Origin of the sequence: Mycolicibacterium austroafricanum, assembly GCF_000612725.1 — a bacterium.
Taxonomy (GTDB): Bacteria; Actinomycetota; Actinomycetes; order Mycobacteriales; family Mycobacteriaceae; genus Mycobacterium; species Mycobacterium austroafricanum.
Window position 1 is genome coordinate 1 of sequence record NZ_HG964455.1, and the last position, 56,295, is coordinate 56,295.

Annotated in this window: 56 protein-coding genes and 1 pseudogene (1 of these 57 only partly in view); 26 read left to right on the forward strand and 31 right to left on the reverse strand. The window is 67.8% G+C overall.

From position 1 onward, the window contains the following. A pseudogene (locus tag BN976_RS34195) lies at positions 1-228 on the forward strand (hypothetical protein); the annotation flags it as partial. Between the two features lie 67 nt (positions 229-295). Then, positions 296-529 (forward strand): hypothetical protein, encoded by a 234-nt coding sequence (locus BN976_RS20185; protein WP_036373346.1) that lies wholly within the window; start codon positions 296-298, stop codon positions 527-529. Positions 530-608: 79 nt separating this feature from the next. On the opposite strand, the gene BN976_RS20190 is transcribed toward BN976_RS20185, so the two are convergent. Then, the gene (locus tag BN976_RS20190; RefSeq protein WP_036373348.1) at positions 609-1,274 is read right to left on the reverse strand and encodes a hypothetical protein; all 666 of its coding nucleotides are present in this window, start codon (positions 1,272-1,274) and stop codon (positions 609-611) included. 178 nt (positions 1,275-1,452) lie between these two features. On the opposite strand from BN976_RS20190, the gene BN976_RS20195 reads away from it, so the two are divergent. After that, positions 1,453-1,839, forward strand: a complete 387-nt coding sequence (locus BN976_RS20195) for a PaaI family thioesterase (protein WP_036373350.1) — start codon at positions 1,453-1,455, stop codon at positions 1,837-1,839. On the opposite strand, the gene BN976_RS20200 is transcribed toward BN976_RS20195, so the two are convergent. Next, the gene (locus BN976_RS20200; protein ID WP_011779496.1) at positions 1,836-2,438 is read right to left on the reverse strand and encodes a TetR family transcriptional regulator; all 603 of its coding nucleotides are present in this window, start codon (positions 2,436-2,438) and stop codon (positions 1,836-1,838) included. The two genes, BN976_RS20195 and BN976_RS20200, sit on opposite strands and share 4 nt — an antisense overlap. A gap of 18 nt (positions 2,439-2,456) precedes the next feature. On the opposite strand from BN976_RS20200, the gene BN976_RS20205 reads away from it, so the two are divergent. Together BN976_RS20205 and BN976_RS20210 are read left to right on the forward strand one after the other, a co-directional pair. Next, positions 2,457-3,545 (forward strand): DUF1214 domain-containing protein, encoded by a 1,089-nt coding sequence (locus tag BN976_RS20205; protein ID WP_109489633.1) that lies wholly within the window; start codon positions 2,457-2,459, stop codon positions 3,543-3,545. After that, positions 3,542-4,714: a sulfotransferase family protein gene (locus tag BN976_RS20210; RefSeq protein WP_036373352.1), complete on the forward strand. Its 1,173-nt coding sequence runs from the start codon at positions 3,542-3,544 to the stop codon at positions 4,712-4,714. Before BN976_RS20205 ends, BN976_RS20210 begins: the two co-directional genes overlap by 4 nt. Here the strand turns inward: BN976_RS20210 and BN976_RS20215 are convergent. The 7 genes from BN976_RS20215 to dxr form a co-directional block, all read right to left on the reverse strand. Further along, the gene (locus BN976_RS20215) at positions 4,707-5,342 is read right to left on the reverse strand and encodes a DUF1707 SHOCT-like domain-containing protein (protein WP_011779493.1); all 636 of its coding nucleotides are present in this window, start codon (positions 5,340-5,342) and stop codon (positions 4,707-4,709) included. The two genes, BN976_RS20210 and BN976_RS20215, sit on opposite strands and share 8 nt — an antisense overlap. Before the next feature lie 27 nt (positions 5,343-5,369). Then, on the reverse strand, positions 5,370-7,184 hold the full coding sequence (locus BN976_RS20220; protein WP_036373354.1) for a penicillin-binding transpeptidase domain-containing protein: 1,815 nt from the start codon (positions 7,182-7,184) through the stop codon (positions 5,370-5,372). A 138-nt stretch (positions 7,185-7,322) separates the two neighbouring features. Further along, positions 7,323-8,012 carry a GNAT family N-acetyltransferase gene (locus BN976_RS20225; protein ID WP_036373356.1) on the reverse strand — a complete coding sequence of 230 codons (690 nt, stop codon included), beginning with the start codon at positions 8,010-8,012 and terminating at the stop codon, positions 7,323-7,325. A 26-nt stretch (positions 8,013-8,038) separates the two neighbouring features. Continuing rightward, entirely contained in the window at positions 8,039-8,902 is an 864-nt protein-coding gene (locus tag BN976_RS20230; RefSeq protein WP_011779490.1) for a GNAT family N-acetyltransferase, read from the reverse strand. 57 nt (positions 8,903-8,959) lie between these two features. Then, the gene (ispG, locus tag BN976_RS20235; RefSeq protein WP_036373358.1) at positions 8,960-10,138 is read right to left on the reverse strand and encodes a flavodoxin-dependent (E)-4-hydroxy-3-methylbut-2-enyl-diphosphate synthase; all 1,179 of its coding nucleotides are present in this window, start codon (positions 10,136-10,138) and stop codon (positions 8,960-8,962) included. An 11-nt stretch (positions 10,139-10,149) separates the two neighbouring features. Beyond that, positions 10,150-11,388: a M50 family metallopeptidase gene (locus BN976_RS20240; protein ID WP_011779488.1), complete on the reverse strand. Its 1,239-nt coding sequence runs from the start codon at positions 11,386-11,388 to the stop codon at positions 10,150-10,152. Between the two features lie 25 nt (positions 11,389-11,413). Then, complete coding sequence (gene dxr / locus BN976_RS20245) at positions 11,414-12,586, reverse strand: 1-deoxy-D-xylulose-5-phosphate reductoisomerase (RefSeq protein ID WP_051558519.1); 1,173 nt, start codon at positions 12,584-12,586, stop codon at positions 11,414-11,416. Positions 12,587-12,744: 158 nt separating this feature from the next. Between dxr and BN976_RS20250 the strand changes: the two genes are divergently transcribed. The 3 genes from BN976_RS20250 to BN976_RS20260 all read left to right on the forward strand — a co-directional run bounded on the left by BN976_RS20250 (position 12,745) and on the right by BN976_RS20260 (position 15,508). Next, positions 12,745-13,428, forward strand: coding sequence for a fasciclin domain-containing protein (locus BN976_RS20250; RefSeq protein ID WP_011779486.1), 684 nt, complete (start codon positions 12,745-12,747; stop codon positions 13,426-13,428). Positions 13,429-13,454: 26 nt separating this feature from the next. Continuing rightward, positions 13,455-14,039, forward strand: coding sequence for a fasciclin domain-containing protein (locus tag BN976_RS20255; protein ID WP_036373361.1), 585 nt, complete (start codon positions 13,455-13,457; stop codon positions 14,037-14,039). A gap of 131 nt (positions 14,040-14,170) precedes the next feature. Continuing rightward, positions 14,171-15,508 (forward strand): cryptochrome/photolyase family protein, encoded by a 1,338-nt coding sequence (locus BN976_RS20260; RefSeq protein WP_036374112.1) that lies wholly within the window; start codon positions 14,171-14,173, stop codon positions 15,506-15,508. 16 nt (positions 15,509-15,524) lie between these two features. On the opposite strand, the gene BN976_RS20265 is transcribed toward BN976_RS20260, so the two are convergent. Continuing rightward, entirely contained in the window at positions 15,525-16,361 is an 837-nt protein-coding gene (locus tag BN976_RS20265; protein ID WP_011779483.1) for a mycofactocin-coupled SDR family oxidoreductase, read from the reverse strand. 113 nt (positions 16,362-16,474) lie between these two features. Between BN976_RS20265 and BN976_RS20270 the strand changes: the two genes are divergently transcribed. Beyond that, positions 16,475-16,729, forward strand: coding sequence for a DUF2631 domain-containing protein (locus tag BN976_RS20270; RefSeq protein WP_036373363.1), 255 nt, complete (start codon positions 16,475-16,477; stop codon positions 16,727-16,729). Positions 16,730-16,763: 34 nt separating this feature from the next. Here the strand turns inward: BN976_RS20270 and BN976_RS20275 are convergent, their stop codons facing one another. Beyond that, positions 16,764-17,348 carry a hypothetical protein gene (locus BN976_RS20275; protein WP_235622096.1) on the reverse strand — a complete coding sequence of 195 codons (585 nt, stop codon included), beginning with the start codon at positions 17,346-17,348 and terminating at the stop codon, positions 16,764-16,766. Positions 17,349-17,498: 150 nt separating this feature from the next. After that, positions 17,499-18,929, reverse strand: coding sequence for a WS/DGAT/MGAT family O-acyltransferase (locus BN976_RS20280; RefSeq protein ID WP_036373366.1), 1,431 nt, complete (start codon positions 18,927-18,929; stop codon positions 17,499-17,501). Positions 18,930-19,183: 254 nt separating this feature from the next. On the opposite strand from BN976_RS20280, the gene BN976_RS20285 reads away from it, so the two are divergent. The 4 genes from BN976_RS20285 to BN976_RS20300 are packed head-to-tail and all read left to right on the forward strand — an operon-like array spanning position 19,184 to position 22,268. Then, positions 19,184-19,861 carry a DUF427 domain-containing protein gene (locus BN976_RS20285; RefSeq protein WP_036373369.1) on the forward strand — a complete coding sequence of 226 codons (678 nt, stop codon included), beginning with the start codon at positions 19,184-19,186 and terminating at the stop codon, positions 19,859-19,861. 45 nt (positions 19,862-19,906) lie between these two features. Then, positions 19,907-20,395, forward strand: coding sequence for an SRPBCC family protein (locus BN976_RS20290; RefSeq protein WP_036374119.1), 489 nt, complete (start codon positions 19,907-19,909; stop codon positions 20,393-20,395). Positions 20,396-20,407: 12 nt separating this feature from the next. After that, positions 20,408-21,202: an acyl-CoA thioesterase gene (locus tag BN976_RS20295; protein ID WP_036373373.1), complete on the forward strand. Its 795-nt coding sequence runs from the start codon at positions 20,408-20,410 to the stop codon at positions 21,200-21,202. A 46-nt stretch (positions 21,203-21,248) separates the two neighbouring features. Continuing rightward, a complete protein-coding gene (locus BN976_RS20300) occupies positions 21,249-22,268 on the forward strand; it encodes an NADP-dependent oxidoreductase (RefSeq protein ID WP_011779476.1) in 1,020 nt (339 codons plus the stop codon). Between the two features lie 7 nt (positions 22,269-22,275). On the opposite strand, the gene BN976_RS20305 is transcribed toward BN976_RS20300, so the two are convergent. Further along, positions 22,276-23,196, reverse strand: a complete 921-nt coding sequence (locus BN976_RS20305; protein ID WP_036373376.1) for an LLM class F420-dependent oxidoreductase — start codon at positions 23,194-23,196, stop codon at positions 22,276-22,278. 107 nt (positions 23,197-23,303) lie between these two features. Between BN976_RS20305 and BN976_RS20310 the strand changes: the two genes are divergently transcribed. Next, entirely contained in the window at positions 23,304-24,236 is a 933-nt protein-coding gene (locus BN976_RS20310) for an LLM class flavin-dependent oxidoreductase (protein WP_036373379.1), read from the forward strand. A gap of 474 nt (positions 24,237-24,710) precedes the next feature. On the opposite strand, the gene BN976_RS20315 is transcribed toward BN976_RS20310, so the two are convergent. Then, positions 24,711-25,865 carry an acyl-CoA dehydrogenase family protein gene (locus tag BN976_RS20315; RefSeq protein ID WP_036374121.1) on the reverse strand — a complete coding sequence of 385 codons (1,155 nt, stop codon included), beginning with the start codon at positions 25,863-25,865 and terminating at the stop codon, positions 24,711-24,713. A gap of 109 nt (positions 25,866-25,974) precedes the next feature. On the opposite strand from BN976_RS20315, the gene BN976_RS20320 reads away from it, so the two are divergent. Beyond that, positions 25,975-26,457, forward strand: coding sequence for a polyketide cyclase (locus BN976_RS20320; protein WP_011779472.1), 483 nt, complete (start codon positions 25,975-25,977; stop codon positions 26,455-26,457). Here the strand turns inward: BN976_RS20320 and BN976_RS20325 are convergent. Genes BN976_RS20325 through BN976_RS20355 form a run of 7 tightly spaced genes read right to left on the reverse strand, consistent with a single transcriptional unit; the run spans position 26,434 to position 33,328 of the window. Next, positions 26,434-27,369, reverse strand: coding sequence for an alpha/beta hydrolase (locus BN976_RS20325; RefSeq protein WP_036373382.1), 936 nt, complete (start codon positions 27,367-27,369; stop codon positions 26,434-26,436). The genes BN976_RS20320 and BN976_RS20325 overlap by 24 nt on opposite strands. After that, positions 27,366-28,877, reverse strand: coding sequence for a flavin-containing monooxygenase (locus BN976_RS20330; RefSeq protein WP_036374124.1), 1,512 nt, complete (start codon positions 28,875-28,877; stop codon positions 27,366-27,368). The genes BN976_RS20325 and BN976_RS20330 overlap by 4 nt, the downstream gene beginning before the upstream one ends. Positions 28,878-28,885: 8 nt before the next feature. Continuing rightward, on the reverse strand, positions 28,886-29,617 hold the full coding sequence (locus tag BN976_RS20335; protein ID WP_036373387.1) for an SDR family NAD(P)-dependent oxidoreductase: 732 nt from the start codon (positions 29,615-29,617) through the stop codon (positions 28,886-28,888). Continuing rightward, complete coding sequence (locus tag BN976_RS20340; protein WP_036373390.1) at positions 29,617-30,396, reverse strand: HpcH/HpaI aldolase family protein; 780 nt, start codon at positions 30,394-30,396, stop codon at positions 29,617-29,619. Before BN976_RS20340 ends, BN976_RS20335 begins: the two co-directional genes overlap by 1 nt. Position 30,397: 1 nt before the next feature. Next, positions 30,398-31,366, reverse strand: coding sequence for a zinc-binding dehydrogenase (locus BN976_RS20345; protein ID WP_036373393.1), 969 nt, complete (start codon positions 31,364-31,366; stop codon positions 30,398-30,400). 1 nt (position 31,367) lies between these two features. Further along, entirely contained in the window at positions 31,368-32,615 is a 1,248-nt protein-coding gene (locus BN976_RS20350) for a cytochrome P450 (protein WP_036373396.1), read from the reverse strand. An 8-nt stretch (positions 32,616-32,623) separates the two neighbouring features. Further along, positions 32,624-33,328: a hypothetical protein gene (locus tag BN976_RS20355; RefSeq protein ID WP_036374126.1), complete on the reverse strand. Its 705-nt coding sequence runs from the start codon at positions 33,326-33,328 to the stop codon at positions 32,624-32,626. A gap of 75 nt (positions 33,329-33,403) precedes the next feature. Between BN976_RS20355 and BN976_RS20360 the strand changes: the two genes are divergently transcribed. After that, the gene (locus tag BN976_RS20360; protein ID WP_036373399.1) at positions 33,404-34,225 is read left to right on the forward strand and encodes an SMP-30/gluconolactonase/LRE family protein; all 822 of its coding nucleotides are present in this window, start codon (positions 33,404-33,406) and stop codon (positions 34,223-34,225) included. An 18-nt stretch (positions 34,226-34,243) separates the two neighbouring features. After that, positions 34,244-35,059: a thioesterase family protein gene (locus BN976_RS20365; protein ID WP_036373402.1), complete on the forward strand. Its 816-nt coding sequence runs from the start codon at positions 34,244-34,246 to the stop codon at positions 35,057-35,059. A 60-nt stretch (positions 35,060-35,119) separates the two neighbouring features. Here BN976_RS20365 and BN976_RS20370 read toward each other — a convergent pair whose 3' ends face one another. Together BN976_RS20370 and BN976_RS20375 are read right to left on the reverse strand one after the other, a co-directional pair. After that, positions 35,120-35,314 carry a ferredoxin gene (locus BN976_RS20370; RefSeq protein WP_011779462.1) on the reverse strand — a complete coding sequence of 65 codons (195 nt, stop codon included), beginning with the start codon at positions 35,312-35,314 and terminating at the stop codon, positions 35,120-35,122. 16 nt (positions 35,315-35,330) lie between these two features. Next, positions 35,331-36,584 carry a cytochrome P450 gene (locus tag BN976_RS20375; protein WP_036373405.1) on the reverse strand — a complete coding sequence of 418 codons (1,254 nt, stop codon included), beginning with the start codon at positions 36,582-36,584 and terminating at the stop codon, positions 35,331-35,333. 44 nt (positions 36,585-36,628) lie between these two features. Between BN976_RS20375 and BN976_RS20380 the strand changes: the two genes are divergently transcribed. Both BN976_RS20380 and BN976_RS20385 read left to right on the forward strand, forming a co-directional pair. Further along, positions 36,629-37,192, forward strand: a complete 564-nt coding sequence (locus BN976_RS20380) for a TetR/AcrR family transcriptional regulator (protein ID WP_011779460.1) — start codon at positions 36,629-36,631, stop codon at positions 37,190-37,192. 10 nt (positions 37,193-37,202) lie between these two features. After that, positions 37,203-37,817, forward strand: a complete 615-nt coding sequence (locus BN976_RS20385; protein ID WP_011779459.1) for a TetR/AcrR family transcriptional regulator — start codon at positions 37,203-37,205, stop codon at positions 37,815-37,817. Here the strand turns inward: BN976_RS20385 and BN976_RS20390 are convergent. After that, complete coding sequence (locus BN976_RS20390) at positions 37,810-38,964, reverse strand: DUF1214 domain-containing protein (RefSeq protein ID WP_011779458.1); 1,155 nt, start codon at positions 38,962-38,964, stop codon at positions 37,810-37,812. The two genes, BN976_RS20385 and BN976_RS20390, sit on opposite strands and share 8 nt — an antisense overlap. Before the next feature lie 75 nt (positions 38,965-39,039). Between BN976_RS20390 and BN976_RS20395 the strand changes: the two genes are divergently transcribed. Then, positions 39,040-40,299 carry a sulfotransferase family protein gene (locus tag BN976_RS20395; RefSeq protein WP_011779457.1) on the forward strand — a complete coding sequence of 420 codons (1,260 nt, stop codon included), beginning with the start codon at positions 39,040-39,042 and terminating at the stop codon, positions 40,297-40,299. Here BN976_RS20395 and BN976_RS20400 read toward each other — a convergent pair. Beyond that, the gene (locus BN976_RS20400) at positions 40,275-41,465 is read right to left on the reverse strand and encodes a CaiB/BaiF CoA transferase family protein (RefSeq protein ID WP_011779456.1); all 1,191 of its coding nucleotides are present in this window, start codon (positions 41,463-41,465) and stop codon (positions 40,275-40,277) included. The two genes, BN976_RS20395 and BN976_RS20400, sit on opposite strands and share 25 nt — an antisense overlap. Positions 41,466-41,545: 80 nt before the next feature. Here BN976_RS20400 and BN976_RS20405 point away from each other — a divergent pair, with 80 nt between their 5' ends. From BN976_RS20405 to BN976_RS20425, 5 genes are all read left to right on the forward strand, one after another. After that, positions 41,546-42,688 carry a phosphotransferase gene (locus BN976_RS20405; protein WP_011779455.1) on the forward strand — a complete coding sequence of 381 codons (1,143 nt, stop codon included), beginning with the start codon at positions 41,546-41,548 and terminating at the stop codon, positions 42,686-42,688. Between the two features lie 81 nt (positions 42,689-42,769). Further along, positions 42,770-43,312 carry a TetR/AcrR family transcriptional regulator gene (locus tag BN976_RS20410; protein WP_011779454.1) on the forward strand — a complete coding sequence of 181 codons (543 nt, stop codon included), beginning with the start codon at positions 42,770-42,772 and terminating at the stop codon, positions 43,310-43,312. Positions 43,313-43,358: 46 nt separating this feature from the next. After that, complete coding sequence (locus BN976_RS20415; RefSeq protein ID WP_011779453.1) at positions 43,359-44,846, forward strand: aldehyde dehydrogenase family protein; 1,488 nt, start codon at positions 43,359-43,361, stop codon at positions 44,844-44,846. 113 nt (positions 44,847-44,959) lie between these two features. Continuing rightward, the gene (locus tag BN976_RS20420) at positions 44,960-45,388 is read left to right on the forward strand and encodes a nuclear transport factor 2 family protein (protein ID WP_036374128.1); all 429 of its coding nucleotides are present in this window, start codon (positions 44,960-44,962) and stop codon (positions 45,386-45,388) included. Positions 45,389-45,965: 577 nt separating this feature from the next. Beyond that, the gene (locus tag BN976_RS20425) at positions 45,966-48,905 is read left to right on the forward strand and encodes a hypothetical protein (RefSeq protein WP_036373410.1); all 2,940 of its coding nucleotides are present in this window, start codon (positions 45,966-45,968) and stop codon (positions 48,903-48,905) included. Here the strand turns inward: BN976_RS20425 and rlmN are convergent. The 4 genes from rlmN to pyrH are packed head-to-tail and all read right to left on the reverse strand — an operon-like array spanning position 48,902 to position 52,275. Beyond that, positions 48,902-49,999 (reverse strand): dual-specificity RNA methyltransferase RlmN, encoded by a 1,098-nt coding sequence (gene rlmN, locus BN976_RS20430; RefSeq protein WP_036373413.1) that lies wholly within the window; start codon positions 49,997-49,999, stop codon positions 48,902-48,904. The two genes, BN976_RS20425 and rlmN, sit on opposite strands and share 4 nt — an antisense overlap. Positions 50,000-50,045: 46 nt before the next feature. Then, positions 50,046-50,924: a phosphatidate cytidylyltransferase gene (locus BN976_RS20435; protein WP_036373414.1), complete on the reverse strand. Its 879-nt coding sequence runs from the start codon at positions 50,922-50,924 to the stop codon at positions 50,046-50,048. A 2-nt stretch (positions 50,925-50,926) separates the two neighbouring features. Then, on the reverse strand, positions 50,927-51,484 hold the full coding sequence (frr, locus tag BN976_RS20440; protein WP_011779448.1) for a ribosome recycling factor: 558 nt from the start codon (positions 51,482-51,484) through the stop codon (positions 50,927-50,929). A 35-nt stretch (positions 51,485-51,519) separates the two neighbouring features. Then, on the reverse strand, positions 51,520-52,275 hold the full coding sequence (gene pyrH, locus BN976_RS20445) for a UMP kinase (protein WP_036373416.1): 756 nt from the start codon (positions 52,273-52,275) through the stop codon (positions 51,520-51,522). A gap of 229 nt (positions 52,276-52,504) precedes the next feature. Between pyrH and BN976_RS20450 the strand changes: the two genes are divergently transcribed. After that, positions 52,505-52,948, forward strand: a complete 444-nt coding sequence (locus tag BN976_RS20450; RefSeq protein ID WP_011779446.1) for a carboxymuconolactone decarboxylase family protein — start codon at positions 52,505-52,507, stop codon at positions 52,946-52,948. A 97-nt stretch (positions 52,949-53,045) separates the two neighbouring features. On the opposite strand, the gene BN976_RS20455 is transcribed toward BN976_RS20450, so the two are convergent. Further along, positions 53,046-55,025: a primary-amine oxidase gene (locus BN976_RS20455; RefSeq protein ID WP_036373417.1), complete on the reverse strand. Its 1,980-nt coding sequence runs from the start codon at positions 55,023-55,025 to the stop codon at positions 53,046-53,048. Then, positions 55,022-56,295, reverse strand: the 3' portion of a protein-coding gene (locus tag BN976_RS20460; protein WP_036373419.1) for an APC family permease. The gene runs 238 nt beyond the window's last position; only the last 1,274 of its 1,512 coding nucleotides appear in the window; the start codon falls outside the window, past its right edge; it ends in the stop codon at positions 55,022-55,024. The genes BN976_RS20455 and BN976_RS20460 overlap by 4 nt, the downstream gene beginning before the upstream one ends.

The window sequence follows — 56,295 nt, forward strand, 5'->3', positions numbered from 1 at the left end:
TCACCACGCACACCCGCGACCACACAGGTGGAGCCACTTCTAGCCGTCCACCCGGGGCCAAATCAGGCTGTCACAGCCAACAAAGAGGCCGACAAGGCTCCGTTGATCGCCAAGGGCAGCTATGGACAGCCGGTACTACATCCGGCGTTCGCCGGGGCGCAGACAGCGAGGTCGACGCTTGCGGCGCTTCTGGGCCGGCTCAACTTCGAGGCGGCAACCGATGAGTAGCGCAAGCCGGAAGACACGACGGCGTAACCGTCGCAACATCACCGACCCCGAGGCTCTGGCTGCCCGTATGCCTGACGAACTCCGCTCGTTCGACGGGTACGGCACCCCGGCGGATTTCCACCGCACAGCGGCACGGATCGCAGCGTGGTTGGACACCCAAGCGCCGGGACATGCCGCAGAGCTGGTCTATGGCGTGATGCAGGCAGCCGGCCTGTCGGCTACCAACTGGTATCGGGCCGTATTCGACCAACAAGCGACAGAGAACCGCAAGGCTCTGACGCGACCGGACGCGACCGCCTGAGACGTATCGCCCACGTTGACTACGTCATGGTCCGCAAGTGATGACAACGAGGAGAACGTCGACGTCGGCCCAAGCGTCGTCAAGCTCGAAAGTTCAGGAGAGATTTGCCCGTGGCCGAGATTGCTAGCTGCCCTTGCTCGATGAACGCAGCACGCTTGCCCTCCATCCGAAGTTGCGCCAGAGGGTACTTCTCTGCCGCCTCGTAAGTACTGCCGTCGTCCACGCGCTGCAGTGCTTCTCCCAGTCTGGCGAAGTACAGCTTCTGCTCGGCCACCGGGCTCTCTTGGTCTGGGGCCTCCTTCTTCAGCCTGGCCAAGACTTCTGCTTGTCTGGCTTTCAATCGAGTACGGGATGTCTGCGCATTGATCGCACAGGTAATGAAATCGTCCGTGGCTGTTTTGAGCTCACGACAGGCAACGGCCAGATCGACATCGCCCATCATCCGCAGTTGCTCGGTGATAGTTCTCATCCTCGCAGTGGGCGTGGGGGCAGACTCACGGTTGACATCGGGGGATTCGGCCGACTCCTGGCCGATCACCGACGCACAGAACGCCTCGGCATCTTGCACATTGGCGAGTGCTTCAGAAGTCAGCCTCAGAAGAGTGTCGCGCCGCCAGCCGTTCAACTCCCGCTTGTTGGCGCTTCTGAGCGTGAAGATAAGCGTGATCATGGCGGCGATGAACAACAGGATTGAACCGTAATCGACCCATGACGGTGGTCCGGCACCCTCGATATGGATCACCACTTAGCCATCGTGCACCTTGTCCTGCCGATCACCGAACGACGCGCGGAAGAGCCCGACGTCGAACCCAGTAGGTGGTTAACGCACAGTGCACGCGCTCCCCGACTCCAGAGAGCCGTAAGCTGGCTAGATGTGCGGAACCGGTTACCGTCAATGCCTAGTGATTTGGTAGCGTTCCGCCATGCAGGTCACCCCGGGCCACCTGTTCGCCCAGATGGATTTCCGCGACGTCGAGGACTCGGACGAACGGATGATCATCGAGCTCGACAACCGTCCCGATCTGGTGAACCGGCGCGGCGCCCTACAGGGTGGTCTGGTCGCCACCCTGATCGACATCGCGGCCGGCCGGCTGGCCGACCGGCACGTGGGCCCGGGCCAGGACGTCACCACGGCGGACATGACCATTCACTACCTGTCTCCGGTGCTGGACGGTCCGGCCCGGGCCGAGGCCACCGTCGTCCGCGCGGGCCGCAAGCTCTCTGTCATCGCCGTGGACGTCACCGACGTCTCCCGGGGCCGGCTCGCCGCGCGGGCGACCGTGAGCTTCGCGGTACTCGATCCGCGTTAGACGACCTCGATCGACGCCAGCGCGGCCCGCACCCGGTCGGGCAGTGAGCCGCCGTGGACCAGCCAGTCGTCCAGCGCGATCCGCACCGACGCCATGGCCAGCGCCCCGAGCAACCGCGGCCTGGGATCGTCGGGCGCCGGATCCGGACACCGAGGACCGAGAAGCTCGGCGATCGCCGACTCGTAGCGCAGATAGATCTGCAGCGTCCACGCGCTGAACACCGGTGACGACCGGGTCAGGGTGGCCAGCTCGCGCACCTGACCGCTGATCGCATCGAAGCCGTCGCCCAGGTCCTCGAAGGCCGCGGCCAGCGCCGCACCCGCGGGCAGATGCGGGGGTTGGGCGGCGATCGCGGCGGTGATGAGGTCCAGCCAGTGCGCCGTCATACCCTCGGCGACGGCGTCCTCTTTGGCGCTGAAGTACCGGAAGAACGTCGCCCGGCCCACCTCGGCGGCCGCGGCGATGCGCTCGACGGTCGCCGCGGCGAGGCCGTGGTCGATCACGGACTGCGCCGCCGCCGCCGCGATCCGGGCTTTCGTCGCGCGCTGCTTGCGCACCGTCAGACTCTCTCCCGAATCCACCCCTGAGACGACGTCCATGGTGAGACTATGTCTCACATGGATGCCGAGGGCAATCACGTGGCGGCGAGCCTGCAGTCGTGGCAGTTCGTCCAGCAGATGCTCGCCGACCTCACCACAACCGTCATCCAGGACGCGACCAGCGAACGGGAGTTGCTGGAAGGACTGGCCGTCATCGCCAAGACCACCGCACTGTGCGCCGAGATGACGGTCGAGGCCGATGCGCAGCGGCCGCGCTTCTTCGACATGTGCACCGAAACCAGGCTGATCGGCGGGCCGAATCCCGACGGCCGATACCTGCTTGCCATGATCCGCGGCGACCGCACCTACCGGGTCACCGGGAACCGGGGCAGCAGCGCCTATCTCGGATTCCAGGTGCTGGCGGGCACGGGCCTCACCCCCCGCCGCATGGCCTGCTACCTCGGTGACCGTGAACTGGTCTGCGAGGGCGGATCTTTCGACTTCCTGCTGTCCGCAACGCGCCCGGCACCCGAGACGCTGGGCAGCGCGCAGTGGCTGCAGATCCCCGACGACGCGTCCTCGATCGTGGTCCGCGAGTACATCGGCGACCGCGAGGCCGAGACCCCGGCGTCGATGTCCGTCGAATGCGTGGACGCCGATCCGCTGCAACCCATTTCAGACGAGGCACTGGCCGCGGCCTTCACCGCGATGGCGTGGACGATCGTGAAGCTCGCCACGCTGCACCGGACCGTCAAGCCCGAACTGCTCAGCGCGCCCAACGTGCTGGTGACCGCAGAGGCTGCCGAATTGGGCAGCGCCGAGACCACCCCCGACAACCTCTACATGATCGGGTCGTTCGCGCTGGAGGCCGACGAGACGCTGCTCCTCGAGTTCACCCCTCCCGACACCCGGTACTGGAACGTCACACTGGAGAACGTCTGGCACGAGTGCCTGGAGCCGAGGCACCGGCACAGCTCGGTGACCAACAGGGGCGTCCGGCCGGACCCGGCCGGCGTCGTGCGGATTGCGGTTTCCGGCAAGGATTTCGGGCACGGTCACTGGCTCGACACCGGCGGCCGTCACCGTGGGTTCGTGGTGGTGCGCTGGCTGGACAACCCCGCGGCGCCGGTGGTGCGCAGCACGGTCCGGCGCGGGGCCGGCTCATGACCGCCGACCGGTTCGACCCGGACCGCCTCGTGGAGCAGGCCTGCGCGGCCGCCGGTCTGGATGACTTCGGCGACGACGGCAGCTGGCGCGACGGCCTGCATCGGTTGTGCGACGGCCTGGTCGCCGACGCCCGGCTGAACGACCTCGGGGTCGAGATCGCCGCCATGGACATCCACCGTGCGCTGACCAGCAGGCTGGCGATCGTCGACTGGCGGGCGCGCCATCCGGCGATCGGCGCGGCGCCGGTGCCGCGGCCCATCTTCATCGTGGGTCAACCCAGGACCGGCACGACCATCCTGTTCGATCTGCTGGCCCAGGATCCGGCGTTGCGCCCGCCGCTGACGTGGGAGGTCGACAACCCCTTCCCCCCGCCTGAACCCGAGACCTACGACACCGATCCCCGAATCGCGCAGACGCAGGCCAACATCGAGATGTCGGAGCAGATCGTGCCCGGCCTGCTGGCACACCATCCGATGGGCGCACTGGTCGGGCAGGAGTGCGTACGCATCACCGCGGGCCAGTTCACCAGCATGATCTTCCCGACGCAGTACCGGCTGCCCGACTACTACCGCTGGCTTCTGTACGACGCCGATCACGGTCCGGCCTACCGCTACCACCGGATGTTCCTGCAGCACCTGCAGTCCGGCGTCGGGGGCCGATGGCTGCTGAAGTCACCGGCACACCTCTGGCAGCTCGACGCACTGGTGGCCGAGTATCCCGAGGCGCTGATCGTGCAGACGCACCGCGATCCGCTCAACGTCATCTCGTCGATCAGTGCTCTGCTGCACCATCTGCGCCGGCTGGCGTCCGACGAATCCTCCATCCCCGACTGCGCGGCGCAGTCCCGCGAGCAGATCATCGTGGGCCTCCAGCGCGCCATGGCGTTGCGGGACTCCGGGGCGCTGGCCGCCCACCAGGTGGTCGATGTGCATTTCGCCGATTTCATGCGCGACCCGTTCGAGACGCTCCGCACGCTCTACCGGCGCCTGGGCCGCGAACTGGACCCGGTCACCGAGCAGCGGATGCGCGCCCATCTCGCCGCACATCCGGGTGACCACGGCGGGGGCAGATACCGGTGGGCCGATACCGGCCTGGACGCCGCAGAGGTGCGCGATCAGGTCAGGGCCTATCAGCAGCGCTACGACGTTCCCGACGAACCGCTCAGGTAGTGCGCAGCGGGCCCAGCCGCCACGACTTACGTGGGCCGCGGATGTCGACCGAACCGCACACCACCTTGCCGGTGAGGATCACGTGCGGGTTGCCCTCGGCGGGGGCGTCCTTGCGGTGGTCGTGGGCGCTGCCGACGTTGACCTCGACGTCGTCGATGGACGCGCTGGCCCCGTCCGGCAGCCGCAGCTCCAGGCCGCCGAACTTCATGTCGAGCTCGATGACCACGATCGGTCCCGCGAACCGCGCCCGCGTCAGATCGAGGTCCACCGACCCCATCCGCCGGTGCAGCGCCAGCCGGGACGGCACCACCCACTCCCCCTGCCTCTTGAGCGAGCCCAGCACACCGCGCAGCTCGACCCGGTCGGCGGCCGAGGTCACGATCGCGCCGGGACCCGGCAGGTCGCCGACGAGGGAATCGAGTTCCGAGCGCATCCTGGCCTGCGACACCGCCGCCGAGCGCTCCTCGAACTCACCGATGTCGATCAGGCCGAGAGCGACGGCGTTGTGCAGCCGGCGCAGCGTGCCGTTGCGGTCGGCGTCGGAAATCCGCATCTCGACCGCCCCGGGAGCGTGCAGAGCCTCCGCGTCGGCGAGGCGGCGGGTCCGGCTGTGGTTGACGTCGGTCATGGCGCCTTCCACGGTACCGCCGCCGGGTCAGGCCAGATAGTCCGGCGGCAGGGAGTCGAGCATGCCCTTGAGCATCCTTACCGCGTACTCCGAACTTCCGCCGCCGACGATCAGCGCCGAGAACGCCATGTCGCCGCGGTAGCCGGTGAACCACGAGTGTGAGCCGCCGGCGAACTCGGCCTCCCCGGTCTTGCCGCGCACGTCGCCGGCGCCCTGCAGGTCCTCGGCCGTGCCGTTGGTGACCACGAGGCGCATCATCGGGCGCAGGCTTTCCACCACCTCTTGCGAGATCTGCTGCTGCTCGCCGGTGACCCGGGTGTCGCGCCCCTCGATCAGGCGCGGCACCGGGGTGCGGCCCGCCGCGACCGTCGCCGCGGCCAACGCCATGCCGAACGGGCTGGCCAGCACCTTGCCCTGGCCGAAGCCGTCCTCGGTGCGCTCGGTGAGGTTGACGGTCGGCGGCACCGAGCCGCTGACCGTGGACAGTCCGGGAATGTCGTAGTCGGGTCCGATGCCGTACTGCGAGGCGGCCTGGGTCAGACCGCGGGGCGGCATCCTGCTGGCCAGTTCGGCGAAGGTGGTGTTGCACGAACTCGCGAACGCCCGCGACATCGGGACGGTGCCCAGGTCGAAACCGCCGTAATTGGGCACGGTGCGGTGCCCGATGTCCATGCTGCCGGGACAGCCGAGAAGGGTGTTGGGCGTAGCCATCTGGCGTTCGATCGCCGCGCCGGCGGTCACGATCTTGAACGTCGAGCCGGGCGGGAACAGCCCCATGGTGGCCAGCGGGCCCTCCCGGTCGGCGGCCGAATTCTGCGCCACGGCCAGGATCTCGCCGGTGGAGGGCTTGATGACGACGATCATCGCCTGTTTGTCGGTGATGTCGACCGCGTTCTGCGCCGCGTTCTGTACCGCGCGGTCCAGGCTGATGCTCACCGACGGCGCGGGCTGGCCGGGCACTTCGTTGAGGACGTCGACGTCGACGCCGTTCTGGTTGACCGTGACGACGCGCCAGCCGGGGTCTCCGTCGAGGTCGTCGGCGACCGTCTTCTCGATCTCGTTGACCACCGCGGGCGCGAAAGTGTCGTCGGTGGGCACCATTTCGGGCTGCGGCGTGATCACCACACCGGGCACCGGGGCGAGAGCGGCGACCACGGCATCGTGGTCGGCCTGGCGCAGGGTGATCAGGCTCAGCGGTCCCTTCGTCGAGCTGGCCTGCTCGGCGAGGCGCTGCGGGTCGAGGGTGTTGTCGAAGCGGTGCAGGACCCCGGCGACGGTGCGGGCGGTGGGCATCAGCTCGGCGCCGGCGGCCTGCGCGTCGAGGGCGAAGTGGTACCGGTAGCCGGGCACCAGCACGTTGGTGCCGGTGCGTTCGTGCACCGAGGCCCGCGGCGGCGGGTCGGCCCGCAGCGCGAAGGTCTGGTTCTCCCCCAGCCGCGGATGCAGGCCGGTGGCGCTCCAGCGCACCTCCCAGCGACCCTCGTCGCGCACCAGGTTCAGCTGTCCGTCGTAGGTCCAGGTGCGGTTCTTGGGCAGGTGCCAGGTGTAGCGGTAGGTCACGCTGCCGGTGTCCTCGGCGTATTTGGAGCTCAGGATCTGGGCGTCCAGACCGGTGGCCTGCAGTCCCGCCCACGCCTCGTTCAGCGCGGCCCTGGCCTCTTCGGGGTCGTCGGCGAGCTGCGAGGCGGCCCCGGTGTCACCGGTGGCCAGCGCCGAGAAGAACTCCTCGGCGGTGGGTTCGGGTCCGTTGGGCCGCGGCGTGCAGGCCCCGAGCGTCACGACCAGAGCGGCCACGGTCGCCAACCCGGTCGTGCGTGTTGCGATTGTGAACAGTGTTGCCATTGAGGCAAATGTTAAGAAGTAACGATCCGATTTCGGCGCAGGCGCACCGAGCCCTTCGCGCCGAAATTGCATTCCGGCAGGCCCGCACTCGCAAAAGCTCTGCTGGAATGCAATTTCGGCGCAAAGGGAAAGGCGGGATCAGGCGCCGGCGGCGGGTGCCCGCACCACCAACGGCACCGCCGGGAAGTACGCGGCCATCTCCGACCGTGACGCGCGCAGTGCCGCGGTGCCATAACCCTGCTTGCGGTGACTGGGGTGGATCCAGATGCGCACACCGACCTCGCCGTCGGCGAGGTCACCGAACACCATCCCGACCTTCGCGGACCCGACCTCGGCCACCAGCCAGGCGGCTTCCTCGGCCGCCACCCGCGCCACCGCGGCCGCGATCTCGTCGCCGAGGTCGCCCGCCGGCGCCGCGGTGCCGTCACCGGCCGAGCGCATGTCCTCGGTGCGGGCGGCGAAGATGTCGCGGTCCTGGTCGGCGGCGAACGGGCGCAGCAGCAGCCGGCGCGCCGACCCCGGCGTCTGCTCGGGCGGGGTGTAGTTCTGCGCCCGGCTGTTGAGGTCCTCCAGTTCGGCGGCGATCCTGCGCCGTGACACCTTGGTGAGCCGGTCGAACGACAACCGCAGCACAGCTTCGGCGGCTTCGGCCGAGGTGTCGAGCAGATCGGCCAGCGAGTCGATCGCGGCGTCGTAGTCGTCGGAGGCGACGACGGCGTCGAGCACCTCGTGTCGGCGCTCCAAAGCGTGAACGAGTGCAGCAGCCATCTCGCGGCTCGCCGCGGTAGCCATCTCGCGGCTCGCAGCCGTCGCGTCCGGGTCGGTCATGTCGCCAGAGTAGGCGGCCGGGCGGATCAGTCGAGCAGCACCGTCGCGAACGACGCGATCTCGGTGAAGCCGATGCGCGCGTAGGTCGCACGCGCGACGGTGTTGAAGCTGTTGACGTACAGGCTGGCGATGCGGCCGCCTGCGACGATCGCCGCGGCGACGGCGGCGGTGCCCGCGGTCCCGATGCCCCGGCCGCGCTGGTCCGGATGCACCCACACGCCCTGGATCTGCCCCACCGCGGGTGACTGCGAACCGACCTCGGCCTTGAACACCACCTCGCCGCGGTCGAACCGCGCCCATGCCCTACCGGCGGCGATCAGCCCGGCGACCCGACGTCGGTAGCCGCGGCCGCCATCACCGATGCGCGGGTCGATGCCGACCTCGCCGATGAACATGTCGATCGCGGCGACCAGGTACGCGTCGAGCTCCTCGATACGCACCTGTCGCACTGCCGGATCGATCGCGGACAGCGGCGTGGTGCTGAGCGCCATCAACGGCTGGTGGGCACGCACGTCGCGGGCCGGTCCCCACACGGGCTCGAGCCGTTGCCACATCGGCAGCACCAACTCGGCGCGGCCGACCAGGGAGGAGCACCGGCGCGCGCTGCTCATCGCCTTGTCCGCAAACGCGTTCAGGTCACCGGCACCGCCCCGCAGCGGAATGAGATTGGCACCGGCGAAGCACAGGGATTCGGTGGCGCGCCTGCGGGTCCAGAGTTCACCGCCGATCGCCGACGGGTCGATGCCGTGCTCGGCCACCCGGGAGGCGACCATGCAGGCGGCCACCGGGTCGTCGTCGAGGACCTGCCGGACGGCGACCATGTCGCGGATGTCGCGCACCACCGACACCCTGCGCTCATCGACCAGCCGGAAAAGCGGAGGAGCCGACATCTGGACTCTTTCTGAAACTGACCCTGACCAGGAGACCCCACCCCCTGGGGCCCTGTCTCAGCTTACGGTCACAATAGGCGAACCGGTGGCACCTTCAGAACCCTGTGCGTCGCCCGGCGCTTCACCCATCTCGCCGGCCAGCCGCAGCGCCTCCTCGATCAGGGTCTCGACGATCTGTGCCTCGGGGACGGTCTTGATGACCTCACCCTTGACGAAGATCTGCCCCTTGCCGTTTCCGGAGGCCACCCCGAGGTCGGCCTCGCGGGCCTCACCGGGTCCGTTGACCACGCAGCCCATCACCGCGACCCGCAGCGGCACCTCCATGCCTTCCAGCCCGGCGGTCACTTCGTTGGCCAACGTGTAGACGTCGACCTGGGCGCGTCCGCACGACGGGCAGGACACGATCTCCAGGCCCCGCGGCCGCAGGTTCAGCGACTCGAGGATCTGGTTGCCCACCTTCACCTCTTCGGCGGGCGGAGCCGACAGCGACACCCGGATGGTGTCGCCGATGCCCTTGGACAGCAGCGCACCGAACGCGACAGCCGACTTGATGGTGCCCTGGAAGGCCGGTCCGGCCTCGGTGACGCCGAGGTGCAGCGGGTAGTCGCACTGCGCGGCGAGCTGTTCGTAGGCGGCGACCATGACGACGGGGTCGTTGTGCTTGACGCTGATCTTGATGTTGCCGAAGCCGTGTTCCTCGAACAGCGAGGCCTCCCACAGCGCCGACTCGACGAGCGCCTCGGGGGTGGCCTTGCCGTACTTCTCCAGGAACCGCTTGTCGAGGGATCCGGCGTTGACCCCGATGCGGATCGGGATGCCCGCGTCGCCTGCGGCCTTGGCGACCTCGGCGACCCGGCCGTCGAACTCCTTGATGTTGCCCGGGTTCACCCGCACCGCGGCGCATCCGGCGTCGATGGCCGCGAAGATGTATTTGGGCTGGAAGTGGATGTCGGCGATCACCGGAATCTTGGACTTCTTCGCGATGATGGGCAGCGCGTCGGCGTCCTCCTGCCGCGGGCATGCCACCCGGACGATGTCGCAGCCGGACGCGGTCAGCTCGGCGATCTGCTGCAGCGTCGCGTTGATGTCGTGGGTCTTGGTGGTGCACATCGACTGCACGGAGATGGGGTGGTCGCTGCCGACCCCGACGTCGCGCACCATGAGCTGACGGGTATTGCGGCGGGGAGCCAGGACGGGCGCAGGTGGCGCCGGGATCCCCAGGCCGATCGAGGTCATGAAGGTATCTCCTACTGGAACAACGTGATCGGGTTGATCACGTCGGCTGTCACGGTAAGCAGCGTGAAGCCCACCATCACGATGATCACCACGTAGGTGACGGGCATCAGCTTGAGGTAGTTGACGGGTCCCGCGGCCACTTTGCCGCGCGCCTCACGGAGCTTGTTGCGGAGCTTCTCGTACAGCGCGATCGAGATGTGCCCGCCGTCGAGCGGCAGCAGCGGGATCAGGTTGACCGCGCCGAGCACGAAGTTCAATTGCGCCAGGAAGAACCAGAACGCCACCCAGATCCCGTGTTCGACGGTCTCACCGCCGATCCGGGAGGCGCCGACGACGCTGATCGGCGTCTCGGGGTCGCGTTCGCCGCCGGTGATCGAATGCACGAGCGCCCCGATCTTGGTCGGGATCTTCACGATGGCCTTGCCGAGTGCGACGGCGAGGTCCTTGGTGAAGACGAACGTGCCGGGCACCGCGGTGAGGGGGTTGTACTGGGTCGGACCGAACTGGGCGGCCGTCACCCCGATGCTGCCCACGTCGACGGGCACCGCGGGGCCGCCGTTCTCGCCGGCGACGTAGCGCTGGCTCGGGGTGACGTCGACGGTGGTGGTGAACTCGCGGGGCTCACCGTTCTCGTCGCGTTGCACGGTCAGTGTGGTCGGCCCGTTCTGCCGGCGCACGGCCTCGACGAGGGCGTCGAACGTCGGAACCTCGGTGTCGCCGACCTTGACGATGACGTCGCCGGCCTGGATGCCTGCCGCGGCCGCCGGGCTGTTCGCGACGCAGTCCCCCAATTCACCTTGGGAGACTTCGGATTTGATGCACGAGGTCTCGCCGACCACCGCGGTGGTGGGCGCGGTGATGTTCGGCAGACCCCAGATGAGCGCGATCGCGTAGATCAGCACCAGGCCGATGACGAAGTTCATCGCGGGCCCGGCGAACAGGACGGCGACGCGTTTCCACGTCTTCTGCTTGTACATCGCGTAGGGCCGGTCCTCGGGGTCGAGTTCCTCGACCGCCGTCATACCGGCGATGTCACAGAACCCGCCCAGCGGTATCGCCTTGACCCCGTACTCGGTCTGGCCCAGCTTGTTGGGACGCCACGTCGACCACAGGGTCGGGCCGAACCCGACGAAGTACCGACGCACCTTCATGCCGGTGGCGCGCGCCACCCACATGTGCCCGCACTCGTGCAGCGCGACGGACACCAGGATTGCGAGCGCAAACAGCGTCACGCCGAGCACGTACATCATCCGGCGGCCAGTCCTTTACTGTCGGTCATCGTCTGCTACCTGCAGGTTCCTGCTCGACGGCGCGACGGGCCCTGTCACGGGCCCAGTCCTGCGCGTCGAGTACGTCATCCACGGTAGCTGGTTCGGCCGCCCACTGGTCGGCAGCGCGCAGCACACGGGCGACGGTGCGCACGATCGCCGGGAACCGGATCCGGCCGTTGAGGAAGGCCTCCGCTGCTTCCTCGTTGGCGGCGTTGTAGACCGCGGTCAGGCAGCCGCCGCCGCGGCCGGCCTCGCGGGCCAGGGCCACGGCGGGGAAGACCTCGTCGTCCAGTGGCTCGAACTCCCACCGTGAGGCCGTGGTGAAGTCGCAGGCCGGCGCGGCTCCGGGAACCCGGGACGGCCAGCCGAGCGCCAGCGCGATCGGCAGCTTCATGTCCGGCGGGCTGGCCTGCGCAAGCGTGGAGCCGTCGGTGAACGTCACCATCGAGTGCACGATCGACTGCGGGTGCACCACCACGTCGATGCGGTCGTAATCGACCCCGAACAGCAGATGCGTCTCGATCAGCTCCAGCCCCTTGTTCACCAGCGAAGCCGAGTTCAGCGTGTTCATCGGTCCCATCGACCAGGTGGGGTGCGCGGCCGCCTGCTCAGGGGTGACGTCCTCGAGGCGGTCGGCGGTCCAGCCACGGAACGGGCCGCCCGATGCGGTGAGAACCAGTTTGGCGACCTCGTCGCCGGTGCCGCCGCGCAGGCACTGCGCCAGCGCGGAGTGTTCGGAGTCCACCGGCACGATCTGGCCGGGCGCGGCCGCCTTCTGCACCAACGGGCCACCGGCGACCAGCGACTCCTTGTTGGCCAGCGCCAAGCGCGCGCCGGTGGCCAGCGCCGCCAGGGTCGGTTTGAGACCCAGCGCACCGACCAGCGCGTTGAGCACGACGTCCGCCTCGGTGTTCTCGACGAGCCGGGTGGCCGCGTCCGGCCCCGAGTAGGTGACGCCGCCGACCGCCGTCGCGGCGGCCTCGTCGGCGACCGCGATGTTCGTCACGCCGGTCTCGGCGCGCTGCCTGGCCAGCAGGTCGGTGTTGCCGCCGCCTGCAGCCAGCCCGACGACCTGGAAGCGGTCGGGGTTGGCGGCGATCACGTCGAGCGCCTGGGTCCCGATGGACCCCGTGCTGCCGAGGATGACCACACGCAGCGGTGCGCCTGTTTCGCTCACCGACCCATTGTGCCGGTCACCCGTCGTCGATCTCCAAGTGTGACGCGAATGTGACGTCGGCCGCCCAGACCCATCCGCCGGCGGCGCAGCTCGGAATCACCGGTGTGCCAACTCAGTGCGGGCAACGGAGCCCCGCGCTAGACGGAAGGGATCAGGAAATGATGACAACTCGCCGGAAGACAGCCGCGGTAGCGGGAATCGCTGCGGTCGCCATCTTCGGTGCCGCCTGCTCGAGCGAGGGGGCCGACAGCACCGCCTCCTCGGCCACCACCACGTCCGAGTCGGCCATGGAGTCCGCGACCACCGCGATGACGACGTCCTCGGCGGCGCCGTCGGCAGACCCCGCCGCCAACCTCATCGGCTCGGGCTGCGCCGCCTACGCCGAACAGGTCCCGGACGGGCCCGGTTCGGTGGCCGGGATGGCCGCCGATCCGGTGACGGTGGCCGCGTCGAACAACCCGATGCTCAAGACGCTGACCCAGGCGCTGTCGGGCCAGCTGAACCCCGGTGTGAATCTCGTAGACACGCTCAACGGGGGCGAGTTCACCGTCTTCGCGCCGACCGACGACGCATTCGCCAAGATCGACCCGGCCACCATCGAGACGCTCAAGACCGACTCCGATCTGCTGACCAGCATCCTCACCTATCACGTCGTTCCCGGTCAGGCCGCGCCCGACCAGGTCGCCGGTGAACACGCCACGGTGCAGGGCGCGACCGTCACCGTCACCGGCGCGGGCAACGACCTCAAGGTCAACGAGGCCGGGCTGGTGTGCGGTGGCGTGAAGACCGCGAACGCCACCGTCTACATGATCGACACCGTCCTGATGCCTCCGGCCAATTGATCACTCCCCGAAAGGAATTCACGAACATGACCGTCACCATGAAATCTCTCGTCGGCGCCGGCTTCGCGGTGACTGCCGCCGTCGGCCTGTCGTTCGGCACCGCTGGGACTGCCTGGGCCGGGCCCGTCGGACCGGGATGCGCGGCCTACGTGCAGCAGGTCCCCGAGGGGCCGGGCTCGGTCCAGGGCATGGCGGCCTCGCCGGTGGCGACCGCGGCGGCCGACAATCCGTTGCTGACCACGCTCACCAAGGCCGTCTCCGGCCAACTCAACCCGCACGTGAACCTCGTCGACACGCTCAACGGCGGCGAGTTCACCGTCTTCGCGCCGACCGACGCGGCGTTCGCCAAGATCGACCCGGCGACGATCGAGACGCTCAAGACCGACTCCGATCTGCTGACGAACATCCTCACCTATCACGTGGTTCCGGGTCAGGCCGCGCCCGAGCAGGTGGTGGGTGAGCACGTCACGGTGCAGGGCGGCACCGTCAACGTCACCGGCGCAGGCAACGACCTGAAGGTCAATGACGCGTCAGTGGTGTGTGGTGGCGTGCAGACGGCCAACGCGACGGTCTATCTGATCGACACGGTGTTGATGCCTCCGGCCGCGTAAGCGCAGCCGCACGAACAGAGGATCCCCCGCACCCCGGCGACCTGTGCGGGGGATCCTCGCGCCTGCTGACCTTTTCGTCACTTTCACCGACACCGGTTTCTCCTCACAGAATGCGGGGCAGCATCAGGGACATGCCCGCTGTGTTGTGGTTTCGCCGCGATCTGCGGCTCGCCGACCTGCCTGCCCTGCTGGCCGCCTCCGAAGGCGACGGCGAGGTCTTGGCCTGCTATGTGCTCGACCCCCGGTTGAAGTCCTCGTCGGGGCCGCGGCGGTTGCAGTACCTCTACGACGCGCTCCGCGACCTCCGCGACAACCTCGACGGCCGACTACTGGTCACCCACGGCCACCCGGTGCAGCGGATCCCGTTGCTGGCCAAGGCCGTCGGAGCCACCTCGGTGCACGTGTCCGAGGACTTCACGCCGTTCGGCCGCCGTCGCGACGACCAGGTGCGCGACGCACTCGGCGACGTCGAGCTGGTCGCGACCGGCTCGCCGTACCTGGTCTCCCCCGGCCGGGTGACCAAGGCCGACGGCACCCCCTACAAGGTGTTCACGCCGTTCTTCGCTGCCTGGCGTACGCACGGTTGGCGCCCTCCGGCCGGATCGGGGCCGGCCTCGGCGCGCTGGATCGACCCCGACGACGTGACAGGCGGCCCCGCCGCCGCGGACATCCCCGACACCGGCCTGCAGCTCGAGCTGCCCGCCGGAGAGACGGCGGCACTGCGGGCCTGGACGCGGTTCACCCGCGACGGGCTGGCCGACTACGACGAGGACCGCAACCGCCCGGACCTGGCGGCGACCAGCCGGATGTCGGCGCATCTGAAGTTCGGCGCCATCCATCCGCGCACCATGGCCGCGGACCTGGGGCGCGGCGAGGGCGCCCAGGCCTATCTGCGGGAGCTGGCCTTCCGGGATTTCTACGCCTCGGTGCTGGCTGGGTGGCCCGACAGTGCGTGGTGGAACTGGAACACGGCCTTCGACGCGATCGAGGTCGACGACGACGGTGACGCTCAGAAGTACTTCGCGGCGTGGAAGCAGGGCAGGACCGGCTTCCCGATCGTCGACGCCGGGATGCGGCAGCTGGCCGAGACCGGCTTCATGCACAACCGGGTGCGGATGATCACGGCGTCGTTCCTGGTCAAGGATCTGCACCTGCCGTGGCAGTGGGGCGCGCGCTGGTTCCTCGAGCAGCTCGTCGACGGCGACATCGCCAACAACCAGCACGGGTGGCAGTGGGCGGCGGGCTGCGGCACCGACGCCGCCCCGTACTTCCGGGTGTTCAACCCGAGCACCCAGGGCAAGAAGTTCGATCCGTCGGGTGACTACGTGCGGCGCTGGGTGCCGGAACTGGCCGACGTCGACGACGTGCACAAGCTCGACGGGGACCGTCCCGACGGATACCCCGAGCCCATCGTCGACCACGGGCAGGAGCGGGCCGAGGCGTTGCGCCGGTACCGCGCGATCGGCTGACTACTTCAGCGTCTGGCTACTTCAGCGTCTGGCCGGCGTCAAGCGGCAGCGTCGCCCCGGTCAGGTAGCGGCCCGAGGGCCCGCACAGATACACCATCGCGTCGCTGACGGCCTCGGGCTCCATCATCGGCAACCGCAGCAGCGGCTGTTGCGCGGCGCTGAACGACGGGTGCTCGCCGGACCAGTCGGCCATCGCCTGGTTGAGCACCATCGGGGTGGCCACACCGCCGGGATGCACGGAGTTGACCCGGATGTTCTTCTCGGCCAGCGAGCGGGCGAAGTGCCGCATCACCCCGATGACGCCGTGCTTGGCCGCGGTGTAGCCGGCCGCGCCGTGGCTCATCGTGCCGAACTCCGTACTGACCGACGTGAATCCCGCGGCGGAGCTGGTGATGACGATCGCGCCGCCGTCGGGGTTGCGCAGCAGCGCGGGCAGGGCGGCCTCGATGGTGAAGTACACGCCGTTGAGCATCACCGCGATCGCGTCGGTGAAGGCGGTGATGTCGAGCCCCTGCGGTCCGGCCGCAGGCAGGATGCCTGCGTTGGCCAGGACGAAGTCGAGGCGGCCGAACTCCGCGACACCCCGGGCCACCACCTCGGCCAGCCGGTCCCGGTCACGGACGTCTCCGCGCTCGGCCACGATGCGCCGGCCCGTCTTCTCGACCAGCCGCACGGTCTCGTCGAGGTCTTCGGGAGTGGCCATCGGGTACGCGACGCTGTCGATCTGGGCGCACAGGTCGAACGCGATGACGTCGGCGCCCTCCTCGGCGAACCGGACGGCGTGTGCGCGGCCCTGGCCGCGGGCGGCGCCGGTCACGAAAACGACCTTGTCCTGCAGGACCTGAGATGCCATGACGGGCCAGCCTACTGGGCTCACCCAGGTCTACGGCGGCGCGTAGTAGCCCTGTGTCAGAATGACCCCGGGATATCACCGCAGGATCTGTCTGCCGACCGTGAGGAGCAGCCGTGGCAAGCACCGAGGTGGAACGACACACTGGTGTCGACGTCGAGGACGTGCCGTCCGCGGAGTGGGGCTGGTCGACGGAGAACTACCGCTTCTACCAGATCGGTGGCCTGCTGGCGGCGGGCTTCCTGCTGCTCATGACCCACGGCAATCACACCGGTCACGTCGAGGACTGGTTCATGATCGGCTTCGCGGCCGTATTGGTCGGCTTCGTGGCGCGCAGCTTCTACGTCCGCCGCAACCGCGACACCCGGTAAGCGATTTCGGCGTGACGGGTAGCGGCTACCGAAATCACTGATAGGGAACCAGGTCGGCGCCGTCGGTGGGATACCAGAGCGCCGCGCTGACGAACTCCTCGACGGCCAGATCGGGTGTCGGCTGCCCGGTGGCCTCCAACGCCCGCGCCTTGAACGCCCGGGCGGCCGCGCTGAGCCGGTGCCGCACCCGGCCGAAGCGTCCGTCCGACCCGAACAGGGCCGACCCGCCCCACACGGTGATCTCGGCCCGCGCGGCGTCGACCAGGCGCAACACGTCCTCACGTAGCTGCTCGTCGCCGCTGAGCACACGCGCGTCGACCGCGATCGCCGCCGCAGAATCCAGACCCGGCTCCCCGGTGGCGGACTCCCCCGCGTCGACACCGACTCCGAGGATGGTCAGCGCGCGCACATCGTGGCCGGGCGGGACCAGCACCGTGACCTTCCAGCCGGCGCGCACCCTGTCACAGAGCCAACCGCCGGCAGCGGCGACCACCCCGCCGACATCGGCGGCGACCACGCGCAGGTCGTAGGTGTGCAGGGTTTCACCGGAAATCCGGACTCCGGATCCCTTGCGGTCGAAGTGCGCGAGGTCGTCGACCCCGAACATACGAGCTGTCACCGTCTGCCTCCCTCGTCGGCACGCCTTGCGTCGCACCCCAGACAGCGTGACACTTACTAACCGATCTGTAAAGTGTCGATCGGGTTTCAGAACGCGCACACGGGGGCCGCGGAGCCGTGAAAGGACGGGCTGAGCAATGGGTTCCGTCAATTACAGGGCGGGCGCGACCGGTAGCGCCTTCTCGACAGGTGTCAGCTCTTCGGGCAGACCGGCGGCCCGGCGGATCTCGGCGAACGAGGCGATCAGGGCGTCGGTGGCTTCGTGTGGATCCTTGAGCGTCCGGTCATCGGTGAGCACCGATATGGAGAGTTGGTCGACGTAGCTCCACACCGTGATGTTCATCCCGCTGCCGGCCACGATGGGGCCGACCGAATAGATCTCGTCGACGACGGCGCCCTCGATCACGCCCCGCCGCTTCGGACCCGCAACGTTGGACACCGTCAGGTTCATCACCATCGCGGACTCCAGGCGGCGCGCCTGCATCCGGAAAATCCGAGGGGTCGTGGCGGGCGGCAGATACGCCAACCAGGACGGCAGCAACGTCGGCCCGAGCAGGCGGTGATTCTCCTTCGCGATCGCCGTCGCCGTCGCGGTGAGCCGCACCCGAGCCATCGGGTCGGCCACGTGAACCGGCAATGACGGTGTCATGTAAGTGAATTCGTTGCCGACGAGGCGATCGGGCGAGGTGCTGAAGCTGACCGGGACGCCGGCGATCAACGGTGCGTCGGCCTTCTGGTCGTAGCGCAGCTGCAGTTCACGCAGCGCGCCCGCCGCCGTCGCGAGCACGACGTCGTTGAGGGTGACCCCGAGATGCCTGGCGGTCTCCTTGACGTCGGCCAGCGCCAGCGGGGCGGTCGCGAAACGCCGGCCGGGGGTCACGACGTGGTTGAGGAACGTGGGCGGCGGCGCGAAGTTGCGCGCCAGATCGGGATGCCTGCCCCGCTCCCTGGCCAGCCGGCGCACCCGCGAGACGCCCGCAGCGGTGTCATTGACCAGCCTGGGCAGTCGGCGCAGTTGACGTAGGTGGTCACGGGCCGCGGCCTTCAGCAGGTTGCGCGGCGCCCTGGAGTCCGCAGACGACTCGGCCAGCTGCCCGCCCACCTCGGGCTCGCGGGGCTGGATCGCCATCGCCAACTGGTTCGCCGAGGCGACCCCGTCGGCCAGCACGTGATGAACCTTGTGGATGACCGCAATCTTGTTGTCCGCCAACCCCTCTGCGATGTACATCTCCCACAGGGGATGGTCGCGGTCCAGCGGCGTGCTCGCGATCTCGCCGATCAGCTGGTCGAGTTCACGGCGGCCGCCCGGCGCCGGAACGCGCGCCCTGCGCAGGTGGTAGTCGACGTCGATCTCGGCGTTCTGCACCCACATCGGGTGGTGGAACTTCAGCGGGATGTCCACGAGCTGGTAGCGCAGCGGGGCCAGCGCATGCAGCCGGGGCAGGGCGGCCCTGCGGAACAGGTCGAAGTCATAGCCCTCGACGTCCGATACGTCGAGCACCCCGATCTTGAGGGTGTGCATGTGGATCTCCGGCGTCTCGCTGTACAGCATCATGGCGTCCACGCCGTTGAGTCGTCTCACGCACCACCCCGTTCGTCGTCCCACCCGTCTGCATGGTGGTACCCATTCCGTCGATTTTCGGCACTTCGAGACGACGTTGGCTCAACGGACCGCCGCCTGTCAGCGCTTGTTAGAAGAATCTCAATCGCCGCGGCACACTCCCAGCCTCCGCCACCGTGACATCGCAGCTGTGGTTTGTAAACTCGCGTTCACGTCATCCAACGAAGGGCCGGACCTGTGAGTCGCACGAAAATGGTTGCCGCCGGAGCGCTTCGATGAGCCTGGTGGCGGGCCACGGTCCGCTCAGCCGGGACCGCGCAGGCGTGCTCAGCCCGCCGGTCGCCGGCGACCTGGTCTACATCGAGCCCCATCCCCGGCGGATACGGGCGATCCTCGACGGCCGCACCGTGATCGACACCGAGACCGCGTTGATGGTGCACCGGCGCGGCAGCCCACTGAGCTACGCGTTCGCCGCCGCCGACGTCGGCGACCTGCCGGGCGAACCCGTTCCGGAGGCACCAGGGTTCGTCGTGGTGCCGTGGGCCGCCGTCGATGCCTGGTGGGAGGAGGGCCGGCGGTTGGTGCACTATCCGCCGAACCCGTACCACCGGGTCGACTGCCGGCCCACCTCGCGGCGGCTGCGGGTCGCTGTCGCCGGCACCCCGCTCGTCGACACCGTCGACATCGTGATCCTGTTCGAGACGGCACTGCAGCCCCGGCTCTACGTGAGCCCGGCGCTGGTCCGCACCGACCTGCTGCGGCGGTCGGACACCACGAGCTACTGCAACTACAAGGGCTACGCCACGTACTGGAGCGCGGTCGTGGGCGACACCGTGGTCGAGGATGTGGCGTGGAGCTACCCCGATCCGCCGCCGGAGAGCCTGCCGATCCGCGACATGCTCAGCTTCGACCCGGGCAAGGTCGACATGACGGCCGAGCTCCCCGGCTCCTAGCGTCACCGCTTGTCAGCGTGCCCGCCGCCGACCATGCTGCATGGCATGACACGCTGGTTTGCCCTCGAGTCGGCCGACGCCGGGTTCTTCGACACCGCCCCACATGTGTTCCGGTACGAGAAGCACTACGACGCGACCCCGGCACAGGTCTGGGAATCGCTGCAGTCCGACGAGTCGCTGTCGGCGTGGGGCAAGACGGTCGGGTCGCTGACGTGGACATCGCCGCGACCGTTCGGGGTGGGCACCACCAGGGAGGTGGGCACCGGCCCGACCAGGGTGCACGAACGGTTCTACTCGTGGGACGAGGGCTCGGGCTACGCCTTCTACGTCTACGAGGCCAACGTGCCGATCTTCCGGCGGTTCGCCGAGGACTACCGCGTCGAACCCGAGGGCACCGGCACCCGGTTCACCTGGCTGGTGGCGATCGAGCCGGCCGGCGTGATGCGGTGGCCGTTCAAGCTGCTGGCCCCGGTGGTGAAGTCCGGGTTCGGCCGGATGGCCGCCGACGGCGAGAGGTACTTCGCCGCGCGATAGGGTCGGCACCTTGTGACAGGTGTCGAGAAAAGCTGGATCGCCGATCTGCTGCGGTTCGACCGCCGTGACGACGTGTTCGTGGCATGCCCGACGGCCGCAGGCCCCGGGTCGCGGTTGTTCGGTGGCCTCATCGCCGCGCAGTCGTTGGGCGCGGCAGGCGCCACGGTCGGTGCGGGCAAGCTGCCGCAGTCGCTGCACCTGTACTTCGTGCGCGGTGGCCGCTACGGCGTCGAGGTGGAGCTGCACGTGGAGCGCACCCGGGACGGCCGCTCCTTCGACACCCGCCGCGTCACGGCGGTCCAGCAGGGCGCGGTGATCCTGGAGATGATCGCGTCGTTCCACACTCCGGAGCCCGGCGCCGACGAGCATCCCTCGCCGCCGCCGTCGGTGACGCTGGCCGATGCGCGCGTCAAGGAACCCGATATCGAGTTCGCCGACCGGTTCGAGATTCGCACCCAACTCGCCGACGACTCCGTCTTCGCCGTCCCGCCGTTCTGGATCCGCACCCGCGACGAGATCGAGGACGACCCGCTGGTCCGGGCGTGCATGCTGACGTTCCTGTCCGACTTCGGTCCGGTGCCGGTGGCCCGGCCCTCGGGCACGCCGTTGGAGCCGGAGGCGGGATTTGCCGCCAGCCTCGATCACTCGGTGTGGTTCCACCGCCCGTTCACCCCGCATGACTGGCACCGCTACGAGGTGCATCAGCTCAACGTCGGCGACTCCCGCGGGCTGGTGCGGGGTTCGCTCTACGACGCCGAGGGCTCGTTGATCGCCACGACGACGCAGGAAGCGTTGTGGCGGTGTTGATTCATTAGGGGCTCGGCGGCCGCACGGCTTCGGTAGGTTCGGCCGGGTGCCGACGCTGACGAACCGCCAGATTGTGTTGCGCCGCCGCCCGCACGGGCTGGTCGCACCCGAAGACACCGAACTCGTGACCGCGCCCGCCCCCGAACCCGGCGACGGCGAGGCGCTGGTGCGCACCACCTACGTGGGAATCGACGCGGCCGCGCGGACCTGGCTCGACGATCAACCGGGCTATCTGCCCCCGGTGGGCCTGGGTGAGGTGATTCGCGCCGCCGGGATCGGTGAGGTGGTCCAATCCCGCTGCGCCGCATACTCCGTCGGCGACATCGTGACGACGCTGACCGGGTTCCAGGAGTACACGATCGTCCGCGACGACCTGTTCACCACCCCGGTGCCCGGCCCGGGTGACCAGGTGGACCAGCTCGCGGTGATGTCGATCTACGGGCCGACGGGCGCCACCGCGTATTTCGGGATGACCGGGATCGGCCGTCCGCAGCCGGGCGAGACGGTCGTGGTGTCGGCCGCCGCCGGAGCCACCGGATCGGTGGCGGGACAGATCGCCAAGATCGCGGGCGCACGCGTGGTGGGAATCGCGGGCGGGCCGCACAAGTGCCGGGCGGTGGTGGAGGACTTCGGTTTCGACGCGTGCATCGACTACCGCAACGAGGATGTGCCGGCGGCGCTGCGGCAGCACTGCCCGAAGGGCGTGGACGTCTATTTCGACAACGTCGGCGGGCCGATCCTCGATGCGGTGCTCGGCAGGCTCGCGCACAAGGCGCGTGTCGTGCTGTGCGGGGTGATCTCCAGCTACCTGACCGGCGAGCACCCGGGACCGGCGAACTACGTCAACCTGCTCGCCAAGACGGCGCTGATGCAGGGGTTCAACGCCCTCGACGAATGGGGCCGTTTCGACGAGGCCTTCGCGGCGCTGCGGGGCTGGGAGGAGCAGGGCCTGCTCACCCATCGCGAACACATCTTCGACGGCATCGAATCCTGCGTCGACGCGCTCAACGGCTTGTTCACCGGCGCCAACATCGGCAAGACCCTGGTCAGGCTCGCCGGGTCGTGACCGGCGCTCACGGTCTCCCGATGACCGACCCGCCGAACTCCTCGATGGCCTCCAGCGTGTGGGCGAGGCTGTCCCCCGGTACCGTCACCTGAATCCACGTCACTCCTGCCTTTTCGAGTTCGGCTGCGCCGGAGAGGAACTCGTCGGCGTTGAAGTCTGCGGCGCCGGGTGACCCGCCCGCATCGTTGGTGAACGTGATGTCGATGTCGAACGGATCGCGGCCCGCGCCCTCCAGGCGGCGGCGCAGGTCGTCGATGCCGGCCGTGAGATGCTCCACCGTCTCCAGCGCCGCCGTGCGGGCGGTCTGCGCGAGCACCGCCGGCGCCCGGAACGGACACCAGCCCTGTGCGTACCTCGCGACCCGCGCCCGCGCGGCGGAGGTGTTGCCGCCCACCCAGATCGGCGGATGCGGCGTGCTGACCGGCCGGGGATGCGCGGTGATGCCCTTGGCGCTGAAGTGCTTACCCTCGAAGGTCATGTCGTCGGTGGTCCAGGCGTCGCGGATCACCTGCAGCGACTCCTCGAACAGCTCGGCCCGCTCGTCGAAATCGACGCCGAGCGCCGTGAATTCGCGCTTCAGGTAGCCGACACCGACGGCCAGGGTGAACCTGCCGCCGGAGACGAGGTCCAGTGTCGCACCGGCCTTGGCGACCACGAACGGGTTGCGGTACGGCAGCACCACGATGTTGGGGATCAACCGCAGCGTGGAGGTGTGCGCGGCCGCGAATCCCATCGCCACGAACGGGTCGAGCGCGTCGTGCCCTCCCGCTTCCAGCCAGCGCTGGGTCGGGGCGGGATGGTCGGTGAAGCCGAAGCCGCCGAACCCGGCCTTCTCCGCGGCTTGGGCCACCTGCGCGATCCCGGTGCCGGTGACGAGCTCGGGGTTATAGGGATGGCTGTGCATCGGATGGGTGATCGCGAACTGCATGGGCAGCGCTCCTGGTCTCGTTGTCGCCGGAACAACCTTCTCACTTTGCGAGAATGTCGTTACCATGCAGGCGGCGGAATGTACAGCACCATCGGAGCGGGAGGGCCATGAGCAGGCCGGAGATCGGCGTCTACCTACCCCAGATGGGCTTCTCGTTCGATGAGTTGTTGCACCGCGCCCGGCGCTGCGAGAAACTCGGCATCGACTCCCTGTGGCTCTACGACCACCTGTACGGACCGGGCATGCCGGACTACCCGTCGATGGAGGCGTGGACACTGGCCACCGCGCTGCTCAGCCGCACCGACACGCTGCGGGTCGGACACATGGTGTTGTGCAACCAGTTTCGGCATCCGGTCACGCTGGCCAAGATGGCCGCCACGCTGGATCAGATCTCCGGCGGCCGGTTGAGCCTCGGCATCGGCAGCGGCTCGATCGAGGACGAACACCGCCGCGCCGGCCTGCCGTGGGGTTCGTTCGCCGAGCGGTCCGAACAACTCGGCGAGACCCTGCAGATTCTGCACCAGGCGTTCGGCGACGAGCGGATCGACTTCACCGGCAAGCACTTCACCGTCACCGACATGCCGATCAAGCCCGGGCCGGTGCAGCGGCCCCGTCCGCCGATCGTCGTCGGCGGGGTCGGCGAGAAGTTCACGCTGCCGCTGGTGGCGCGCTATGCCGACGTCTGGAATGTGCCCACGTACGCGCTGGGGCAGATCAAGGAGAAGATCGCGGCGCTGCGGTCGATCTGCGAGGACGTCGGCCGCGACCCGCAGACCATCACGCTGTCGATCGAGGCGGTGATGGCGCTCGCCCCCGACGAAGCGTCGCTGCCGACAGTGCGCAGCCTCGCCGAGAAGCGCTTCGGCGGTGAGGGATTCGGGCTCCACGACACCGACTTGATCGGCACCCCGGCCGAGATGGTGGACCGGCTGGGCGCGCTGGCCGAGATGGGCTTCGGGCAGATCGTGCTGTTCACCCACGATCGATGCTCCGACCAGACGCTGGAACTGCTGGCGGCGGAGGTCATCCCGCGGCTCTAAGTAGTTGTCGGTGCGCCGCACCGGGAGTACAACACCACGCTATCGGCTCAGTACTCCTAGCACGACGGCGCAAGAAGACCACGCTCCGGGATGACCGGGCGGGGCTTTCTGCTGTCAGTACGGAACCACCACGAAGAAGCCGATGATCATGTAGATCACGAAGAGGACGCCCAGGGTAATCGTGATCACCGAGAACTTCAGCATGATGTCCTGCGCCCGCCACCACCTACGCATGGACTCGACCGTAACCCCAGCGAGGACCAGGTAGCTGAAGAAAATCTGTGAATTGGCGTTCCGGGAGCGGCCACAAGGTCGAAGTATGCGTGGCCTCGATGACGTGGACGCAAAGCGGAGGCTGCTGGCCGCCGAAACCCCACCCACCACCTGCCACAAGCCACATGCCCTACGAATCCCCACCGGATGGCACGAATCCGACTACGGCAACGGCCCACCACACCTTCCGATATGGACCAGCTAAGGCCGTCGAACCGGCGGCGAGTAGTTCGGCCTTCCGAGTCCCAGCGCGTGCTGGGCGATCATGTTGCGGAACACGTCCAGCGTTCCGCCGTAGATACCGGTCGGCAGGGCCAACCGGAACAGGTATTCGGCGTTGAGCCCCTCTGGCACGACGGACGTAGTACCGAGGACATCCATCAGGTCCGGGGTGATGTCACGCAGCGTCTGGGCGATGGCGACCCGGCCGAACATCTCCGGCGTACTGAGGGCGGCTTCCAGCCTCGCAATGCTGCGCCCCAACCGGTATCCGATCGAGTCGTCGTCCAGTCGCCCCGATCTGTACATCTCCCCCGCGATCCGGTCGACTTCGTCGGCGAGCAACGTTGCGTGCTCGGTCATCACCGCGATCTTGTTCAGACCGCTGCCGTCGTGTTCGACGGTGCCGTGTTCGGCGTTGAGCGCCTCGCGCAGCACGGCCCAGCCGCCGTTGACCGCGCCGACGCGGTATCTGTCGTCCACGCGGACGTCGCTGTAGAAGGTGATGTTGGTGCGGTCGCCGTCGACGGTGCGGATCGGCTGGATGTCCACCCCGGTGGCGTCGAGCGGGACGAGGAACATCGTCAGGCTCTGATGCTTGGGCGCTGCCGGGTCGGTGTTGGTGATCAGGAAGACGTACTGGGCGTGGTGTGCGTTGGAGGTGAACATCTTTGAGCCGTTGACGATCCAGCCGTCCCCGTCGCGCACGGCCCGGGTCTTGCAGGTCGCCACGTCGGATCCACCTTCGGGTTCGGTGTAGCCCAGGCACAGCCGGAACTCCCCGGACAGCACCCGGTCGAGGACCTCGTCCTTGAGCTCGTCGGAACCGAACTGGTCCACCGCCTTGGCGACCATCGAGGTGGTGCCCCAGTGGAACCACGGGGTGTGGGCCCGGCCGATCTCGAGTTCGAAGATCCGTCGCTGGACCGCGGTGAAGCCGCCGTCCTGCCCGGCGCGCCAGTCGCGCTCCAGGTAGCCGGCGGCGCCGAGCGCCAGATGGACGGTCTCGTCGAAGTTGTCACCGGTCCGGCGGTCGCGCTCGATGACGTCATCGGTCACCACGCGGGCGAGGAACCCGCGCAGCTCTGCCTGGAAGGCCCGATCGTCGTCGGACAGTTCGACTTCGGAGAAGTCCATCGTGACGGCTCCCACCTCTTGACCGTGCACCCACTTGGCCACTCACCTGGCAGCGTGACATTATGGCGTGACTTTGTAAAGCACTCGAGTGTGTCGAAGAGGAGCCGGTGTGGGAATCGTGACGACGACGTCGGAGACGGCGTTCACCCAGTCCCCCGAGGAGATCTACGACTTCGTGACCAACCCGGTCAACTGGACGAAGACGTACCCGGGCAGCGCGCACGTCGGCAAGGTTCCCGAGAAGCTGCCGCTGGAGATCGGTGACACGTGGACCGAAACCGGACCGGACGGCAACCGGATCTTCACCTGGCACCTCGCGATCGCCATGCGCCCCAAGCTGTGGATGTTCAACTCCGTCGGCAATCTCGGTCATGACAGTGAGGGCAACGGTGGCATGCCGGGCCGGATCACCGTGCAGTACAAGTTTACTCAACCGGGTGAGGGCATCACGCTGTTCAGCCGCACCATGACGGTGGAGGCGTTCAGGGATTCGCCGCTACCCGACGGGTTTTTCCGCACGGTCAACCCGGCCAACATCGACGCCTACCACGCGGCGGTCGCGCGGGAGTTAGCCAAGGAACGCACGGCGTAGCGCCGCGCCCTGGATGTCGAACAGCTGGCTGCTGACTTCCCAGTCCGGGACCAGGGAGTCGAAACCGTGGCATGTGCCGCTGAAGACGTGCAGTTCGGTGTTGACCCCCGACCACATCAGCCGCAGCGCATAGTCGATCGCCTCGTCGCGCAGCGGGTCGAGCTCCGAGCAGGTGATCAATGTGGCAGGCAGCTCGGACAATTCGTCGGCACGGGCCGGCACCGCGTCTTCGGGGAGGGGATCACCGCCCCCGTAGTGACGCCACATCCACTGCACCGCTTGGCTGTCGAATCCCGGCGTGGTGGTGAACTCCTCCTTCGACGGGGACGGCCGGTCGTCGAGCACCGGCTGGTGCAGCAGCTGGAACACCACAGGGGGCGCGCCACCGGCGGCCGAGCGCTGGGCGAGCCCGGCCACCAACGAGGCCCCGGCGCTGCTGCCCGCCAGGGCCACCGCGGCGGCGTCGATGCCCAGTTCCGCCGCGTTCCCCACCCCCCAGTCGAGGATCGCCGCCGCGTCGTCGAGCGCGGCGGGATACGGGTGTTCGGGGGCCAGCCGGTAATCCACGGACAGCACGGTGCACCGCCCCCGGCGGGCCATCTCGATGCACTGCCGGTGATCGGTGTCGAGGGTTCCGAGCACGAAAGCGCCTGAGTGGCAATAGAGCACCACGCCTGATCCCGGTGGCCCGCCGCGGTAGATCCGCACCGTGACGCGATGCCCGGCCGGGACGGGGACCTCGCGTTGTTCGATCTCGACGCCGACGGTGTCGACCGACCGGGCCGTCTCGGCGCGACGCTGGTTCAACGAGTCCCGGACCGCACCGAGCACCGGCGGCGACAGGTCGGTGCGCGCCCCCGCGAGATGCCGCAGGGCCGGATCGAGACGTTCGGTGATGTCGCGATCGGTCACGGTTGCTTCACCGAGGTCTGGGCACCGACCCGGATGCGCGAGCGGGAGCTGGGCGCGTCGAAGCCGTAGTCGCCGGGATTGAACCGGCGGGTGAGGCCCCAGAAGGTGCGGGCACTGCGCGGCCACTGGGTGACCACCCGCCCGTTCGGCGCGCGGAAGTAGTTGCTGCACCGCGTCAGCCACACGGTGCCCTGCATCCAGGTGTCGATCCTCTCGAGGAAGCGCGTCATCACGTCGGAGCGCACTTCGATGTAGCTTCGGTTCTTGCGCCGCATGTACTTCAGCGCGCGCACGATGTAGTGCGCCTGCGCCTCCAACATGAAGATCACGCTGTTGGAGCCGACGTTGGTGTTGGGCCCGTACAGCATGAAGAAGTTGGGGTAACCGGGGACGGCCATCCCCAGGTAGGCGAATGCGCCGTCGCGCCACGTGTCGCTCAGCAGTGCGTCGTCGGCCCCGCGCACCTCGATCTGGCCCAGGTAGTCCGCCGCCGCGTAGCCGGTCGCACACAACACCACGTCGACGTCGAGCTCGGTGCCGTCCTCGGTGACCAGCGATCGGGACCGCAGACTGCGCGCGGGGCTGGACACCACCTCGACATGGGGTTGGGTCAGGGTCTGCAGGTAGTCGGTGGCGAACACCAGGCGTTTGCAGCCCAACGGGTGGGTGGGGGTCAGCTTGGCCCGCAGCTCGTCGTCGGCCACCGTCGCCTCCAGCGTGCGCAACGCGATGCCCTTGAATTCCTCGGTCTTGTCGCTGCCGTTCTCGATGACCGAGATGTTCGACTCGCTGCGCAGCCACAGCCGGGTCCGGTAGATCTTCTTGGCCAGCGGGATGTGGGCGAACATCCACTTCTCCCGCCCGGTGTATTCGCGGTCCGGCTTGGGCAGCACCCAGGTGGGCGATCGCTGCACCGAGTACACCTTGGCGGCCTGCTTGGCGACCTCCGGAACGAGCTGTGCGGCAGTCGATCCGGTGCCGAGAACCGCGACCCGGGCGTCACGCAGATCCACCGAGTGGTCCCACCGCGCGGTGTGCATGACCGTTCCGGTGAACGGCTCCTCTTCGACCAGGTCGGGCATCACCGGCTGGGTGAACAGCCCGATCGCCGACACCACGATGTCGAAGGTGTGCTCCTCACCGCCGGCCGTCGTCAACGTCCAGGTGCGTGTTTCCGAACCCCAACGGGCCGAAACGATCTCGGTGTTCAGCTGCAGGTTGTCGGGTAGCCGGTAGCGCTGCGCACACCGTTCGAAGTACTGGAGAATCTCCTCCTGCCCGGACCACATCCGCGACCAGTGCGCGTTGAGGTCGAAGGAGTAGGAGTACAGGTGTGATTTCACGTCGCAGGCCAGACCCGGGTAGGTGTTGATCCGCCACGTGCCGCCGACCCCGTCCTCACGATCGAAGATGGTGAAATCGGTGAACCCGGCCTTGCGCAGGAAGATTCCGAGCGCCAGGCCGCCGGGGCCGGCGCCGATGATCGCGACGGAGAACGTCTTGGCCATGGAGGTCGTCATCCAATCTGCAAGGACTGCCCACCGTCGACGGTGAGCTCAGAACCGGTGATGAAGGTGGCATGCTCGGAGACCAGAAACGCCACCGCGTCGGCGATCTCCATCGGTGTGCCGATCCGGCCCATCAGGGCCGTCGCGGCGAGCCGGGACTGCGTCGTCGGATCGAGCATCGGCGTCTCGACGGGCCCGGGGAACACGGCGTTCACCCGGATCCCGGCCGGCGCCAGTTCGACAGCCGCGACCTGCGTCAGGCCGCGCAGCGCCCATTTGGACGACCCGTAGGCGCTGTGGTCCGGGAAGGGCCGGATCGCCCCTGTGCTGCAGGTGTTCACGATTGCCGCGCCCTCGGCCTCCCGCAGATGCGGCAGCGACGCCTGGATGCCGAGGAACGGCCCGAGGCAGTTGACCCGCCAGCTACCCTCGAACCCGGCGGGCGTCTCCTCGGACAGCGAAGCGCGGTGCAGCACACCGGCGTTGTTCACCAGCGCGGTCAGCGCGCCGAACCGGTCCACCACCGCCGCGACCGCGCTTGCCCACTGCTCTTCGGAGGTGACGTCGAGTTCGACTGCCAGCGCGCGATCTGGGCCGAGGCGCTCGACCGTCTGCTCGAGGTCGCCGACGAGCAGATCGCATGCCGCGACACAGAACCCGTCCTGGATCAGTCTGGCCGCGATGGCCGCGCCCTGCCCGCGGGCGGCGCCGGTGATCAGCGCGACTCGGTCACCGGCCATCAGGAATACCTCTGCTGTCCGGGCACCACGGACTGCCCGGTGGCCTCGGCCAGGTGTGCGGCAGCGCCGCGGCGCAGCGCCTGCGACTCCGAGGCCAGGGTGATCATCTGGAACCCATTCTGCGCCATCGCGTTACCGATCGTTCCGGTGTTGGCGTGGATACCGGCCACCAGCCCGGCCTGCGTCGCGGTGCGCTGGATGTGTTGCATCGCGTCCAGCACGTCCGGACGCGTCCACGCCTCGGTGGGGCCGTGACCCAACGAGATCGCCAGATCGGCGGGCCCGACGTAGATGCCGGTCAGCCCCTCGACGCCGCAGATCTCGTCGATCGCGGCGAGGCCGCGCGCCGTCTCGACCATCGCGAACACCGAGGCGCGCGCCTGCAGTGCCGCGGGCTCGATGCCCCGGCTGGCCCGCAACGGCCCGAAGCTGCGGACGCCGTCCGGCGCGTACCGTGCCGCGGCCACCGCTGCGGCCGCCTGGGCGGCCGACTCCACCATCGCGATCACCACCCCGTCGGCGCCGGCGTCGAGCACCCGTCCGATCGGCGCCGCATCGACACCCGGCAGCCGCACCACGGTGGCGATCGGGACGTGCTCAAGACGGCGCAGTAGCAGTGCGACGTCGGCGTCGCTGAGATAGCCGTGCTGAACGTCGAATCCGACGTAGTCGTATCCGGCGGCGGCGAACTCCTCGGGCCCGAGCACCGTCGGGCCGACCACCCAGCCGCCCCAGATCTGCGCGTTGTCCGCGAGCGCGTCCTGCAATCTGCTCGCCATGTCAGGCCACGATCGCGATCTTGATCCGCCCGGGCACGGGACGCGACGCCAGTTCGAACGCGGCGGGCGCCTCGTCGATACCGAACGTGTGGGTCAGGTAGCGCTCGAGCAGGCCGGGATGTTCCTGCGCGAACGCGTCGGCCTTGGCGAGAACCCTTCTGCGCTCGATGGTCACCCCGGATTTCAGGGTGAGGTTGTTGCGCAGCATGGTGCGCATGCTGATGGGATAGCAGTCGTCATCGGGCACCCCGAAGTAGAAGACCGTGCCGCCGAACGCGGCGGCCTCCACCGCATGCGACAACGTCGCGACCTGATGTCCGACCGCCTCGATCACGATGTCGGGCTTGGCATCTGGAGCCAGCCGGCTGACCCAGCGGTCACTGGTGGCACGCACCACGGTGTCTACCCCGAACGAGGGCCCGACGTCGTCGCGGTCGACGGGGTCGACGCCGGTGACGTGCGCGGCGCCGGCTGCCTTGGCGGCGTGGGAGAACAGCAGACCGATCGACCCCTGCCCGAGGACGGCGACGTGGCGTCCGGTCAGGTCCGGGAGCTGCTCGACGGCGTAGAGCACGCAGGCCAGCGGCTGCAGAGCGACGGCGTGGGCGGGACTCAGAGACCCGTGGTAGGCCACCAGGCCGTCGCCGTCGGCGATCACCTGCTCCATCAGCCCGTCGAAACCGGATGCCCATCCGACGACGCGGTCCCCCGGCCGGTGGGCGGGGTGTCTGCTGGCGATCACCTCACCGGCGATCTCGTGGATCGGGAAGCCGTCCATCTCGGCAGCACACGCGCCGGTGTCGCCCGCCAGCCTGCCCTTGGCGCCGCGGTACCCGGGCAGATCACTGCCACAGATGCCCGCCGCCAGGAATCGCAGCAGCACCTGCCCATCGCCGAGTGACTCCGGGCATCGTTGGGGCACATCGGCTTTCTCGAAGATGAACGGCGCGACGAGACGGTAGGACCACACCTCAGACCTCCACCGGCAGCTCACTCCAGCCCCACTGGAAGCTCGACGGTGGGCGGAACGCGGCAGCGGTGTCGACGCGGAATTCCGGAACCCGCTTGAGCCATTCGGTCACCATGATCGCGATCTCCAGTCGTGCCAGGTGGGCACCGAGGCAGAAGTGCTGACCCCGACCGAAGGCGAGCAGCCGCGGCATCGGCCGATTCCACACGAACCGGTCGGCGTCGGGAAACTCGCGCTCGTCCCGGTTGGCCGAAGCGAGCAGGGAGATGATGCGCTGCCCCGGTCGCATGGTGGTGTCGTGCAGCGTGAACGGCCTGCGCAGCGTCCGCGCGAACCACTGGGCCGGTGCACAGTAGCGGATCATCTCCTCGCGGGCGACGGGGACGTTGGCGTCCATGTCGGAGCGCACCTCGGCGAGCTGGTCGGGCCGCGACGACAGCTCCCGCAATCCGTGGGCGACGATCTTGGGGACGGTCTCGGTGCCGCCGATGAAGACGCCGAGCATCTGTACGGCCGCTTCCGTGTCCGAGAGCGCCGAACCGTCGGGCAGTCGGTAGTTCAGCAGGTTGTCGACGATCGGCAGTTCACTCCCCTGGCCTGCCCGCCGGCGCGCCACCACGGGTGTGAGGTATTCGAGGTAGCCGGGCCGCGCGTTGGCCACCTCGACGCCGCTGCCCGGCTGGGCCAGGCTGCCCGCATTGACGGTGGCCAGCACGTCGGGGGCGAGATCGGCCGGCAGGCCGACGAGTTCACAGACCACCGAGGCCGCGACGATACCGCCGTACTCCTGGGTCAGGTCGAACCGGCCGCGGGGCAGCAGCTCGTCGAGACGCTCGTTGGCCAGGACGCGGATCCGATCGGCGAGTTTGGCGACGTTCCTCGGACGGAACGGCGCCGCGGTGCAGCGCCGCACCTCGTCGTAGATCGGCGCGTCGAAGTTCGCGTGAAACGGCATGGGGTGCAGCGGCGGGTCGGCCACCGGACCGTCGTTGTGTCCGGCCAGCACCGCAGCCGAAGGCAGCGTCCCCTCCGAGGCGACGAACGTTCCGTCGTTGATCTCCAACACGTTCCAGATGTCGTCGAACCGCGACAGCGCGTAGGTGTCCCACTTCTGCAGGTAGTAGACCGGATGCTCGTCGCGCAGTACCCGGTAGTACGGCAGCGGGTCGGCCATCACGTCCGGATCGAACGGATCGTAGGTGAACGGCCGCCGGCCGGGCCGGCAGTCGGGCTGTTGCGCGGCAGACATTTTCGCGCTCACTGCAGCGGGGACGGGGGCAGGGCGACCAGGATGGAGTCCTCCCAGCCGTCGCGCAGTGCGGGGGCGACGCTCATCCAGGTGACGATCTCGGCCGGCGGGCTGTCCTTCCACGACGGGTAGTGATTCTCGAAGCAGTCCCAGTCTCCTTCGAGCGCCCAGTAGTGGATCACCTCGTTGAACCTGAAGGTGGTGATGAAGGAGCCGAGCCAGCGCTTGCCCGTCGACTCCGACCACGGCACGTAGAGGCGTTCCAGTTCCCTGATGTAGTCGTCCTGCCGGCCCGGCTTGGTCTGCATGACTTCCTGAATCACCAGGCCGGCCCGGAAATCCGATTCCTGCAACTGCGCCAGCGTCATGTTGCTGCGCCCGGCGTACATGATCCGGCCCTCGCCTCTGGCGCCGATGTCGCGCAGGTATGTCGACCATTCGGCCGCCGCCGCATCGTGGCTGCCGCCGCGGGCCTGGGCCCGTCCGATTCGCGCGTAGTCGGCGAACGCGTCGATCTCCCAGATGATCGTCACCTGCGGCCAGTGCCCGTTGTACGGCGTGGTCTCCCAGATGGCGAACAGCCGGGCGCCCAGCTCGCCCATCATCGGGTGGTACACGCCGCTGAACTCGGCGACGAACTGCTCGCTGCGCGCCGACCCGAGATCGATCGTCTCGTGCAGATAGAGCAGGGTGTGGCTGTGGTAACGCTTCATGTTCACGACATGCTCCTGGTTGACAGCTGCACCCAGCGAGCGTGACACTTATCGCGTGTTTTGTAAAGTCATGATATGACGCTCACTCCGCTGGCCAACGGCTTCTGCTTCGGCGAGGGTCCGCGCTGGTTCGAAGGCCTGGTGTGGTTCTCCGACATGCTCGGCGAGGCGGTCCACACCGTCACGCTGGCCGGTGAGATGAGCACGCTGCACCTGGCCGGACATGCGCCGTCCGGCCTGGGGTTTCGGCCGGACGGATCGCTGTTGATCGTCTCCACCGAACGACGGCAGATACTCGGCTACGACGGCGATTCGGTGACCACCGTCGCCGACCTGTCGGCCATGGTGCCCGCCGCACTCGGTGACATGGTGATCGACCGGCACGGCGGGGCCTACGTCGGATCCCAGGCACGCGAGGGCGGCGTCATCGTGCGGGTCGACCCCGACGGTCAGCGCTCCGAGGTGGTCGCCGGGGATCTCGACTTCCCCAACGGGATGGCCATCACCGCTGACGGTGCCACGTTGATCGTCGCCGAATCCACCGGCAGACGCCTGACGGCATTCAGCATCGCCGAGGACGGAAGCCTGGGTGGGCGAAGGGTTTTCGCCGATGGCTTGGACGGCCCACCCGACGGCATCTGCCTCGACGTCGCAGGCGGGGTGTGGGTGGCGATGACGCTGGCACACCAGTTCGAGCGCGTCGAAGAGGGCGGTGAGGTGACCGACCGGATCGGCATCGGCGACCGCACCGCCATCGCGTGCACGCTGGGGGGCCCGGAGGGCCGCACGCTGTTCATGTTGACCGCCGCAGACGCCTACCCCGAACGCCTGCGCGGCACCACACTGTCCCGGCTGGAAGCCACCACCGTCGACATCCCGGCCGCCGCGCCGGCCTGACAACTTCGAGAGGCACTGATGTCGGACTGCTACTACGAGCTCGTTGACGCCGCAGACGATCGCGGCGAGAAGTTCGCGGCCACCGACTTCGTGCGCAGCACGTGGTCGGCCGCCATCCAGCACGCCGCGCCCGTGTCGGCGCTGCTGGTCCGCGGACTGCAGCGCTGTGAGGCGCGCGACGACACCCGGCTGAGCCGGGTGGTGGTGGACCTGCTCGGCCCGGTGCCGGCCGAGGGCGACTTCTGGGTGCGGGCCCGGCGGGAGCGTTCAGGCAAGCAGATCGAGCTGATCAGCGCCGAAATGCTGGCGCTGGGACCCGACGGGCAGCCGCGACCGGTGGCCAGGGCCAGTGGGTGGCGACTGCAGACGTTGGACACCGCCGCCGTGGTGCATGCGCCCGCCGTGCCGCTGCGCCCGGTGTCGGAGGCACGCAGCCGTGACATGAAGAAGGACTGGGACCGCAATTACGTCCACAGCCTCGACTGGCGCTGGCTCACCACACCGATGACCGAAGGGCCCGGCGAGTCGTGGATCAGGCCTGAGGTCGATCTCGTCAAGGGCGAGTCGATGACCCCGCTGGAACGGCTGTTCGCCGTCGCCGACGACGCCAACGGGATCGGCACCAAACTCGACATCCGCAAGTGGACGTTCCTGAACACCGACCTCGCGGTGCACATCCACCGGGTGCCCGGCGGTGAGTGGGTCGGCATCCGCGCCGAGACCAACTACGGGCCCGACGGTATCGGCACCACGCTCGGAACGCTGTTCGACGAGACCGGCGCCGTCGGCGCGATCCAGCAGTCGGTCCTGGTCCGCCCCCGCCCGCCCAAATAACCTGCCGCGGAATAGCATTCCGGGCTGCGGCGAGGGCCCCCTCGACAACGACCGGGAATGCTATTCCGCGGCGAGGTAGAGGGCCGCCGCCGGGCACTGGGTGATGGCCTGCTGCATCCGGTCGCGGTCGGACTCCGGACGGTCGGCGTCGTGGATCACCACCGCGCCGTCGTCCTGGACTTCGAACACGTCCTCGGCGATCGACTCACAGATGCCGTGCCCGGTGCATTTGGCGAGATCCACCGCAATCCTCATGCGCACTCTCCGATCCTCATCGAACGTGGGCGGGCAGCCGCTTCACACCGTGGACGAAGCTGCTGTGGAGCAGGTCGGGTTCACCGAACTCGACCGTCTTGAGTCGAGTGAGCAACTCCCTGAACAGGTTTCGCAGCTCCGCCTTTGCCAACTGGTTGCCGAGGCAGAAATGCGGGCCGCCGCCGCCGAACCCGAGATGCGGATTCGGCGAGCGCGACAGATCGAAGCCCGCCGGGTTGTCGAACACCGCCTCGTCCCGGTTGGCCGAGCAGTAGAACAGCCCGACCTTGTCCCCCTCGGCGACCGGGTGCCCGTTGATCTCGGTGTCCCGCGTCGCGAACCGCGCGAACTGCAGCACCGGCGACGACCACCTGACGAACTCCTCGACCGCCGCGCCGATGCGGCCGTCGAAGTCGGCCATCAGCCACGCGCGCTGCTGCGGGTTCTCCACCAGCGCCATCATCGCGTGCGTGATGGTCTGCTTGGTGGTGTCGTTACCCGCCGACGCCAGCAGGATCAGGAACGCCCCGATCTCCTCGTCGGTGAGCCGCTGGCCGTCCACCTCGGCGTTGACGATGCCGGTCATCAGGTCGTCCCCGGGATGGGCCCGGCGGAACTTCGCCAGCTCGGCGCCGGTGCTCGACAGCAACATGATCTCGTTGAGGGTGTTGGCGGCCCGCTCTTCCAGGGAGCTGTACTCGTCGTCGCTCATCGAGAACAGTTTCTCGGCGGCCAGCGCCACGGCGGGCTGATCGGCGCCGGGCACCCCGAGCATCTCCATGATCGTCAGCATCGGCAGTCGCGCAGAACAATCCGCGACGAAGTCGATGTCGCCGGCCCCGACCAGGTCGTCGACGATCGCCACCGCGTTGCGCTGGATCTGCTCCTCGATCTGGCGGACGTTACGCGGGGTGAACGCCGAGCTGATCAACCGGCGGTAGGTCGTGTGCTGCGGCGGGTCCATGGTGAGGAAGAACGACGCGAAGCGCTGCACCTCGGCGGGCATCGGGTCCAGCGCGACGCCGCGCGCGGAGGTGAACAACTCGGGATGCTGGCTGACGTAGGCGATGTCGGCCCGCCGGGTCACGGCCCAGTAGCCGGGCTCCTCCATCGGGAACAACGACGGAAACGGTGCGTGCCAGCTCAGCCCGTCACCGGCGCGCAGCCGCGCGAACGATTCGTCACGCTGCGCGAAGGGTCGGCTCCAGAAGTCGTGGGAGGTGATGTCGATCGCGCTGTGCTCACGCTCGTGCAGCGATGGTGCAGTCACCGAATTAGCGTGACACTTCACCGTTAATTTGTAAAGCTGTCTGCATGCCGCAACCGCCGCCGGGTGATCGTGGTCCGCAGAGCGCCGACGATCCGGACTCCCCGACACGCCAGCGCATCCTGGCCGCAACGGCAGAAGTGCTGGGCCGCAACGGCACAACCAAGTTGTCGCTGTCCGAGGTGGCCAGTCAGGCCGGCGTCTCCCGCCCGACGCTGTACCGGTACTTCGCCGACAAGCGCGAGTTGCTCGATGTGTTCGTGGTGTGGGAACGCCAGTACTACGAACGCGCGATAGCACGGGCCACCGCGGATCTTCCTGTCTCCGAGCGCCTCGACGCGGCGCTGCGGGTCATCGTCGAATACCAACTGTCCTACCCCGGCCTGCGCATGGTCGACGTCGAACCCGATCAGGTGATCAAGAGACTGACCCGCGTGCTGCCGCTGATGCGCGATCGCCTGCAACGACTGTGCACCGGGCCCGACGCCGCTCTGGCGGCGGCCACCGCGGTGCGCGTGGCGATCTCGCAGTACCTGGTGCGCAGCGACGACTCCGAACAGTTCCTCGCCCAGTTGCGCCACGCGGCCCGGGTCAAGCACCGCGATATGTAGGGTTGCGGCCATGGGGCGCAAGGGCTGGCGCGGTGCACCGCCGGCCGATGACCGCGAAGCGCGCCAGCGCATTCTCGACGCCGCGCTGGCCAGCATCGAGAGACGCGGGCCGAGACTCACCACGCTGACCGAGGTGGCCGCCGATCTGGGCATCACCCGCCCGACCATCTACCGCCACTTCACGTCCTCCGAGGACCTCCTGGCGGCCGCGGCCGAGATCGCCCTCGACCATTGGACGGCGCGTATCGGGGAGATGTCCGGCCACTTCACAGACGCCACCGATCTGCTCGTCGAGGCCGTCGCCTATCTGATCGAGCGGCTACCCGACGAACCGCTTCTCGGGCTGTTGCTGGAGACCGACCGGATGCGCGTCATGAGCCGCAAGATGGTGATGCCTGCGGCCGTGGCCCGATCGCGAACCATGTTGGAGCACACCGGCATCGACTGGTCGGCGATGGGATTCACGGGCCGACGGATGGACGACCTGGTCGAGTTCCTGCTCCGGATGATCCAGTCGATGGTCATCGCGCCGTCGAATCCGGCCCGTAGCGCCGCCGCGCTGCGCGGCTACCTGCGGCAGTGGATCGGCCCGGTGATGTCCGCGGGCGCAGGCGATCTCAGCTGATCGTCACCGGCGCCTGCGCGACGGGCACCACCGTGGTGGCGGGGTGTTCGGGCAATTCGTCGGCGAGAAACCAGCGAAATGACATCAGCCCTTCCGGATGCCCCTTGGTCGAGAGCGCATTGGGGTGGGCGAGCTGCTCGGTGCTCACCACGATCGTGACCGAGCCGTCGGAGTTCGGCACCGCAGAGCCCGAGTTCAGCCCCGCCCGGCCGTACTCGACGTCGAGAGCAGCCATGTACTGGTTCCACAGCGTGAGATTCCAGAAGCGGCACTTCGGGTGCTTCGACGTGATCACCAACGCCTCACCCGGCTCGAGGGAGAACCCACCCAGGCAATAGCAGGCATCCTGCATCGAGTAGCCGTGCGTGGCAGCACCCGCGCGGTACGGCGGGGCCAGGGTGTTGAGGCTCAGCGACTGCCCGTCGGCCAGTTCGACGGGTTTGCGCTCCATCAGTATCAGCGGTATCAGCGCATACATGTCCTGGGCGAACCGCAGCGACGCGCGCAGCGACTTCGCCACGTCCGCATCGGATTTCGCCGGGGTCGCAGGCAGGCCACCGTGGTCGACGACCTCGATGTCCCACTGCACCCGCGCCCCGGACTCCGGATGCTCGTGGTAGTCGCGGGTGATGATGCCGCGCGCGTCGTGGCTCAGCTCGATGAACGGTCCGTCGTAGCCGGCTGGGCGTTGCGGGCCGAGCACACAACGGAATCGGCCGTCAACGTCGATCGGCATGTCGACGTCGTAGAGCAGCCCGACGGTGCGGTTGGGCCACGCCCCAGGCTCGGGCTCGTTGTACACGGTGACCGAGTACATGACGCTGTCATTCGGGCGCCCGCTGATCCGGTAGGTCCGACGCGGGTCGACGGCCGCGTAGCCGTAGTAGCAGTCGGTGTTGTCCCCGCCCCAGCGCCGATCCGGCCGAAACGGCGTCAACGTGTCGATGAACCGCGGCGCCACCGGATCGGCGAAATAGTGCATGTCCAGGGACAACGCGAGCATGGTGGCCAGGTTCTGATAGCCCTCGGCCACCGCGGTCTGCCCCCGCACCGCCTTGGGGCCATCGAGGAACTGAGTGTCGAAATCGGCGAACGCCGAGAGTAATTCGCGCCACGCGGCGGCACTCTCACCCGCGGAGGAAGACATGGAAGAATCCTAGACACAAAACTTACGTCAAGACACTTCTTGTAAGATCTGTAACGCCCGGGTAGCGTCTGCGCCGTGACAGCCCCGCCCTCGCCGCGGCCGGCAGCCGCCGTGCACATCGCCGATCTGGCGCGCCCGACCTTCAGCCCGGAGGCGCAGGCGATCATCGACGGCATGGCGGCGATGGCGGACTACTGCCCGCTGACCGCGGACGCGCTTCACGAGCAGGCGTCCATACAGACCGGCCTGACCGACTTCGGTGCTCAGGACTACCGCGAACGGATGGCGGTGCTACTGGAGGCATTCCACGAACTCCCCCGGCTCACCGCGTCCGGCCGCACCTACGCGTTCTCGTTGATGCTGACGTTCCTCAAGGGCAGACTGCAGGTCATCGATCACCTCAAGCGGCACCCCGAGGTCTTCGACGTCGACATCGCGGCCCCCATGATCATCGCGGGCCTGCCCCGGACGGGCACCACGCATCTGCACAGCATGTTGGCCGCGGATCCGGCGCTGCGTTCGCTGCCGTACTGGGAGGCCCAGGAGCCGTTGCCCCCGCTGGGCGAGGAGGGCACGATCGAACCGCGGCGGGAGCGCACCGGCGCAGCCCTGAACATCTCGAACACGCTGATGCCCTACTTCCAGTTGATGCACGAGATGACGATCGACCACATCCACGAGGACATCGGGTTGATGGTGCAGGATTTCGCGAGCGGGTTCTTCACCACGCTGACCCATCTGCCGCGCTGGTCGGATTACCTTCGCGACAATGACCAGACGCCCGGCTACCAGTTCCTGCGGATGATGCTGCAGGTGCTGTCCCACCAGGACGGGTACGAGCGGCGATGGGTACTCAAGAGTCCACAGCACCTCGAGCAGTTCGTGCCGATCATGAACGTCTTTCCGGACGCGACGTTTATCGTGACCCACCGCGATCCCGTCGACGTGTCGGTGTCGATGGCCACGATGATGACCTACACGATGCGCATGAGCGTCGACGAGGTCGACGTGCCCACCGTGGCCGGCTACTGGATCGACCGCATAGACGAGATGCTGTCGGCCTGCCTGCGCGACCACGACAAGCTGCCTCCCGAGCGCACCATCGACGTGCGCTTCGACGAGTTCATGGCCGACGACCTGGCCATGGTGGAACGGGTGTGGGACGTGGCCGGATACCGTCCCTCCGCCGAATCCCGAACAGCGGTAAGCGAATACCTGGCCGGGCACACCCGGGGCAGGCTGGGCACGGTCGATTACCGCGCCGCCGACCTGGGCCTGGACTCCGACGAGCTGCGGCGACGGTTCACCCCCTACATCGAGCGATTCGTCCACTGAGCGAGTTCGGCGAGGACCTCCTCTGTGTGCTCCCCCAGTTCTGGTGCAGCGCAACGCACTTCGGCGGGCGTGCCGTGAAAGTCCGCCGGGGTGGCGACCATCGGGACCGCCCCGCCGTCGGAGTCGGGCACATAGACGATCCCGCCGGATGCGTGGAACTGCTCGTCGGCGATGACGTCTTCCATCGAGTTGATCGGCGACCAGAACAGATCCGGTTGTCCGGAGAAGACCTCCGCCCATTCTTCCAGCGTCTTGCCCGCGAAGACGGTGTCCAGTTCGGCGATGAGTTCGACCGCATTGGCCGCGCGCGCCCGGCCGGTGGCGAAACGTTCGTCGGACAGCCAGTCCGTGCGCTCCACCGCGGCGCACAACGCGGGCCAGTGCCGCTCGCCCTGCAGACCGACCAGCCAGAACCGGCGCCCGTCGGCGGCGGTGTAGTTGTTCATGCACGGGTTGCCCATCGTCTCGCGCTGCCCGATCGCGATCGGGTGCCCGGTGAGCAGGAACGTGTTGAGATCGAAGCTGACGGTGTAGGCCCCCTGCCGGTACAGCGACGTGCTCACCAACTGCCCTGCGCCGGTGCGGGCCCGCGCCACCAACGCCGCACACACGGCACCGGCCAGGGTCATACCGGCCATGTGGTCGCCCATCCCGCCGCGCTGGAACGGCGGCGCCTCACCGGGGCGGGTCAGCAGGTGAGCCAGACCGGACCTGGCCCAGAACGCGGCGACGTCGTAGGCGGGCCGATCCGCGTCGGGGCCGTCGCTGCCGTAGCCGGTGATCAGGCCGTAGATCAGCTGGGGGTTTGCCGCCGCCACCGCCGGGAAGTCCAGCCCGATGCGGCGCAGCGCACCGGTGCGGATGTTGGTCAGGAACACGTCGGCGCCGGCGAGCAGCTCGCGCGCCGAGGACTGCCCGTCGGCGGTCGCGAGGTCGAGCACCACGCTGCGTTTTCCACGGTTGTCCATCTGGAACGGCGGGCTGACATGATGGCGATCCTGCGGTTGGATGCCCAACATCCGACCGAATGTGCGCGCCGGGTCGCCGCCGGGCGGTTCGATCTTGACGACATCGGCGCCCCAGTCGGCGAGGATGCCACCCGCCGCGGGACCGGCCACCCACACGCCGAGCTCGACCACCCGCAGACCTTCCAGCGGACCCGCCATGCCGGCCTCCCTTTTAACTTTACAAATATGGGTGATTTTGTAAGCCTGTTCTGGCTACAGGTACAAGCCTAGGAGGCGTGTTGACCGTCATCACCCAGCGGATCGCAAGGGCCGCCGGTCTGGCCGCGCATCTGGGCCGCGCCCTCGGCAGGATCGGGACCGATGCACTGATCGGCCGCGCTCGTGCGCTGCCCCGCACGGTCGCCGATCTCGACGCCGCCGCGATGTCATCGGTCATCGGGCGCGCGGTGACGTCGGTGTCGGTGCTCGACGGCGACGCGGGCACGTCGTCGCGGGCCCGGCTGGCGCTCACCGGTGACGGCGTCCCCGAGTCGGTGTTCGTCAAAATGGCGGCCGAGACCGTCGGCACCCGCCTGATGGGTGAGCTGGGCAATCTCGCCGAGACCGAGACGCGGTTCTACCGGGAGCTTTCCCCGGAGCTCACCACCGGCGTACCGCTCAGCTACGGCTCCGCCTTCGACCCGTACACCGGCCGGTACATCCTCGTTCTTGAGGATCTCGCGGGCGGCGACTGCGAGTTCCCCGACACCTTGCACCCGATCGACGCGGATCGCGCCGCGCTCGTCGTCGAGCTGTTGGCCACCGTGCACGCGACGTTCTGGGGCCGCTTGCCCGCCCGGGGCCACGCCGGCCCGCTCGGCTGGCTCTACTCGGCGTCGGGCGACAGCGCATCCCTGCTCACCGCGCCGCTGCTGCGGACGTCGGCGCGGCGGCTGGCCGAACGCACCCCCCTGCCCGTGCACCGAGGTGGCTTCATCGACGACAACTACCGCGCCATCGCCTCGCTCGTCGACCGCCCGCCGCACACCGTCATGCACGGCGACGCCCACCCCGGCAACCTGTACTTCCGCGACGGGCGGGCCGGGCTGCTGGACTGGCAGGCGGTGCGGCGCGGCCACCCCGGCCGGGAGCTGGCATACACGCTGGTCACCAGCATGACCACCGAGGATCGGCGGCGCTCGGAGCGGGATCTGCTCGATGTCTACCGGCGCGCGCTGGCGGCGTCGGGCGGGCCGGAGCTGGACGGTGACCAGCTGTGGGACCGCTACCGGCAGGGCGCGATGTACCCCTACGTCGCCACCCTGATCACCGCGGGCATGGGCGGGATGCAGGACGACGGCATCGCGTTGAAGGGCCTGGAGCGGAGTCTGCACGCGCTCGACGACCTCGACACCGTCGCCCTGCTGGAGAAGAGTTTGTGAGCGACGCCGCCCGCGTGCCACCGCTGCGCTGCCCGGACACGCTTTACGATCGAGACCGAACCCGTAAGTGAGGCCAGGTACGTGAACGAACCCGCAAGCGATGCCGCCGCCGCCGAGGACACCTCGACGAGGCACCGGATCCTCGTCGCCACCGCCGAGGTGCTCAGCCGCAGCGGGCAGACGAAGCTGAGCCTGTCCGAGGTCGCCCTTCAGGCCGGGGTGTCACGTCCGACCCTCTACCGCTGGTTCGCCGACAAGCCGGCCCTACTGGAAGCGTTCGGCATCTACGAGCGCGAGATGTTCGAGACCGGAATCGCCAAGGCCACGGCCGGGCTGCGCGGCAACGACCGGGTGGACGCCGCGATGCGGTTCATCGTCGACTACCAGCAGTCCTATTCCGGCGTGCGGCTCGTCGACATCGAACCCGAGGTGGTCATCGGCCGCCTGGCCCACATCATCCCGGCGATGCGCGCCCAGCTGGAGAAACTGCTTCCCGGCCCCAACGGCGCGGTCAAGGCGGCCACGGCGATCCGGGTGGCCGTCTCGCATTACATCGTCCGCGCCGACGACGACGATCAGTTTCTGGCACAGTTGCGCCATTCGGTAGGAATAAAGCCGAGCTAACAGAAAACGCGTGACACCCGGCGTAAAACTTGTAAAGCTGTCAGGCATGACGACGACCGAGACCGACACGGGTGTGCTCGCAGGCGACGAGCGCATGCTCATCGACGGGGAACTGCAAATCACGGGCAGCGGAGCCACATTCGACGTGATCCACCCCGCCAGCGAGCAGGTCGCCGGGCGGGCCACCGACGGCACCGTCGAGGACATGGCCCGCGCCTGCAGCGCGGCGCGGCGGGCATTCGACGAGACCGACTGGTCACGGGACCTGGACTTCCGGTATCACTGCCTGACCCAGCTGCACGAGGCGCTGGAGCGCAACAAGGAGCGGCTGCGCCGCATCCTGATCACCGAGGTCGGCTGCCCCGTCTCGGTGTCCGGCAGCCAGATCGAGAGCCCGATCGAGGAGGTCAAGCACTGGGCCGAGCACGGCCGGGATTTCGACTACCTGGTCGACAACGGCGTGCATGACACCCCGCTGGGGCCGGCGCGGCGCAAGATCCACTACGAAGCGGTCGGTGTGGTCGGCGCGATCACCCCGTGGAACGTGCCGTTCTACCTCAACATCGCCGAGACGGTGCCTGCGCTGATGGCCGGGAACACCGTCGTGCTCAAACCCGCGCAGCTCACGCCGTGGTCGGGCACCGAGTACGGGCGCATCGTGGCCGAGGAGACCGACATCCCGGCAGGTGTGTTCAACGTGGTGGTCTCCAACGCCAACGAGGTGGGCGCCGCGCTGTCGGCCGATCCGCGGGTGGACATGATCACGTTCACCGGCTCGACCGCCACCGGCCGCGCGATCCTGGCCGCCGGCGCTCCGACGGTGAAGAAGACGCTGCTGGAACTCGGTGGCAAGTCCGCCCACATCGTGCTCGACGACGCCGACTTCAACGCCGCGCTGCCACTGGCCGCGATGATGGCGTGCGTGATGTCGGGGCAGAGCTGCATCCTGCCCAGCCGGATCCTGTTGCCGCGCAGCCGCTATGACGAGGGCATCGAGATCCTCAAGACCATGATGGAAGGATTCCCGGTCGGCGACCCGTGGACTCCCGGCAACATGCAGGGCCCGCAGATCAGCGAAGCCCAGCGGCAGAAGGTCCTCGGTTTGATCAAGAGCGGCATCGACTCGGGTGCCCGGCTGGTCACCGGGGGCGGCATCCCGGAGAACCTGCCGGTCGGCTACTACACCCAACCGACGCTGCTGGCCGACGTCGATCCCGATTCGCAGGTCGCGCAGGAGGAGATCTTCGGCCCGGTGCTGACCGTCACCCCGTACGACACCGACGACGACGCGATCGCAATCGCCAACAACACGATCTACGGCCTGTCCGGTGAGGTCAGCAGCGCCGACGTCGACCGCGCGTTCGCCGTCGCCTGCCGGATGCGCACCGGCAACGTGACCATCAACGGCAAGAGCCACTTCGGAATCGGCAGCCCGTTCGGCGGCACCAAACAGAGCGGCCTGGGCTACCGCAACGGCGAAGAGGGCTACAAGGAGTACCTCGAGGCCAAGACCATCGGCATGCCCGACCAGTGAGCGAGCGTGCGAGCGAACCGTTCATGACGAGCGAGCGTGCGAGCGAACCGTTCATGACGAGCGAGCGTGCGAGCGAACCGTTCATGACGAGCGAGCGTGCGAGCGAACCGTTCATGACGAGCGACGCCGAACAGATCGCCGGGCTGCTGTACCGGTACGCCCGGGCCGTCGACACCAAGGACTGGGAGCTGTACCGCTCGGTGTTCACCGACGATGCGCACATCGACTATTCGTCGGCCGGCGCCGTCGTCGGCGGCCGTGACGAAGTCGTCGAGTGGTTCGCCGCGAACTTCGGGGTGATCCCGTGGAGCATGCACTACATCACCAACATCGAAGTCACCGATTTCAATACGGACGTCGACGGCGACACCGCCACGGTGCGCGCGATGTTCTACAACCCGATGCAGTTGCCGGGCATGGCGGAGCAGAGCGCGTGCGGTGGCTACTACCACCACGAGGTGGTTCGCACCCCTGACGGCTGGCACAGCCGTCGGCTGCGCGAGGACAACGTATGGTTCGTCAACGCGCCGGGCGTGCCGTGACGCCTCAGCTCTGAGTAGCCCGCATTCCACCGTTCAGGACCGGAGTCCAATTCTGCGCCGGCGCCGGATTCAACGGAATCACGCCGACGCGCACCAGCGGGCCGAGCCTGCCGTGCAGCTTCTCGCCGACAGGGCAGAGCGACCTGGGTGACCGCAACGGCATGGAGAGCTGCCCGGACTATTTTGTGTCCAGACCGTCGGCACGCCCGGCCAGTGAGCGACGAGATCCGACGGACATCTGGAAGAAGAATTTTGAGTGAACGTCAATATTTGCTGAGGTTACCGGTTCGTGGCGCCGTCGGCATTGGCGACGGTACCAAATCGGGAAAGCTGGAGCGTAGCGGCCAGCCGGCGTCATCCGTAGCGTAATCACTTCTATAACAGAGGAACTGTCGAGTCACCCCGACAGCCGGTCAGGTCCGCATCACGTGGCCGCCCGCCGCTTCCACGTGGTAGGAATAGCTGCGCCCCTGGGCGCCCCGCATATTTGCTGCTGCTTGATGGTGGGAAGAGGGCCTTGATGTCAGCTCATGCGCGACGCCGGCAGACCAGTGCAGCGACGAAGGGGTCGCGTCGGGTGGACCGACAGTCACGGATCGAGCCCTATGCCTGGCTGGGAGCGGGTGCGGTCACGCTGGGCATCGGGGCGGCTTTGGTCGGCGGAGCCGGTGTCGCGCACGCCGAGGACGGAGCGGACGGCGGCTCGCCGTCGACGTCCACCTCGAGCTCGACCTCCGAAAGCAGCCGCAGCACTCAGCACTCGGACGCCGCGGGCGATGGTGACACCGACAGTGCTACGCAGCAGCCGAGGAGTGACCTGCCGTCGTCGGGCCGCGTGGAAGACCCAGAGCCGCAACAAGAGCCTGATCCGAACGGTGCATCGAGCTCGGTGGTGGACTCCGCGGAATCGAGCGCGTCTGACCCGGAACTCCCACCCGATGATGGCGGGACGGAATCCGAAGAGGCAGCGTCCGATTCGGCACCGGCACGTGCCGGCACGCGCACCGACAATTCAGATGCTTCGACTCCGGTCGAGGGAGGCAGCGACGGCCGGAAGTCCGCTGCGCAAGCCGACGACCACAGTGCGGAGCGGACCGCGTCACCAAACACGGCGGCGACAGACGCGACGTCGAGCATTCCGCCGGAGGACCCCCCGGTCGGCAACGTGGGCATCGACGTCGCGGAAGCAGAAGCTGACCCCGACGGCGCCGCGACGTCCTCGACGCAATGGCTTGCGGCGGCCACCTCGCAACACGAAGCGGCCGACACCATGGTTGCGGCCATCGTTCCCATGCCCCCAGCCGGTGTCTCGACACAGACGGTGAATCCGAGTCGCCCGGTCAACCGCTTCGCGCTGGCGGTCCACACTCTTCTGAAACCCATCGGGAAGCTTCTGACCGAGCTGGGGGGACTCATCCTGGGCGCCCGCGCCGACCCGGTCCCTCCCGGCGCATGCCGGGACGGCGTCTGCAATCCCACCACTGACATCCCACTTCCCTGGGTTCGCAACGAAGTCACCGTCCTGAACCTGACCGGCAGGCGGGTCACCCTGACCGACCTCGACACCAAGCTTCCGCTGACCTACGGCCCGCAGGAAGGGTTCGTCCTCGAGAATGCGCGCCAGGTCGAGCTGGCGTTCTACCAGGGCAACAGTTACTGGGACGAAGACTGGACCTACGAGGGCACGATGATCTGGTCGGACGGATCCACGACCGTCAGCGTGGACGTCGACGCAGGCGGCGCCACTGCGTCGACCTCCGACAGCGGCGTGCAGACCGTCATCTTCGAGACTCCGGAATCCATCGGCGGCCCGTCGCTCATCTCACTCCGGCAGACGTTGGTGCTCCTGCCGGAGGCCGGCACCGTGATCACCATCGACAGCACGGACCCCGTCGGGCAAGCGCTCGTCGCCTCGGCCCTGTGCAAGGTGTCGGGCAGCTGCACCCAGGAAGTCGTCGACGAGCAGGTCATGCTCAGCGCGCCGAAGCAGGTCGGCAATACACTGTTCAACGCCGGAAGCGTCGTCTCGACCAATAGGTACAAGGTCGTCCACGAGGTGACCAAGACCAGCGGTGTCGAGGAAAACCTGAAGGTGGTCGCCGGCACCTCATTGAATTTCTCCCTCGGGCCGCTCGCCTTCCAGACCGAAATCGGCGCGCTGGTGCAACAGAAGTACGGGCACAGCTGGAGCGACGGCATCACCACCGAGTCCCAAGTGGATCTGGATGTGCCGCCCGGAAGCTACGGCCAGATCTACGTGCAGTACCCCGAATATCACGACTACGTCAACATGACGTTGACCAATTCGGGTGTCACCATCACGATTCCCGACGTCGAGTACGTCAGCCTGGCACCCTCGGGCGCCCTCGACAAGGAGGGGAACCCGGTCGCGGTCACCTACTCCACTGTCGACTGGGAGATCGGGACCGGCCCACACCCCTACCCCGATTCCAATTCAGAGCCGACGCCTCCGGAGACCGCTGCCGTCGGCTTTGTGACCCCGCCCGACATCGCGGCGCCCGCCCCGGCGCCCACTGCCAAACCGAAGTCCCTGTTCGGCATCATCGGCGGCTATCTGCGGGATCAAGTTCGGGCGTTCCGCATGCTGCCGAACATCGTGTTCGCCGGCCGAGCCATCAGCTCACAGACGATCCGGGTCGTCAACCTCACGCCCTACGCGCAGACGCTCAGCAGCATCACCGGCGAATACGAGGAAGACGACTCCCCGGAGAAGGGCTTTGTCCTGCAACCCTTCCAGGAGATCGACATCCAGGTGGATTACAACGTCTTCCAGGACCAAGAGACGTACGTGACGTGGACCAACGCGACGGGTATCGCCGCCTCGGCGGAGCTGAAGGTTTTCAACGGGGGCAGTGCACCCCGGGTCACCTGCCAGAGCGACGGTTGCATGGCGGGCAGCTACGACCGCGACAGCGCCGTCATGTACCTGATCTACCCGTATGACACACCGGGCCGAATGGACGTCACGAACGACCCGAACCTCGCGGCTGCAGCGGTCGACGTGGCGTGCGCGCCGGGCTATGACGACGCGATGCCCGGCTCGTGCGGGGTGAACGTCACCGGCGACACCTACTACAACGCGCCGACATCGGGACCCGTCCAGCAGCAGAACAACTTTGGCTCCCAGACGAACTCGTACTACTACACCATCACCACCACGAAGAGTGAGTCGGCGAGCTGGGCCGCCGGCGGGGGCGTCAAGCTCAAGGAGAAGGCCGGTGTGTTCGTCGGCCTGCAGATCGAGATCGAGGCATCCGTGCTGTACAACAGTTCGGTCCAGGTCAAGGACTCGGAGTCGAGCACAGTCGTACAGAACTTGCTCCCGGATTATGGGGGCGCCATCTACATCGGCGATCCCTACCTCCGCACGTACGGCGACTACATCGTCAACCTGCCCAACCTCACCATGGTCGTCACCGGCCAGTGGATCGAGGCGGCGTCCGGGCTCGCCGCTCAGGGACCGGTGGCCAACGTCGTCGACTACCCGCTGAGCTAGCCCTCGGCTGCCAATTGCCCACAGGCGGCCGCGATCTCGCGGCCTCGGGTGTCACGGACCGTGCAGGACACGCCCTTGGCGCGGACCCGGCGGACGAACTCCCGCTCGACCGGTTTGGGGCTGGCGTCCCATTCGCTGCCCGGTGTCGGGTTCAACGGAATCAGGTTGACGTGCACCAGCGGGCCGAGCTTGCCGTGCAACTTCTTACCGAGAAGGTCTGCGCGCCAAGGCTGGTCGTTGACATCGCGGATCAACGCATACTCGATCGACACCCGGCGACCGGTCACGTCGGCGTAGTAGCGCGCCGCATCGAGAACCTCGTCGACCTTCCAGCGGTTGTTCACCGGGACCAGCGTGTCGCGCAGTTCGTCGTCGGGGGTGTGCAGCGACAGCGCCAGCGTCACGTTGAGTTTCTCGTCGGCGAGTTTGCGGATCGCCGGTGCGAGCCCGACGGTCGACACGGTCACCGAGCGCGCCGAGATCCCGAAACCGTTGGGTGATGATGCTGTGATTCTTCGGACCGCGGCCACCACCCTGTTGTAGTTGGCCAACGGCTCGCCCATACCCATGAAGACGACGTTGGACAGCCGCCCACCATCGCGGTCGCGCAACTCGGCGCTGGCGGCGCGTACCTGCTCGAGGATCTCGGCGGTCGACAGGTTGCGCTTGAGCCCGCCCTGGCCCGTCGCACAGAACGGGCAGGCCATGCCGCACCCGGCCTGGGACGAGATGCACACCGTGTTGCGGTCGGGATAGCGCATCAGCACGGATTCGAACGTCGTGCCGTCGACGGCGCGCCACAACACCTTGCGCGTCTCACCGGAGTCACATTCGATCTCGCGCGCCGCGCCGAACAGCGTCGGGAACAGCGCGTCGGCCACCCGCTCGCGTACGGCGGCGGGCAGGTCGGTCATCTGGGTCGGGTCGGCGATCAGCCTGCCGTAGTACTGGTTGGCCAGCTGCTTGGCCCGAAACGCGGGCAGACCGAGCTCGGCGACGGCGGCTGCGCGGCCGGACTCGTCGAGGTCGGCGAAGTGCCGCGGCGGCATCGCGCGACGCGGCGCATCGAAAACCAGGGGCAGCGGATTGGGCATCGGGCCCAGTATCTCATTCCGGAACCGCAGGAAGCCCCGCCGCGAGTCAGGCGAGCAGCGACAACACGATCCAGGTCGCGACGGCCGACGGCAGGATGGAGTCCAGACGGTCCATCAGCCCGCCGTGGCCCGGCAGCAGGGTGCCCATGTCCTTGATGCCCAGATCACGCTTGACCTGCGACTCGACGAGGTCGCCGAGGGTTCCGGTGATGACAAGCATCAGCCCGAGCGGGATACCGATCCACCACGGGTTGTCGGTGAGGAACTGCACTGCCAGCGACGAGACGACGACACCGAGAACCAGTGAGCCTGCCAGCCCCTCCCACGACTTCTTCGGGCTGATCGCCGGCGCCATCGGGTGCTTCCCGAACAGCACACCGGCGGTGTAGCCGCCGACATCCGATGCGACGACGCCGAGCATCAGGCAGAAAACCCGCCCGGCCCCGTCGTCGGGGTAGATCAACAGCACGCCGAAGCTGGCGAATAGCGGCACCCAGGTGGCCAGGAACACGGTGGTGGACATGTCACGCAGGTAGTTCTGCGGGGCATCGGAGAGGCCGTCCGACACCAACCGCCAGATCATGCAGACCACGACGGTGCCACCGAAGGCGCCCAGCGCCCCGGCGGCACCGAACGGCCAGGTCAGCCAGATCATCGCCTGCCCGCCGACGAGCAGCGGCACCACCGGGATCGAGTAACCACCCTCGCGGAGTCGGCGGACGACTTCGTGGGTCGCGATTGCGATCGCCACGGAGACGACCCCTACCCACACCTTCGGTGCGAACAGCAGGACGACGATGAGCATCGCGCCGAGGGCGACGCCCACGGCGATCGCGGCGGGCAGATTGCGCCCGGCACGCGAGGCCTTCTTCGGCGGCTCGTTGACCGGCTTGGATATCACGGGAGTCGAGTGCTGGTCGGTCATGCTCAGACCTCCAGCAGCTCGCCTTCCTTGTGCTTGACCAATTCGTCGATCTGGTGGGTGTACTGCTGGGTGGTCTTGTCGAGGTCCTTCTCGGCGCGAGCGACGTCGTCCTCGCCGGCGTCGCCGTCCTTCTTGATGCGCGTCAGCTCCTCCATGGCCTTGCGGCGGATGTTGCGGACCGACACCTTGGCGTCCTCACCCTTGCCCTTGGCCTGCTTCACCAGGTCACGGCGCCGCTCCTCGGTGAGTTGCGGGATCGACACCCGGATCACGTTGCCGTCGTTGGTGGGGTTCACGCCCAGGTCCGAATTGCGGATCGCGTCCTCGATCGGGCGCAGCTGGCTGGCCTCATAGGGCTTGATCACCACCATCCGCGCCTCGGGCACGTTGATGCTGGACAGCTGGGTGATCGGGGTGACGGCACCGTAGTAGTCGACGTGGATCCGGTTGAACATGCCGGGATTTGCGCGTCCGGTGCGGATCGACGCGAGGTCGTCCCGTGCCACCGCGACGGCCTTCTCCATCTTCTCCTCGGCATCGAAGAGGGTTTCGTCGATCACTGCTTGTCTCCCGTCGCTGTTGCTGCCCGCCACCCTCAGGTGGTGACCAGTGTCCCGATCTTCTCACCCGCGACGGCCCGCGCGATATTGCCGTCGACGAGCAGGTTGAACACCAGGATCGGCATCCCGTTGTCCATACACAAACTGAACGCGGTCGCGTCGGCGACCTTCAACCCCCGGTCGATTACCTCGCGGTGACTGATCGCGATGAGCAGCTCTGCGTCCGGGTCGACGCGCGGGTCGGCGGTGAACACCCCGTCGACCGCCTTGGCCATCAACACCACGTCGGCGCCGATCTCCAGCGCCCGCTGCGCGGCGGTGGTGTCGGTGGAGAAGTAGGGCAGGCCCATGCCGGCGCCGAAGATCACGACGCGACCCTTCTCCAGGTGCCGCACCGCGCGCAGCGGGATGTAGGGCTCGGCGACCTGCCCCATGGTGATCGCGGTCTGCACCCGGGTGTCGATGCCTTCCTTCTGCAGAAAGTCCTGCAGTGCAAGGCTGTTCATCACGGTGCCGAGCATGCCCATGTAGTCCGACCGCGCGCGATCCATCCCGCGCTGTTGCAGCTGCGCGCCGCGGAAGAAGTTGCCGCCACCGATCACCACGGCCACCTGCGCCCCGCTGCGGACGACTTCGGCGATCTGACGCGCCACCTGCGCGACCACATCGGGGTCGAGTCCGACCTGCCCACCTCCGAACATCTCACCGCCCAACTTCAGCAGCACCCTGGAGTATGCGGGTCTGATCAGCGGGGACTGGCCGGCAACTGGCTCGGCCGTTGGGTCTGCCATCGGACTCCTTCCGGTCTGCACCAGGTTGCCATCGACGAGACGACCCCCCAATCCTGCCAAACCCGTGCGCGCCCGACCGCCGAAGGGGTATTTCCGTGAGCGTGCGTGTCTGCGGCCGCCACGCCGGCACTATGCCCAAGTTCGCGCACGCTCGTCGCTGTCACAAATACGGAAGCTGCCTCGTCTACCCGACATACCGCCACGTCAACCACGAACGGAGTGACAGATCATGACTGCCCGCACCCTGCTGAGTTCAGCGGTCCCGAACGCCTATCAGACGATGATCACGCTGTCTGGGCAGGCGGACAAGGCGGCATTGGACGCCGGAGTGGACCCGCTGACCCTCGAGCTGGTGCGCATCCGGGCGTCCCAGCTCAACGGCTGCGGCTTCTGCCTTCGCCTGCATGTGCGCGACGCACTGGCCAAGGGTGAGACCACCGACCGCCTCGCCGTGCTGCCCGCGTGGCGGGAGACGGATTACTTCACCCCCGCCGAGCGTGCCGCGCTCGCGATCGCCGAGGAGATCACCGGCATCGGCACCCGCGCGGCGGGAATCGACGACGACACCGCCGCGGTGGACGGCCAGCAGGCCGCCGCACTGCGGTGGGTCGCCATCGCCATCAACGCGTTCAACCGCATCGCGATCTCCAGCCGGTACACCATCAAGCCCTGACGAGCGTGCGCATAGTCCGGCATCAGCGCGGCGCGTCGGCCTCAGACACGCACGCTCACGACCTGGGACCTGGGGGGCCTGGCGCCCTGGGGGGGTCTCACGCCATGTGGCAGGCCTTCGGCGGTGACGGGGGCAGGTCCAGCGCCGGGTTGCCGTCGAAGAAGCCCACCGGCTTGAGTTTGAAACCGGTGTAATGACACGGCATCACCGGCCAGTCCTCCGGGCAGACCACGTGATGCGCGCCGACGGTGTACCAGAGCACCACATCGGTGTCCTCCAGCGGCGCATCGTCGGCCACGTACTCCGGCAGACCCTGGGCGTCGGCCGATTGATACATGTAGTCGCCGGCGGCGTAGAGCTCCTTGGCGTCGAACTTGGTCACCCACAGGTTGTGCTGCACGAACCGGGCCCGGTCATAGATGACAGAGCCCTCCTGCACCATCACCGGGACGATGTCCTTGGGCATCAGCTTGTAGCCCACCGGTGCCCCGAACTCGTTGAGCTTGGACGGGTTGACCACCTTCCAGTACCGCCCGGTCGAATACTCCCAGTCCCGCGCGCCCTCGGCCTCCGAGGCGACCAGGGTGTCCTTGGTGATCCAGGCGTTGTGGTGCGGGTTGAGCGCCGGGTCCGGCTCTGGAATCGAATCCACCTCGTAAACACTGTTTCCCGGACCGTCGATGCTCATGTCCATCCGGAAGTTGAAGAAGTGCTGATGGTTGGGCCCGTACATGCCGGGCGCGACCATCTTGCCCCAGCGCGGGGTCTCGCCGTCTGCGATCGCACCGGTGGTCAGCACACCGGTGAGTTTGACCTCCATCTCGATGGAGGCGTCGTTGTAGAGGTACCAGAAGAACCCGTATTCGTAGTTGCCGACCGTGCAGATCATCGAGATGACCAAGCGCCGGGACCGCCGCACCTCGACCTCGCCGGTCCGGAAATCGGTGTGCTTCCAGGAGATCCCGTAGTCCTCCTCGTGCATGCAGATCGCGTTCGGAATGGTGACGGCGTTTCCGTCGGAATCGTTGACCGTACCGTCGAAGTAGAAGATCTCACCCAGACAGTCACAGCCCAGGGTCAGCGGGTTGGCCGAGAACCCCATGCCGACCTCGCCCATGTCGAAGACGTTCTTGTTCCAGTGCGTTGGAGATGAATCACCGTAGGGCACAACCATTTCCGACAACGCTGCCCGATACATGATCGGCCGGACGGTGCCGCGGTCGTTGTAGGTGACTTCGTGCAGCACCAGACCTTCGCGCGGGTTGAACCCCACCCGTAGCGACCACTTCTGCCATTGCACGTTCCAGCCGTCGACGGTGAAACTCGGTCCGTCCGGTTGGGTGATCTCGATGGTCTTCACATCGTCGCGGAAGCCGCTGAAGGCCGGCCGGTTGTCCGGGCTGAACATGAACTGCTCCGAGTAGTTGCCACCTTTGGCCGGCAGCCTCACCGCGCCGTGATCCTCGACGTCGAGCACGGTCATGGTGTCCAGGTCGAAGGTGACGATCAGCCCCTCGACCGGACGGGCGTAACCGTTCTCCGACGGTGCGGCGCGCACGAACGTCAGCGGCCGGCAGATCAGCGGGGAGTTGTCGTAGTGGTCCTGCGCCCCGTAGTAACCGGCCGGCCACGGGTCGATCATCGCGAGGCTGAAGTCGGTGACACCGCGCTTGCGCATCGCCTCCTGCCAGCGCGGGTCCTCCCGGACCTTCTCCTCCACGCCGGTCATGTGCTCGACGAGGTAGGACGGGAACCGGCCCGGGACGGGGGTCCAGGACTCGATGACGCGCGCGCCGAGATCGACGACGGCCTCGTAGATCAGCTTCGCCGCCGCGTCGTACATGGTCAGGAATGCTCGACGCGGCACGTCCTGTTCGCCGACGAAGGTCAGCGAAGCGGTCTTGGCCGGCTCGGCGAGCTGAATCATCACGAACTTCAAAGTGGGAGTGGCATATTCGGACGCAGTCACCACGGCGGCGGCGGACTCGATCTCGGCTCCGCTCAACGGGTCCAGCGGATAGGCCGCGGGTGCGGCCCCGTCGTGCTCGCCTCGCGTGCGGGTGTCCTCCATCGTCATTTCGCTGATTCCTCTGTTTCTGTCTTGTTGAGGTCGAAGACCGCCAGATGTGCCAGCGAATCTTCCTGACTAACCTTGTGCGCCGAGCGTCGTCCGAAGACGTACACGGTCAGGCCGAGGGCGAACATGCCCAGGCTGATGCCGCCCACCCACGTCATCCAGGTGGCGGTGGGCACGTCGATCCACGGTGTGACGAACGAGTAGTAGATACCGCCGACCGTGCCCAGGGATCCGACGATGACGGCCGTCCACACCCCGGCCATGCCGCCCGGGATACGCCAGAACTGCTCGCCGGCATAGCGATCCGCGTACTTCTTCCGTGCGACGACCACGGGGATCAGGAAGAAGAACCCGGACAGCAGCCACACCGTGGACAGGCCGCCCTGCAGGTAGATGGTGACGTTGGCCATGCTGCTCTGCGAATACAGCCCCACCAGGATCAATGAGGAGATCACGCCCTGGATCAGGATGGCGGTGACCGGGTTGCGCGTCCGAGGGTTGAGGTGGGTGAAGATCCGCGGCAGGTGGCGTTCCAGACCCGAAACGAAGATCAGCCGTGAGTACGCGACCTGGTAGGTCATCAGCGCGACGATGATGATGAACGCCAGAACGATTGCGCAGACCTCCATCAGACCGGGGAAGCCGGCGACATCGAGCATGCCGATCACGCCCGTCACGGGGTCGATCTCGTCACCCGGCAGCGCCATCATGGTGCCGAGCGTGGTCAGCAGATAGATCGCGACCAGCGCAGCCGATCCCCACAGGATCATCTTCGGGCCGCTCTTGCGCACCGACAGGAACTCCGCTCCCATGTTGTACGGGGTTTCGACGCCGAGCAGGTACAGCAGCACGGTTCCGTACAGGAAGCCGGCGACCGCGAAGTTGGGGATGGTCGCCTCGGCCCAGCTGAACGGCGTCGCCGAACCGTTGTTGACGGCGAACAGCAGACCGCTGACGAAGATCGTCAGCGTCAGGATGCCGTAGACGACGAAGACGATGTTCATGATCTTCTGATTGGCAGCCAGTTTCGCCAACGCCAGACCGATCACCGTCCACAGGATGACCAGTTGCAGGATGATGCTCGTCGTCAACCCGAGTTCGGCGTGGAAGGCCAGCAGCAGGAACTGCAGCACCACCGCCGGCGACGATGCGGCGTTGAGGATCACCGGCACCCAGGACAGGTACCCGCCGATAAACCCCCACGTCTCGCCCATCGTGCGGGTGGCCCAGATGTACACGCCGCCCTGCCCCGGCCACAGGTTGCCGAGTT

Excerpts from the sequence above, each read along its gene's own strand:
- BN976_RS20210 (WP_036373352.1), top strand. The coding sequence starts at position 3,542 with ATGACCGCCGACCGGTTCGACCCGGACCGCCTCGTGGAGCAGGCCTGC.
- BN976_RS20355 (WP_036374126.1), bottom strand. The coding sequence starts at position 33,328 with ATGAAGCGTTACCACAGCCACACCCTGCTCTATCTGCACGAGACGATC.
- BN976_RS20230 (WP_011779490.1), bottom strand. The coding sequence starts at position 8,902 with ATGTCGGCTCCTCCGCTTTTCCGGCTGGTCGATGAGCGCAGGGTGTCG.
- BN976_RS20435 (WP_036373414.1), bottom strand. The coding sequence starts at position 50,924 with ATGACCGACCAGCACTCGACTCCCGTGATATCCAAGCCGGTCAACGAG.
- BN976_RS20455 (WP_036373417.1), bottom strand. The coding sequence starts at position 55,025 with ATGACGATGGAGGACACCCGCACGCGAGGCGAGCACGACGGGGCCGCA.
- BN976_RS20285 (WP_036373369.1), top strand. The coding sequence starts at position 19,184 with ATGAGCCTGGTGGCGGGCCACGGTCCGCTCAGCCGGGACCGCGCAGGC.
- BN976_RS20315 (WP_036374121.1), bottom strand. The coding sequence starts at position 25,865 with ATGGACTTCTCCGAAGTCGAACTGTCCGACGACGATCGGGCCTTCCAG.
- BN976_RS20215 (WP_011779493.1), bottom strand. The coding sequence starts at position 5,342 with ATGACCGACGTCAACCACAGCCGGACCCGCCGCCTCGCCGACGCGGAG.
- BN976_RS20240 (WP_011779488.1), bottom strand. The coding sequence starts at position 11,388 with ATGATGTACGTGCTCGGCGTGACGCTGTTTGCGCTCGCAATCCTGGTG.
- BN976_RS20335 (WP_036373387.1), bottom strand. The coding sequence starts at position 29,617 with ATGGCCGGTGACCGAGTCGCGCTGATCACCGGCGCCGCCCGCGGGCAG.
- BN976_RS20330 (WP_036374124.1), bottom strand. The coding sequence starts at position 28,877 with ATGGCCAAGACGTTCTCCGTCGCGATCATCGGCGCCGGCCCCGGCGGC.
- BN976_RS20220 (WP_036373354.1), bottom strand. The coding sequence starts at position 7,184 with ATGGCAACACTGTTCACAATCGCAACACGCACGACCGGGTTGGCGACC.
- BN976_RS20185 (WP_036373346.1), top strand. The coding sequence starts at position 296 with ATGCCTGACGAACTCCGCTCGTTCGACGGGTACGGCACCCCGGCGGAT.
- BN976_RS20225 (WP_036373356.1), bottom strand. The coding sequence starts at position 8,012 with ATGACCGACCCGGACGCGACGGCTGCGAGCCGCGAGATGGCTACCGCG.
- BN976_RS20250 (WP_011779486.1), top strand. The coding sequence starts at position 12,745 with ATGATGACAACTCGCCGGAAGACAGCCGCGGTAGCGGGAATCGCTGCG.
- BN976_RS20390 (WP_011779458.1), bottom strand. The coding sequence starts at position 38,964 with ATGTCTTCCTCCGCGGGTGAGAGTGCCGCCGCGTGGCGCGAATTACTC.
- rlmN (WP_036373413.1), bottom strand. The coding sequence starts at position 49,999 with ATGCCCAATCCGCTGCCCCTGGTTTTCGATGCGCCGCGTCGCGCGATG.
- BN976_RS20200 (WP_011779496.1), bottom strand. The coding sequence starts at position 2,438 with ATGGACGTCGTCTCAGGGGTGGATTCGGGAGAGAGTCTGACGGTGCGC.
- BN976_RS20290 (WP_036374119.1), top strand. The coding sequence starts at position 19,907 with ATGACACGCTGGTTTGCCCTCGAGTCGGCCGACGCCGGGTTCTTCGAC.
- pyrH (WP_036373416.1), bottom strand. The coding sequence starts at position 52,275 with ATGGCAGACCCAACGGCCGAGCCAGTTGCCGGCCAGTCCCCGCTGATC.
- BN976_RS20450 (WP_011779446.1), top strand. The coding sequence starts at position 52,505 with ATGACTGCCCGCACCCTGCTGAGTTCAGCGGTCCCGAACGCCTATCAG.
- BN976_RS20260 (WP_036374112.1), top strand. The coding sequence starts at position 14,171 with ATGCCCGCTGTGTTGTGGTTTCGCCGCGATCTGCGGCTCGCCGACCTG.
- BN976_RS20340 (WP_036373390.1), bottom strand. The coding sequence starts at position 30,396 with ATGGCGAGCAGATTGCAGGACGCGCTCGCGGACAACGCGCAGATCTGG.
- BN976_RS20350 (WP_036373396.1), bottom strand. The coding sequence starts at position 32,615 with ATGTCTGCCGCGCAACAGCCCGACTGCCGGCCCGGCCGGCGGCCGTTC.
- BN976_RS20415 (WP_011779453.1), top strand. The coding sequence starts at position 43,359 with ATGACGACGACCGAGACCGACACGGGTGTGCTCGCAGGCGACGAGCGC.
- ispG (WP_036373358.1), bottom strand. The coding sequence starts at position 10,138 with ATGACCTCGATCGGCCTGGGGATCCCGGCGCCACCTGCGCCCGTCCTG.
- BN976_RS20310 (WP_036373379.1), top strand. The coding sequence starts at position 23,304 with ATGAGCAGGCCGGAGATCGGCGTCTACCTACCCCAGATGGGCTTCTCG.
- BN976_RS20365 (WP_036373402.1), top strand. The coding sequence starts at position 34,244 with ATGTCGGACTGCTACTACGAGCTCGTTGACGCCGCAGACGATCGCGGC.
- BN976_RS20360 (WP_036373399.1), top strand. The coding sequence starts at position 33,404 with ATGACGCTCACTCCGCTGGCCAACGGCTTCTGCTTCGGCGAGGGTCCG.
- BN976_RS20400 (WP_011779456.1), bottom strand. The coding sequence starts at position 41,465 with ATGGCGGGTCCGCTGGAAGGTCTGCGGGTGGTCGAGCTCGGCGTGTGG.
- BN976_RS20205 (WP_109489633.1), top strand. The coding sequence starts at position 2,457 with ATGGATGCCGAGGGCAATCACGTGGCGGCGAGCCTGCAGTCGTGGCAG.
- BN976_RS20195 (WP_036373350.1), top strand. The coding sequence starts at position 1,453 with ATGCAGGTCACCCCGGGCCACCTGTTCGCCCAGATGGATTTCCGCGAC.
- BN976_RS20255 (WP_036373361.1), top strand. The coding sequence starts at position 13,455 with ATGACCGTCACCATGAAATCTCTCGTCGGCGCCGGCTTCGCGGTGACT.
- BN976_RS20265 (WP_011779483.1), bottom strand. The coding sequence starts at position 16,361 with ATGGCATCTCAGGTCCTGCAGGACAAGGTCGTTTTCGTGACCGGCGCC.
- BN976_RS20305 (WP_036373376.1), bottom strand. The coding sequence starts at position 23,196 with ATGCAGTTCGCGATCACCCATCCGATGCACAGCCATCCCTATAACCCC.
- BN976_RS20420 (WP_036374128.1), top strand. The coding sequence starts at position 44,960 with ATGACGAGCGACGCCGAACAGATCGCCGGGCTGCTGTACCGGTACGCC.
- BN976_RS20370 (WP_011779462.1), bottom strand. The coding sequence starts at position 35,314 with ATGAGGATTGCGGTGGATCTCGCCAAATGCACCGGGCACGGCATCTGT.
- BN976_RS20385 (WP_011779459.1), top strand. The coding sequence starts at position 37,203 with ATGGGGCGCAAGGGCTGGCGCGGTGCACCGCCGGCCGATGACCGCGAA.
- BN976_RS20380 (WP_011779460.1), top strand. The coding sequence starts at position 36,629 with ATGCCGCAACCGCCGCCGGGTGATCGTGGTCCGCAGAGCGCCGACGAT.